This window comes from Actinotignum urematis (assembly GCF_051264595.1).
Classification (GTDB): Bacteria; Actinomycetota; Actinomycetes; order Actinomycetales; family Actinomycetaceae; genus Actinotignum; species Actinotignum timonense_A.
This window is the reverse complement of record NZ_JBOZBG010000015.1, coordinates 1-54,503: the sequence shown is the minus strand read 5'-3', so window position 1 is coordinate 54,503 and position 54,503 is coordinate 1. Positions and strand designations below refer to the sequence as shown.

The window sequence follows — 54,503 nt, the reverse complement described above, 5'->3', positions numbered from 1 at the left end:
GCTTATTGAGGTGCTCGACCTCAATAAGGCCGACTTTTCGTTGCTATGGCGGGGCAAACCCCGGATATAAGACCCACCATTTGTCTATTAACCCATTTTTAATGGCGAAAATTCTGATGGTGCTGTACCCGGATCCCGTGGACGGCTTCCCGCCCAAGTACATTCGCGATTCCATTCCCACGATTGATTGCTACCCGGGCGGCTCCAGCACTCCTACGCCGTCGGGCATCGATTTCACCCCGGGCGAGATGGTGGCGTGCGTCTCCGGCGCCCTGGGCCTGAAGAAGTGGGCCGCGGATAACGGTCACGAACTCATCGTCACCTCCGATAAGGAAGGCGAGAATTCGGAATTCGAGAAGCATCTTCCCGATGCGGACGTGGTTATCTCCCAGCCGTTCTGGCCCGCCTACCTGGGCAAGGATCGCCTGGAGAAGGCCAAGAACCTCAAGCTGGCCATCACCGCCGGCGTGGGCTCCGATCACGTGGACCTCACCGAAGCGATGAAGCGCAATATCACGGTTGCTGAGGTCACCTACTCGAACTCGATTTCGGTGGCCGAGCACGCGGCCATGACCATCCTCAACCTGGTGCGTAACTTCGTTCCCGCCCACCGTATCGTCACCGACGAAAAGGGCTGGAACATCGCAGATGCCGTCAAGTGGTCCTATGACCTGGAAGGCATGGACGTGGGCGTCATCGCCGCCGGCCGCATCGGCCGCGCCCTGCTCAAGCGCATGAAGCCCTTCGATGTGAACCTGCACTACTACGATCTGTACCGCCTCGATCCGAAGACGGAGAAGGAACTCGGCGCCACCTACCACGAGACCGTTGAGGACCTCATGCGTAGCGTGGACGTGGTATCCATCCACTCCCCGCTCACCTCGGATACCTACCATATGGTGGACGAGAAGATGATCAACTCGATGCGCCGCGGTTCCTACATCGTGAACACCGCCCGCGCGGAGATCGTGGTGCGCGACGACATTGTCAAGGCCCTCGAATCCGGCCAGCTCGGCGGCTACGGCGGGGACGTGTGGTACCCGCAGCCCCCGGCCGAGGATCACCCGTGGCGCACCATGCCGCGCAACGCGATGACCCCTCACACCTCCGGTTCCTCGCTGTCCGCACAGACTCGCTACGCTGCCGGCACCCGCGAAATCCTCGAAGATTTCTTCGCTGGTCGCCAGCTGCGCGATTCCTACATTATCGTCCAGGGTGGGGCGCTCGCCGGAACCGGCGCGAAGTCCTACACCACCGACGGTAAGGCCAGCCCCGGATCCACCGGTAAGTAAAAGGTAGAGCGTTCTCGCTCTATTTCTAGCTCTCGCAAGTCCTGAACTCTCCATTGGCGCCGCGTGGCGAACCGCGATCTCCCTCGGGAATCCGATTCGCTCCGCGGCGCCGGTGTCGTGTGTGGGGGTTTCGCGGCGGTGACGTGCGCGGCGCGGGCCAGCTTCTTCCCACTATGCGTCCGGCGTACGCCCAGGAACGGCCACTAACCTGCGCTCCGGGAATTATCCCTTTCACTTTCACGGTCGAAACAGAAAGAGACTCTTATGCGCACATCGGCACTCCTCATGACGGGGGCTCTGCTGGTCCCGCTCGCCGCCCAGGCCCTGCCGGTTCTCAGCCCCGCTCCCGCCGCCGCCAGCGACATCACGCCCGGTAATAGCTCCGCAACCCAGCTCGCCGAGGCCCGTGCCCGACTCACCGCCGCGATTAACGCCCGGGACGCCATCCTCGCGGAAATAAAAGCGAGCGGCGCGAGCCTCGCGGATATTCAGAGCGCCGCGCAGGCCTACGCGCGGGCAAACGCGCAGGTGGAGGCCGCGCAACAGGCGTATGATGCCGCGGTCGCGAAAGCTTCCAGTTTCGATTCCGCAAAGAAGGGGTACGACGACGCAGCTTCTGTCATGCCCCAACTCGCCAAGAATGCCGAGTCCGCGCGGGCCCGCCGCGATGCCGCGCAGGCCGCCTACGATAAGGCGATTGCGCCCAATCCTGAGGCTGCCAAAGCCGCCCAGGAACAAGTGGATGCCGCTCGGGCCAAGCTTGAAGAATCCAAGACCGCAGCGAAAGCGCAATGGGATCGGGGAACCCTCGGGTTTTACGAAGCCCGCAGCGCCCAGAAAGCCCTCGATGTTTTCAGCACCAATACGGAGTACCAGGGTAAGCCACTAGCGTCCTATACTCATCCGGGCGCAGCCGATGATGCCACGAACCTGGATTCCATGGCGACAACCCTGAGCCTCATTACGAAGATCAACGAGCTGCGCGCCGCACACCAGCTTGAGCCGCTCAAGGTCACGGACTACCTCATGGCCGTCGCCCAGCTCCAGGTCAATGCACAATCTCGCACCAATAAAATGACGCATATTAACGCGTTCAACGTGGCAGAAAACCTTGCCTCCGCGAACTATCCCGGCGATGAGCTCTCCCTCAAGCTCTGGTATCACAACGAAAAGGCACTCCACGACCAGGGCGTCACGGACTTCGCGAAAGTCGGGCATTACCTTAATATTGTGAACCGCGATTACACCGTAACCGGGATAGCTTTCGCCCCTAATATCCAGGCAAATACTTTCGATCACACGCCTCTTTACGGTGACACCTCGCAGCCGCAAACGGTTGCGGACTACTCCGCCGCGCTGCAGAGTTATATGAATGGCCTCAAGGATGAGATGGCCCAGGGCTCTTCCGTGGCTCGTACGGCTCTGGCAGATGCGACGGCCGAACTCGAAGCAGCTACCAAGGGCGATCCTGAATCCTTGGAAGCCCAGATCGCGAAAACGCAACTTGAGACCGCTGGCCGAGAATACGACGAGGCCAAGGCCGCGCTCGATACCGCGCAGGCCAAACTCACGGCCGCGACCGCAGCTTATGAGAGCGCGAAGGCCGCGAAGCAAGCTGTCCAGAAACTCGCCGAGCAGCTCACCGCCGCTCAGGGCGAGCGGGAGCGTGCCGCCGCTCGCGCCGCGCAGCTCGGGGAATTCGGCGAGCGGCTCGCCACCGCGGAGGCCGATGTGGCGCGCGCCCAGGCCGATGTAGATCGCCTTTCACCCGCGCCGGCGCCGAATCCCGCGCCTACACCCGGCACTCCCGGCACGAACGCGCCCGCTCCCAACAACCCCGCCACCGGCAACGTCTTCTACGTTTCCAATGATTGGACCTCACGCGAGGCCGCCAGCGTATTTTCCTACGGGCGGGCCGGCGATGAAGTGCTCGTCGGCGATTGGGACGGCGATGGTAAGGATACCTTCGCGGTGCGCCGCGGCAACAAGATCTACGTCAAGAACAGCGTGGATGGCGGAGCTGCCGATGTGGAATTCGCCTACGGCCGCGCCGGCGATGAAATCCTAGTAGGCGATTTCGATGGCGACGGCAAGGATACCTTCGCCGTGCGGCGGGGCAATACCTTCTACGTCCTCAATTCCCTGCACGGCGGGGAGGCCGACCGGGTGGTCCACTACGGGCGCGCGGGCGACACCGTCCTCACCGGCGATTTCGACGGGGACGGCAAGGACACGTTCGCGGTGCGCCGCGGCAACCTGTACTACGTCAAAAACGCCATCGCGGGCGGCGCGGCGGATACCGTTTTTTCTTACGGCCGTGCCGGTGACGCCACAATTTTGGGCGATTTTAACGGCGACGGCGTAGATACGCTGGCGGTGCGCCGGGGCAATACCGTTTACGTGAAGAATTCGCTAGCCGCTGGCGAAGCCGACCAGGTCCTCGCTTACGGGCGCACCTCCGACCAGCTCTTCGTGGGCGATTGGGACGGCAACGGCACCGACACCCCCGCCGTCCGCCGCTAAGGCGCCGACCCAGGAAATAGCACCATCCTGTAGCGCCATCCTCGCGTATGTGCAGCTCTGCACTCACCTACCGCACCAAGGTGAGTGCAGAGCTTGTTTTCGCTGCACCTAAATGCGTATAGAAAGAACTCATTACCAACTCTGGTAACCACTGCGCGCCATGTACACCCCGTGACCTGTTTCCGTATTCCAACAGCTCATGGCGTAATTACTTGCCACACAGACATACGGGCCCGAATAGACAACCTCTCTAGGTTTCACAACCATGTGACCAAAGTTTTTGACCATATACGGTTGAATATCCTGAGTTTCGTGCGCTTCCGGAACTTCATCTCGCCATAGCGAGAAGGACCAACGGGGCAAACTACCACTGTTACCCGGGTGTGATGGATAGAGGTTACGCTCCTTATATGACTTCACCCCGCAGGTAGCACTGCCATTTGGCGGGTCATAAAACTGACATGTCACATTAGCGTCTTTATCAGTAATGGTTCGGACGTCCCGCTGGCTTTGTGGATCATAACCGCTGATCGGGATCTCAATCGCGCCTTCAGGTACCGGACCGCCAGCCCCAATGTATGCGCCAGCAGGAACGCCCGGCCGATGGCCTTTGTCGACATAGCGTGGTTTATCAAAGTGGTCCGAACTGGTTGTTGTAAGCTGTTCTGCCCTCCGCGGGAGTTGGCCCACGCGGACAATCTCCGTTTCCGCTTCGTTCATGGTAAAAATCGACGACGCTATGCCACTTGCCGACGCCGAATCTTCATCAGCTTTAGCATAAAGATAGTTGATCTGAATTTCATTTGGCGATATTCGTACGACGCTAGCCGGCATACCGAAAACGTCACTACCTGTAGCCGGATACAGATACTCACCGTGGCTATAAAGGATCTGGACACTCATGGGTATCCCCGAGGATTGGCTTGCCGCAACAGAAATGACAGAAAGGGGAGCACACGGATCGTAGCCATCGAGATCGGCATACTGAATGTCTTGTATCCAAGGAAGATCGGGCAAATGCGGCGCTCGCGCAATACCATCGGCAAAAGCCTCTTCCGCACCCATGCCGCATGTGGTAGCAGACCGAGAAGATGGTTCCGGAGAGGAGGTCACAGTGTCGAGAACTGTGCCGGAAGCCCCTGACGGGTCCACGGCGGAGGAGTCTGGTTGTTTTTGCGAACAACCGCCTAGTAGTAACACGACCAGTCCAGTTAAAACACCAACGCTCTTCTTCATAATGGCCCCTTTTTAGTCATTCGGAAAGCTTTAGGTTGATAATGCCGGCGCGCTAGCGCGCCACTTCGCCGCCGGAGATCTCCGCGATGGTGAGTTCTTCGCGGGTGGGCCCGCCTTCCCAATCGCCGATGGTGCCCACCGCGAAGGCCCCCAGGAGGTGCCCGCGGTCCAGGCGCTCCGCGAAGGAAAGTCCCTCCAGCCACCCGGAAAGATAACCGGCCACGAAGGCGTCACCAGCCCCGATGGTATCCACAACGGTCACCCGCCGCCCGGGTCGTTCCACCGACTCGGTGGGGGTGGTCACGCGCGCCGTCGTCGAATCTTTCCACACCACTTCCGAAACGCCCCAGTCCAGCAGGCGCTGAGTTGCCGCGGCCACCTCGGATTCGCCGGTGAGCAGCTCCAGTTCCTCCGTGCCGCCGAAGACCACATGCGCCCCGCGCGCGATCTGCGCGAGCACCGGCGCCGCGTCCTGAGCATCCCACAAGCGCGAGCGGAAATTGACATCGAAAGACACCGGCACCCCGCGCTCCCCGGCCAGCTCCACGGCGAGCATCGTGGCGGCACGTGCTTCCTCCCCGAGCGCCGGGGTAATGCCCGTCAGATGCACGATTTTTGGCTCCAGCTCAAACATGGCGCGGATCTGATCAGGGGTAATGAGGCGCCCCGCGGAAAACTTACGGTGGTAATCCACCGCGAAGGTCCCCAGCCCGGCGTGGCGCGAGACCAGCACCCCGGTGGGCGCGGTGGTGATCTGGCGGGCGTGATCCCAGCGCACGCCCTCGCCGCGCAGGGTCCGCATAATCATGTACCCAAATAGGTCCTTGCCGACGCTCCCGACCCACGCGGTGGAATGCCCCAGCCGCGCCATCCCGATGGCCACATTCGTTTCCGCACCGCCGAAGGACGCGCGCGGCCGCGCCCCGATCTGCGGAGATTCCGTAAAGGTCAGAGCCCCCATCGATTCGCCGAAAGTCACCAGATCCGTCATATTTTTCCTCCTTGATGACGACGCCGCCCGCGCCCCGCCGCCCCGGCCTGGTGTGCCGGGGTCGCGCGCGTGGCGGTCACCATAGCCATCATATCGAGGGGGAGTCCGCACGGGCGGAGAGGCCCGGCGTCGTCGTTAATAAAAGGAAAAGCGCGGCAACCGAACCGTGCGGGGACGCACGACGGCGCGAACGGGCCGCGAGCGCGCGCGTGAATCTCGGCACATCGCAGCCCCCAGCACCATACCTAACTAAAAAATCGCCATAGTTTTACTGTATCTTTACTAATGGGAGCGGGTTCCACGCACCCCTCCCGCAAGCTTTGCGTGAATCGCGCGGGCCCGGGCAGATCGCAGACCGCGAGCGCCCGCGCATCGCGCCAAGCGCAACTATCGCAACCGTAGGAGGGACGATGAACGCATATACGCCGTGGACCATGCTGGTCGACGCCGGAATGATTGGCCTGCTGCTCGCCATTGGGGTGTTCCTGCGCGCCCGGGTGAAGTGGCTGCAGAATATGCTGGTTCCCGCCTCGGTGATTGCCGGTGCGCTGGGGCTGGTGCTCGGCCCGAATGTGCTGGGGGCGGTAGCGGAAAGCCGCGGCTGGCATATCGGGTCCTGGCAGGTGACCGGGATTCCGTTCTCCGAGCATATGGGCACGTATGCCTCGATTCTTATTGTTATTGTGTTTGCTTGCATGGCCCTCACCGATGATTTCGATATTCGCAAAGTCAATAAAGCGGTGGGCGGTTTTGCTTCCTACGGGGTGCTTATGTACGGGGCGCAGGTGGCGCTCGGTATGGCTTTCGCGCTGCTGTTCCTCACCCCGGTGCTCGGTTCGCCGGATGTGCTGGGCATTATGCTGTTCACCGGCTGGGCGGGCGGTTTCGGTACCGCGGCAGCCGTGGGCAATATTTACGCGGAAAATGGGCAGCCGGAAGTGGCCTCGCTGGCTTTCACCTCGGCCACGGTGGGGCTGCTGGTCGGGGTGGTCGGCGGGATTATCCTCGCGAAATTCGGGGCGCGGCGCGGGCAGGCCAAGGCTTTCCGCGGTATGGATTCCCTGCCCGATGAGCTCCTCACCGGGGTGCTCGATGCCAATAAGCGCCGCCCGGCCCTGGGCTACCACACCTTCTCCGGCGGTTCGATTGAGACGCTCTCCTTCGAGGTCGGGATTGTGAGTCTGGTGGCGGTGGCCGGCTACGGGATTGGTCAGCTCCTCAAGCACCTGTTCCCCGGTATTTCCTTCCCGCTTTTCGCCATCGCTTTCCTGGTGGGGATCGTGGTGCGGATTGTTATGAACGGAGTGGGGGCCTCCCACCTGCTCGACGCGGGCACGCTGCGCTCGGTTTCCGGGCTGTGCACGGACATTCTGATTGTGTGCGGTATTGCTTCGATTCAGCCGGAATTCGTTTCCGACCACCTGCTGGCCCTCGGCTTGCTGTTCCTCTTCGGTCTTATTCTGTGCACGGTTTTGGGCCTGGTGGTGGCCCCGCGGCTCATGGGCGAGGGCTGGTTCGAACGCCAGCTCTTCACCTGGGGGTGGGCTACCGGCTCTGTTTCCACCGGCCTGGCGCTGCTGCGCATCGTGGATCCCAAGCTGGAATCGGGCACCATTGAGCAATTCGGTTATGCCTACCTGCCGGTGGTTCCGGTGGAGATTTCCGCGGTGTCCTTCGTGCCGGTTATGGCGCTGGCCGGGATGGGCTGGGCCGTGGTGGGCGTCTGGGGTGCCATCGCGGTGCTCGGGCTGCTAGGCGGCTGGTGGGTGGTGCGCTCCGGGCACGCGAATACCCACGGCGAGCCCGGCCCGGTGGGCACCCTGGGTACCGGGTTTACCGGGTAGCGCGTTTCGGCTCGCGTGCGGCTCGCCTGGGGTTCGCCTGGGGTTCGCGTGCGGTTGCACGCGAGTGCACGGGTGCGCGGTTGCACGGTTCACCCACCCACTCCAGTCCGTGCAACGCGGCCCGCTTCGCTACCATGGTGGCATGAACGACGACGCTGCCACCTCCCCGACCGCGAACTCTCTCACCCAGCGTTTCCTCTCCGCGGTGGAAGACCTCCGGGCTGAGCTCGATCATGCCACCGGCCTGGATTCACGTGGTTTCGGGGATGCCTGGGCGAAGGCGTACGAAAAGCGGGTTCCCGCCGTCGTTCGCAATAACAACCTGGGCGAGGTACTGCGCAATCTGCGCAATACCATCGCGCATAACAACTACAAGAACGGCCAACCCATTGCCACCCCGCGCGCGGACCTGGTCGAAGCCGCCGAGCGGCTACTTTTCCAGGTGCGCAACGAACCGCAGATCCAAAACTTCATGATTCACGACGTCGCGACCGTCTCTCCCGTGGATACTTTCGCTACCGTCGCCGCTATTCTCGACGCGCACGGCTACGCCCAGCTTCCGGTGGTGGATGGCTCCACGATTATCGGGCTGCTCACCACCAATATGGTGGCCCGCTGGGTGTCCGGAATGGTGACTGCCGGGAAAGAATCCCAGCTGGCCGACGTGCCGGCCGGGGATATCCTCGCCCACAGCGGCACGCACGACGCTCCCCTCTACGCCAAACCTTCCGATAGGGCCATGGCAGTATGCACAGCCCTGACCGACCGCGGCCATCCCGCAGTGCTCATCACTCGCACCGGGGATGCCACCGGGGTGCTTATCGGGCTGGTGGCCCGCGCGGATGTGGGGCGGATTTTCAGGGACATCGCCATCGCGAGGTAAGCGGGCGGGGCGGGAGGCTGCGGCGTCGTCGTACTATTCTGTGGTGCGGCGGCACGCGAGCGATGCGGGGACCTGCGCACGCACGAAACGCCACCCGCGCGCGGCGGCGCGCACGCATCAGCGCTGCGCCCTCGCTCAGGAAGAAATTTTCGCCTCCCGTTATCTATTTAAAGCTTTCTGCGGCACACTAGAATGTATCTATCGCCACGTTATTGGCTGACGCAAAGGGGATGTGATGGCGCAAGAAGATGTTGAGAACGCACGGGCAAGCACCACCGGACCGCTTCCGGGCTCCGGCTACGTGGCGTCCTCCTCCGAAGAAGCGCGGGCAGCCGCGGCGCGCGAACCGAACCGCCGGACCGTGGGCGAATTGTTCTCCTCCGCCACGGCGCAATTCTCCACCCTGGTCCGCGACGAAATTCAGTACACTCAGGCCAGCCTCAAGCACAAGGTCCTCAACCTCGGGATGGGCGGGGTGCTCCTCGCGGTGGCCGGGGTGCTGGCGCTGTTCATGCTCGGGTTCCTGCTGCACGCGGCAGCGGCCTTCTTTACGGTTGTGTTCGGCGGGCGCTGGTGGGCCGGCTACCTGACGGTCGCCGGTATTCTGCTCCTTATTATTGCGGTGCTCGCGCTGCTGGGGCTGCGCAAACTCAAGAAATCCGGAAAGTATCCAACCAATCTTGTTGGCGGCCTGAGCAAGGACGTCGACGCCGTGAAGAAAGGCCTGTCGAAGTGAGCGCTTCCGATAACCGTAAACCTGAGGACATCCAGCGCGATATCGAGCGCACCCGCGCGGAGCTGACTGCCACCGTCAATGAGCTGGTGGATCGCCTGGATCCGCGCACGAATATCAAGAACGCCACCGACGCCGCGAAGGACAAGGTAGCCACCACCACGGCCACGCTCAAGGACAAGGCCTCCGCTTTTGCCGAGGCGGCGAAAGATAAGGCTGCGGTTTTCGCGGATAATGCGAAGAGCACCGCGGCGGATGCCTCCGCCAAGGCCTCTGCTAAAGCCTCGGATTTCGCGCATACCGCGAAGGCGAAGGTGAACGACCTGGCCGATTCCGCGAAGGAACACCTCGCGGGCTCCGGCTTGGGCGGCGGCGCTGATGGGGCTGGCGCTGACGGTGCCGATTTCGGCGGCCCGTGCGGCTGCGGTTGTGCAGATGCCGACGTTGAGGCGGTTGCTGAAGGCGCCGCGTGCGGTGGTGGTTGCGGTTGTGGCGGCGACGAGCACGGTTACGGCGACCACGATTTCGGCGACCACGCCTGTGAGTGCGGTGGCGCGTGCGGTGGCGGTACGTGCGGCGGCGCGCATCATTACGACGACGACGCCACCGGCCACGGGTGCTCAGGCCACTGTTCCGCCGGTCATTCCTTTGCCGGGATTCCCTCGGCCGCGCAGGTAGCCCAGGACGTTATTGACGATGCTCGGCGCGGGGAACAAACCGGGCTCGCCGTGGTGGCTGGCCTTAGCGTTGCCGCCCTGGGTGCGGTCACACTGCTGGGCAGCGCCCTCTTCGGGCGCGGGCGCCGGCGCAAGTAACCGCGTGGCGCGCGACACCTGTCGCTGGGTTCGTGGCCGCTTTACAGGCCATCTACCTGGGAAAGGTGAGGAGCGCCGTACTCTTTCCGCGTATGTCACATAGCCATATATAGGCCATAGCGGCTAATATAGGTCACGAAATAGTAAACCGGGCCAGATGAGCCCAGATGAGATGAAGGGGGTCGAGCTCATGGGGCGCGGCCGTCAGAAGGCTAAGCAGCGTAAGGTAGCCCGGAATCTCAAGTACTTTACACCGGATACTGATTACGCCGCTCTCGAGCGTGAGCTGGGTATTAATCGTGATGAGCGCCAGGAATCCCACTACGATTCCTCGGATGATCCGTATGCTCGTTACGCCGACTACGCAGATTACGACGAGTCAGATGACAATGACGATGACTGGGCGGATGATTACGATCCGAACAATATTCCACCAGCCACCAAATAGGTACTCATTCCTGTAACGAACGTGCCGGCGGCCCCAGGGCTGCCGGCACAATTGTTTGGCCTATAGGCCATTGTTTCTGAGCCAGCCCCGGAAACGAAGTGTCTATAAGAGCACCGCCTCTGGGCGATTTCGTGTCTCTTACGCCCACTACGCGGGATGCGTTGTCTGGAATGCACACTTCGAGGAGGCGAGAGGCCGGGCCGGATAACAGAATGTACATGGGTGACAGTTTTTCCGCGATTTAATGTCCGTGGCGTACATTCTGTGTTAGCGACGGTCCGAAATGCACCTTTTGCAGCCCTGAATCTTGAAAATGGCCCATTCCACCGACCCCGCCCCGCCCGAGGCGGGTGTGTTTTTCCGAGGTGCACTTCGCGTGTACGACATCTGCACTACAGCTCGGAAAACACGTGCCACCCCGCCAGGACGTGTGTGACTATTGAGGCTCCAGAGACTTGTGTGAGTTATGGGATTCCCGCGATCAGCGCTCCACACCCTCAGCTCAGTGATCCGCGCCGGCCACATGCACCAGGGGGAGAAACTCGGAGAGGTTCGCGCGGGTTCCGGAGGCGTCCACCCGCCCGGAAGCCACGGCATCATCCCAGTTCAGAGCACCCACGCACAACCCCAGGAACGTGCCCGCATCGCATTCGACCACATTCGGCGGGGTACCGCGGCGGTGGCGCACCCCGGCAACCGCCTGCACCGCGCCAACATACGGAACTCGGATTTCCACCGCGTGCCCGGGATGCCGCGCCGCAAGCTCCTCGAGAAGGAACCGCACCGCCGTGCGCGACTCACTCGCGCTGAGGTCCTCACCTGCGCGAAAGCGGGCGAGGAGGGGCAGCGCGTCCGCGCTATCGATTTTTCGTGTCACGGATCCACTCTACGACGCATTGGATGGCAACGGCACCTAAGGTACGACGGCGCCACCGCGAGCGCGCCCGCCCGGCGAAGTAGGCGCATCCGGCGCGCGGCACATATACGCAGCCGCGCGGGAGCGACGCGGCGCCGGGGAGAGACCGCGAGCGCGCCTGCCCGGCGAAGTAGGCAATCCGCCGGGCGCACGCCGCCCCTAGATCACACCCTGGGCGATCATCGCTTCCGCGACCATCTCGAAGCCCGCGGCATTGGCGCCCACCACGTAGTTACCTTCGTGGCCGTAGCGGGCGGCGGCATCCAGGGAGGTGTCGTGGATATCGCGCATGATGTCGTGCAGTTTGGCATCCACCTTCTCGAAGCTCCAGCTTTGCCGCGCGGAATTCTGCTGCATTTCCAGCGCGGAGGTGGCCACCCCGCCGGCGTTCGCGGCCTTGCCGGGGGCAAAAAGCACCCCGTTTTCCTGGAGCAGGTGGGTGGCTTCCAGGGTGGTAGGCATATTCGCGCCTTCCACCACCGCGCGCACTCCCCCGTTGAGAAGCTGGCGCGCATCGGCCTCGTTGAGCTCGTTCTGAGTGGCGCACGGGAAAGCGATATCCGCGCGAATCCCCAGTTCAGCCAGGTTCCACACCTTCGCCCCGGCCTGGTAGCGCGCGCTGGGGCGCTGCGCCGCGTAATCGGAGACCCGCCCGCGCAGATCTTCCTTAATATGGCGAAGCAGCTCGACGTCGATGCCGGCGTCGTCGTAAACCATCCCGGAAGAATCCGAGGCCGTGACCACGCGCGCGCCCATCTGCTGCGCCTTCGCGATCGCGTACAGCGCGACGTTCCCGGAACCGGAGACGATCGCGGTGCGCCCGTCCAAACTTTCCCCGCGCGCGGCGAGCATGGCGTCCGCGAAGTAGACCGCACCGTAACCGGTGGCTTCGGTGCGGGCGAGCGAGCCGCCGAAGCCGAGGCCCTTGCCGGTGAGCACGCCGGCGTCGAAAGTATCGCGGATGCGGCGGTACTGGCCGAACAGGTAGCCGATTTCGCGCCCGCCCACGCCGATGTCGCCGGCGGGGACGTCGATATCGGGGCCGATGTGGCGTTGCAATTCGGTCATGAAGGACTGGCAGAAGCGCATCACTTCGTTATCGCTTTTACCTTTGGGGTCGAAATTCGCGCCGCCTTTGGCGCCGCCGATGTGCTGGCGGGTCAGCGCGTTCTTGAAGATTTGCTCGAAGCCGAGGAATTTGAGCATGCCCAGGTAGACGGTCGGGTGGAAGCGCAGGCCGCCTTTGTAGGGCCCGAGCGCGGAGTTGAATTGCACCCGGTAGCCTTTGTTGACGCGAATTTTGCCGGCGTCATCGACCCACGGCACGCGGAAGGCGATGATGCGTTCGGGTTCAACCAGCCGTTCCAGGATGGCTTGGTCGGCGTACTCGGGGTGAGCCGCGAGGACCGGGGCGATGGAATCGAAAACTTCGCGCACGGCCTGATGGAATTCGGGTTCGCCCGGATTGGCGGCGACGACCTGATCGTAAACTTTATTCGCGTAATGCATATCAAAATGGTAAAACGTCCGGGTGCTTTCGCGGTATGATTTCGAAGCTCGAACACCACTCCGCGGTGCACGTCACATTGAGGTGCGGTACGTGCGGGGTTCGTGCAGAACGACGACGACGCCACCGGGCAGCCGCCACCCCGGCGCGTGAAGTGAGTGCGGCACGCGAAGCAGTCGCGGCGCGCGCCCGCGCCACTACGCCACCGCGCTTAGTGCCCGGGCCAGCGCTCCCCGGTGAGCATTTCGCATACCCGCAGGTAGCGGTCGCGAATATCTGCCACCACGGCGGCGGGAAGGGCCGGCGGCTGGGTGCCCTGCTCTGCATTCCACCCGGATTGGGCGGACATGAGCCACACCTGGGCGGCGTCCTTATCGAAGGGGCGCAGCGCCTCCGAGCTGGGCGGCACCTCCCCGGATTTCACCGCGCGATAGTCGGTGGAAAGCCAGTAGTGGGCGGTATCCGGGGTGAAGGCTTCGTCGGCCAGGATGAGGCGGCTGGAGCCGGCGTCCATATCCGTGCCGAATTCCAGTTTGGCATCCGCGAGCACCAGCCCGCGGGCCAGCGCGATGGCGTGGGCGTGCCGGTAGAGGTTGAGGGCTAGCACGCGCACCCGTTCCGCGGTGCTCTCCCCCACCCGCCGCATAAATTCATCCCACGGGATGGGGATATCCGGGCAGCCGGGCCGGCGCTTTTCCGCGATTCCGACCCACGGTAGTTCCAGCTTGGCGCCGAGCTCAATGGCGCCGTCGTACCGCATCGCATCGAGGGTGCCGAGGGTTTCGAGTGAGCGCACCGCACCCGCGGTTAGATAACCGCGCACCAGCACTTCGTAGGGGAGCATGCGCAGGGCCCGCACCAGGATGCCGCGCGCGGCGATATCCCGCGGCACGCCGCCCGGTAGGTAGTGACTTTCCGCGATGTCCCCAGTGCGGTCGAACCACCAGCGGGCGATCCGGGTGAGGATTTCGCCTTTATCCGGAATGAATGTGGGAACAACGTGGTCGAATGCCGCGATGCGGTCCGAGGCCACAATGAGATAGGTATCCATCCCGGCCATCGCGCCCCGGGCACGGGCCGGTACAAATCGTGCACCTTCCCGGAATAGGTGCGTTGCCATCCCCGAATGGGGACAAGGCTACCTGTGGTGTATGTAGACATTCCCGCCCCTCAATCTCTTCACGCGGGAGGCTCCTTCGCGTTCCCGCTCCGGTGCTGCGCGAGGGGCCACCGCCGGTTCCGTACCGCGTATCGCGGCGCTATTCGCAACCGCACGCCCGCGGGCTCACAACGAACTCACGGCCCGGGGGTGACCCTCCCCACACAACCTTCTTTTCCTTATAGTAAAGGAATTCTTAGCCCCTGTCCTGGGAGCTAAGTCACGCACCGCGCATTAGCGCAGGTCAAACGGGGTAAAGTGCGACGGCGCAGCTGCCCGCCGGGCAGCTGGCGGCGCGGCCGCGCGGGCGCTTTCGCTAGCGTGAGGCACCGCCGCGAATCGCCACGCCGGGGCCGCGCCACGTAACGCCGCACGCGCAACCGCGCCCGCGCCCGGCCGCCGCGCCGCTCAACTCAGCCAAGCAGATCGTGGAGCACGATGGTTTGCTCGCGATCCGGCCCCACCCCGATCAGCGAGAAGCGGCAGCCGGCCATCTCCTCCAGCCAGCGCACGTAGCTTTGGGCGTTGGCGGGCAGGTCCGCGAAGTCGCGCACCGTGGAGATGTCCTCCGTCCAACCCGGGTGGTACTCGTAAATGGGCTTGGCATTGGCGAAATCCCAGGTATCAATGGGAAATTCGTGCACGCGCTGGCCGTCGATCTCATAGCCCACGCATACCGGGATCTGCTCCACGCCGGTAAGCACATCCAGCTTGGTGAGGACCAGGTCGGTCAGGCCATTGACCCGCACCGCGTAGCGGGTGACCGGGGCGTCGTACCAGCCGCAACGGCGCGGGCGCCCGGTGGTGACCCCGTATTCGCCACCCGCTTCGCGCAGCCAATCGCCCTTCTCCCCGTGCAGCTCGGTGGGGAATGGCCCTTCGCCCACGCGGGTGGCGTAGGCCTTGACGATACCCACCACCCGGTCGATACGAGTGGGACCCACCCCGCTGCCGGTCACCGCCCCGCCGGCCGTGGCATTCGAGGAGGTCACATAGGGGTAGTTGCCGTGGTCGATGTCCAGGAGGGTGGATTGCCCGCCTTCAAAAACAACCGTCTTGCCTTCATCGAGGGCCTGATTGAGTTCGCGAGAAGCGCTAATCATCATAGGCGCGAGGCGTTCCCCATAGGCGAGCAGCTCGGTGAGCACGTCGTCGACGTTAATCTCCTCACGCCCCAGGTCCCGCAACACCAAGTTTTTCTGCGCCACCGCGGTCTCCACCTGCCCGCGCAAGCGCCGCGGGTGCACGAGGTCGACGATGCGAATCCCCACGCGATTGGCTTTATCCGCGTAGGTGGGGCCGATGCCGCGGCCGGTGGTGCCGATTTTGCCATCGCCGAGGACTTCTTCGTTGAGGCGGTCGAACATTTTTGTGTACGAGGTGATGACGTGCGCGTTGCCGGCGATGCGGAGGTTTTTCGTGGAGACGCCGCGCGATTCCAGCTCCGCCATTTCCGCGAAAAGCGCTTCGGGATCAACGACGACGCCGTTGCCAATCACCGAGATGCAATCTGAATTGAGAATGCCGGACGGGAGGAGGTGGAGAGCGAATTTCTGGCCATCCACGCTGACCGTGTGGCCGGCATTATTACCCCCGTTAAATTTCACAACATAATCGGCACGCTGGCCGAGCTGGTCAGTTGCCTTGCCTTTTCCTTCGTCGCCCCACTGGACGCCGAGAATAATGACCGCGGGCATAGTATCTAATCTCCTCGTTATATCAAACAGGTGTAAAGAGCTCCGCCGCCCGTGCCGCTGTGCGGCTACCGTGCCGCCGCCGTTGGACAGCCGGCTACCGACCGTAGGTCACCGGGCGACCGCCGTATGGCCGCGCCCCGTTGAGCCTCAGGCCCCGGGCTAACGTCCCGCTTTACCACACAATAATAACCGCCACAGCCCGCCGCGGGCATCTTTGCACATTTTCAGAAAGTTTCTCAGCTAAGGTAGAGGAGGCACGTGCCCGAATATTTTCGAGGAGCAAAATGTCTGAACTGACTCAACCACTCGGGGCCTTTACCCGTTCGGTATCCGGTGTCTCGACCTCCGGATCCTCCCTGCGCGATTACTGGGAGGGGCTGTCCGAGCTCACCATGAGCCGGCTGGCTGATAACTGGGAAGCTACCACTAAGAAATACCGGGAGGGTCAGCGCGCCAGCTACTTCTCCGCGGAATTCCTCATGGGGCGCGCACTCCTGAATAATCTCGTCAATCTTGGCCTGGTGGACGATGCCCGCAAGGCCCTGGAAGATTACGGCCTCAACCTCACCGATGTGCTCGATGAAGAACCCGATGCCGCGCTCGGTAACGGTGGGCTGGGGCGCTTGGCCGCCTGTTTCATGGATTCGTGCGCTACCCTCAATTTCCCCGTGGTCGGCTACGGGATCCTCTACCGCTACGGCCTGTTCAAGCAGAGCTTCGTGGATGGTTTCCAGAAGGAAGAACCCGATCCGTGGATGGAAAACGGTTCGCCTTTCGTGGTGCGCCGGGATAGTGAATCCAAGCACGTGAAATTCGCGGATATGGATGTGCGCGCGGTTCCTTATGATATGCCGATCACCGGCTACGGCACCGCGAATGTCAATACCCTGCGCCTGTGGAAGGCGGAGCCCCTTGAAGAATTCGATTACGATGCCTTCAATTCCCAGCGCTTCACCGATGCGATCGTGGAACGCGAGCGCGTGAATGACCTGTGCCGGGTGCTCTACCCGAATGACACCACCTACGAAGGCAAGGTGCTGCGGGTGCGCCAGCAGTACTTCTTCTGCTCGGCTTCCCTCCAGTGCCTCATTGCCGAACATAAGGAAGCGCACGGGGATATTCGTTCCTTCGGGGAATACAACTCGATTCAGCTCAATGACACCCACCCGGTGCTCGCCATTCCGGAGCTCATGCGTCTGCTCATGGATGAGGAAGGCCTGGGCTGGGAGGATGCCTGGAAGATCGTGTCCCAGACCTTCGCTTACACCAACCACACGGTGCTGGCCGAGGCGCTGGAGACCTGGGAAACTTCGATTTTCACCAAGCTTTTCCCGCGTATTTATGACATTGTGGCGGAAATGGATCGGCGTTTCCGCGCGGAGCTGGCGGAGGCCGGTTTCCACCCGGGCAAGATTGAGTACATGGCGCCGCTCTCCGGCGGGCTGGTCCATATGGCGTGGATCGCCTGCTATGCCTCCTTCTCCATTAACGGGGTGGCCGCGATTCACAGTGAGATCCTCAAGCGGGATACTCTCCACGACTGGTACGACATCTGGCCCGAGCGCTTCAACAACAAGACGAATGGCGTGACCCCGCGCCGCTGGCTGCATAATTGCAATCCGCGCCTGGCCGCGCTGCTGACCGAGGTGCTCGGGGATGATTCCTGGGTGACGGATCTGGATAAGCTGGCCACCATTGAGGAACGCGGGAATGCTGATATTTACCGGCGCCTCATGGAGATCAAGGCGGAAAATAAGCGTGATTTCGCGCGCTGGATTAAGCGCCGCGACGGCATCGATATTCCCACCGACGCTATTTATGACACGATTATTAAGCGCCTGCACGAATACAAGCGCCAGCTCATGAACGCGCTGTACATCCTCGATCTGTACTTCCGGATTAAGGACAATCCCAGCATGGAGGTCCCGCCGCGGGTCTTCATTTTCGGAGCGAAGGCCGCGCCGGGCTACAAGCGCGCCAAGGCGATTATCAAGTTCATTAACGAAGTGGCGAAGCTGGTGAATAATGATGCGGATACCCGCGGCAAGATCACCGTGCTCTTCGTGGAAAACTACAACGTGTCCCCGGCCGAGCATATTATTCCGGCCACCGATATTTCCGAGCAGATTTCCCTGGCCGGGAAGGAAGCTTCGGGTACCGGCAATATGAAGTTCATGATGAACGGCGCGCTGACGCTGGGCACCATGGACGGCGCCACCGTGGAAATCGTGGACGCCGTGGGCGAAGAAAATGCCTACATTTTCGGGGCGCGCGAAGAGGAGCTGCCGGAATTGCGGGCGCACTACAACCCGCGCGAACAGTACGAGACCGTGCCCGGGCTCAAGCGGGTGCTCGACGCCCTGGTGGACGGCACCGTGAGCGACGGCGGGACCGGCGAATTCCACGACCTCCTCGGCTCCTTGCTGGACGGGTCCTCGTGGGAGACCCCGGACGTGTACTACGTGCTGGGCGATTTCGCTGATTACCGTGCTACCCGCGACCGCATGGCCGCGGATTACGCCAACCAGGAAGAGTGGGGCCGCAAGGCGTGGATCAATATCTGCCGCTCGGGCCGCTTCTCCTCTGACCGCACCATCGCGGATTACGGTCGCGATATCTGGGGCGTGAAGGCGACGCCGATTAAGTAGCGCGTGCTGTGCGCGTAGCTGCGCGGCTGCGTAAGCGACGCGCGACGCGACTCAAACGGGCGGCTGCGCGACGCTACGCTAACCGCGGGCGGCGACGCAATGCGCACGCAGACTAAGCGGGCGGCGGGTGTGTGATTCTTGCACATCCCGCCGCCCGCTTTTTGTTTTGTTTCACGGCCCGGCCTGCCCGCTGCGAACGTTCATGCGCGGGCGGCTTCTCATTTTTAAGAACGACGACGCCGCGCCTGCCGGCCAGCCGGGTCCCGGATAGCGACCGTGACCCGCGCGGTGAGCTGGTCACGCCGTAGTCGGTGTCCTGACTTGGCTCATTTAGTGCGACTTTGGCAGTGACTCGATAAGCACGGCCACATCCGCCGGCAGCGGGGTGCGAGCATGAACGACCTGCCCGCCGACCTCAAGCGTGAACGAGCGGTACTTCTTCAACGTCCGCACCAACCGTTTCAACGACACACCCGTGGACTGCTCAAGAACATGCCCGCACGCCATCGCCACCATCACAATCGTTAAATGCGCCTGGATCGAGTCCTCTTTACGGTGAAAGATCGGACGCGCCCGTAAATCCGACTTCGCCATCCGGAAAGCCTTCTCGATACGGAATAACCGGCGATAAAAACCGATCACCGCACCAGCATCCAAATCCAACCGATTCGTCTCGTAACCCTTAATCCCAGCCAACGCAAGATGCTTATCCGCTAACGCCTGGTTCACGCGCTTATTAGGAGCTTGCAAGTCAACATACCGGTTACGCTTGACCGGTATTTTCCCTTCCACCGCACGCCTGGCCTTGTCTAACTGTTCTTCCACACCCCGCCGCGTGCGCCGAGCCCGATCCTTGGAGTACTGATAATAAACAACCGACTCCACCACACCCACACCCTGCCCAGCCACCCTCTTAGCGTGGTTTTCTTGACGCCAGACCTGACCATCCACATAGTCTTTACCCGGATTCTCTTCACGCCATTTTGCGATAGGGGCAGGGATATCACGTTCTTTCGTGCCCAGAATATAGCCCAGACCAGCCCCGATAATCTCTTGCTTGTTAGAAGCTGAGAACATTCCCGCATCAGCCACAACCGTGATATCGGTAAGCTGGTAGGCACGCCTGAGGCGTTCAATCATGGGTAGCATCGTGTGGGTCTTGGCCCGGTTTCCTTCAAACCCACCAATCGCCAACGGCAACCCACATGCGTCGGTGAGCATCCCGACCGTGATCTGCGGGTCAATACGGCGTTCTTTCGAATACCCCGGCTTGCGTAACTCGTCTTCTTTATCCGTCTCGAAATACAAGGTTGTTACGTCGTAAAGGACGAGAACGCCTGGCCCGATACCCGCATGCCTTGCTAGCGTGGCCGTGATTCTGTCACGGAATTCTTCTTCCGTATAACGGGGCAGGTGGCGTTTAATCGTGGAATACGAAGCCGAACGCGCCCCGACCTCGGCAAGAGTCTCGATGGAATCAAACTTGGAGCCCGGGTGGATAATCCTGGCGGCTACCAGATCGTAGAACACCGGGTCATGGCTGGTTGGCACGCCTAGACCTAGGAAATCAAAAGCCCCACGGATCGCGTCGAGGAGGTAGCCGGCACGCTCGCTAGCCACGGTCAAGGGATTATCCACCGAACCACTAGCCACGCGCGCCGGCGCTGTCTCAACGCCCGTCTCCAGGTTTAAGGAGAGCTGGTCCCCGTCGATCAAGCGCTGGGCCTGGGCTTTTAAGAGCGCGAGTTCACCGGGCGTGTGGGCTGAACCAATGTGCTCGAGTACGGGCTTGCGATCCACGTAACGCCACACGATTTGTACCGCGGTAGCGCCCGACTTGGTTATCACGGTACGAATCCGGGGTCGTGGCATACTCCATAGCCTACCCCCAACCCGTTAGTACGACATTTCACCCACGAACGAGACAAAACCCCAGGCCACAACGTCAATATGAAACCTATCACGACAAAATGAGCCAAGTCAGGTTTCACGGCCCGGCCTGCCCGCTGCGAACGTTCATGCGCGGGCGGCTTCTCATTTTTAAGAACGACGACGCCGCGCCTGCCGGCCAGCCGGGTCCCGGATAGCGACCGTGACCCGCGCGGTGAGCTGGTCACGCCGTAGTCGGTGTGGCGAGCTGGTCACGCCGTAGTCGGTGTGGCAGTTTCACTTTCCGTGCCGGCGTTTCGGGTGAAGAAGAGCAGTATCGCAATGAGTGCGTACACCGCGGCGGACAGCATAATCGCTTTATCCAAACCGCAGGCCAGCCCGATTGCCGCAACTGCCGGGGCGAATAATGCTGTGACGATGGAATCGGCCAGGGAGATGACTGACAGGGCACTTGCTCGCACGCTATCGGAGATCCGGGTGTGGTAACGCCCGGAGACCTGGATGATCAAGATTGTTTGCATGGCCACGTGGAGGGCGAAAGTTATCCACACGAAGAACTGCTGCTGGGAGAGCGCGAAGAGTGCCGCGGCCAGAATATTGGCAATCGCCACAGCCCAGGCCCACCGCGAAGGGATATTGAGTTTCTCCTGGAGGGTGGCTGCGCCTAAACCGCCCAGGCACATGGCAGCGTAACCGGCTGCTACCAACCAGAGCGAGGCCTGGCCGAACTTGATTTGCCAGAGCATGAACGGCCCGAGCGCTGCCGAATTAACGAGGATTAACGCGAGTGCCTGGTGTGACCACACCGCGGTTTTTAGGTTTGCGCCGAGTTCCCGCCAGGTATATTCGGCAGCTTCCTGCGAATCAGGAACCGTCCAGGAGACCATCGCCGCACCGACAAGCGCGGCGATGCCAAGCAGCCAGATCGCCGGCGGCCATATCGCGTAAACCACCACTCCGGCCAAGCCACCCAGGAGGGAGGTACCCGAGCGAACGAACTGCATGACCGTCAATGTCTTGCTTGATTTTTCTGCGGTCGAGGTATCGACCTGGTTCATCACCAGCGCCTCAAGAGTGCCACTCATAGCGGCACTGGCGATTCCTGCGAGGAACTGGCCGGTCAATAGGACGCCGTCGTTCACCGCCCAGAAAAATGCCGCGAAAGCGACGATCCGCACCACGATGCCCGCAAGAAGAACCGCGCGCTGCGAGTAACGGTCAAAGAGTACGGAGAACGGAAGTTCCGCCAGAGAAACGGTGACATTGAAAACCGACACCATGACACCGAGGAAAACCAGGTCTCGCCCGAGGAACTGCGTGAAGTACAGGTTATCGACCGCACTGAAGCAGGCAACCGCCAGGGTACAGAGACCTAAAAGGGCTAAAGCTTTACGCATTTCATAAGGGTACATCCTCAATTTCGAAATTCCGAGAGTTACACAAGGCCAGGCGTCCGCGCCCCTTTTCTTAACGTAGCTGCCGTTGCGCTTTGATTTCGGGCGGATGCGGAGGTCTTCACGCGAGAATCTCACCAGCCTCACAGACTTCAATAGTCACACAAGCACCTGCGGAGCGGGCATGTGTTGTCCGAGCTGTAGTGCAAATGTCGTACACGCGAAGTACACCCCGGAAAAACACCCCGCCTCCGCCCGGGGCAGGGTAACCGGAATGGGTCATTTTCAAGTTTCAAGGCTGCAAAACGTGCATTTCGGACTGTTAGGGGAGCAGAGTGTACGCCACGGACATTAAATCGCGGAAAAACTGTCACCCAGGTACATTTTGTTAGCCGGCCTGGTCTCCCTCCTCCTCAAAGTGCGCATTTCGAACCGTGGCCCCGTCAAGTGCGCGTTAGAGACACGAAATCGCTCTGAAACGGTGCTCTCCCGCGCACTTCATGTCGGGGCTGCCGGGGCTAACCCGTTTCCACCCGCTGCTGCCCAACAAAGTGGTACTCCACGACAGCGGAACGAACAGAGTGGTACTGCACGACAGAAATTCAGGGTTTGGCTGTAGCTCCAGTACCACTTTGTTTCCGGGCCGGGAATGCCGGGCCGCTGGCAGCTGCCGGCGCTGCGGGCTAGCCTTCGGCTTCGGCGAGGAGGGTGTCGAGGACCGGGCGTTGCAGCCAGGCCGTGAGGTAGAGCGGGACGCTTAGCCCGGCCAGCGCCAATGCCCAGAAGATGGCCAAGCGTGATACCGGCGCATAAAGCCAGGCCAGCGGGAGCGCCACCGCGGCCGCTACGCACGCGGCCGTGCGTAGCGGCCGGGTGATGGCGAGGAGCACCGAGTTACCTAGGTGCTCCAGGAAGGCGTTGGAGAAGAATGCCTGGAGCGTTACCAGCCAGACCAGCACTGCCAGCACCAGCAGGAGGGCCACGATAATAAGGCCGGAGAGGATGCCGGCCAGCCGCGGATCCGCGGCGATTGCGGGGTCGGTAGCGAGCACCCCGGCAGAGTCGGCGACCGATTGCCCGACAAGGGCAGAATCGGCGGCGTGAGCCGCCGCGGACGCCGAGGCCGCGGGTGCGGCTTTGTCGGGGGCGGCGAGGCCGGAGACCCAGCGGTTTTCCCACCAGGCCAGGCCGAGGAGCCCGAGGGTGGGCAACCACCAGGCCAGCGATGGCAGCAGAGCAGCGCGGAAATGCTGCCACCACAGGCGCCAGGGCCGGGGCGCCTCACCGCGAAGCAGCTGGGCGCTCACCCGCGCCGAGGCCACCAAACTGGCTCCCCCACTCACCACCGGGAGCAGCCCGAGCAGAGTAATAATATTGAGCTCCACCAGGATGACGGCGTCGGAAAGTCCGCGCTGGAAAGGTGAGTCAGGATCGAAAATCCGGCGCATACATCTCCTTCGGTTCGTGGCGCCCGCGGGTGGAAGCGCTACGGGCTTGTGCGGCAAGCGAAGCCCCGTGGACCAGCGCCTCGCGAACCAGCACCTCGCGGGCCCAAGCCCCACGTGGCTGAGCTACGGCGCCGCGCGCCCAGTATCGGGTGCGCGGCGCCGCGTCGTCGTCGTGCTTCTTAACCCTTGACGGAACCCGCCGCAACGCCTTCCACAATATAGCGCTGCGCAAAAAGATAGAAAATAATAATCGGGATAATGGCGAGCACCAGCACCGCCATCTGCGCACCCAGATCCTTATTTCCATTCGAGCCCACCAGGAATTGGATCACCACCGGGACAGTCCGGTAGGCCTCCTCGCGCCCGATCACGAGGTTCGGGAGGAGGAAGTCGTTCCAAATCCACATCGTGTTGAGGATCGCGACCGTGACCGCCGTGGGCTTGAGCATCGGCATGACCACCTGGAAGTAGGTCTTGAAGGGCCCGGCGCCGTCGATAGACGCCGCCTCCTCGATTTCGCCGGGAATCGAACGCACGAAGCCCGCGAAAATAAATACCGAGAGCCCCGCCCCGAAGCCCAGGTAGAGCACCACCAGGCCCCACGGCGAGGACAGACCCAGCTTGTCCGCGATTTTCACGGTCGGGAACATGACCATCTGGAAGGGCGCCACCATGGAAAATACCAGCAGGTAGTACAGCAGCGAGGTCCACCAGCTCCGCACCCGCGCCAGGTAATACGCCGTCATCGCGCAGAAGAATACGATGACCAGCACCGAAGCCACCGTCACGAAGAACGACCAGCCCAGGGCCCGCATAAAACCGGACAGGCTCAGCGCGGTCTGGTAATTATCCATCCCCGCAAAGGTTTCGCCGGCCGGCAGGCTGAAGGGGTCGTCCGAAATGAAGAAGCGGCCCTTGAAAGAATTGACGAGGATGAAGAGCAGCGGCACCACGTAAATCAGGGACAGAATCCCGAGGAAAACCACCGCCGCCCAGCGCCCGGGGGTCATGCGCACCCGGTGGCGCGGGGCCTTGAGCTTCGGTTTCGCCGCGGGATCGGTGCCGCGTGCTTCCGTGCGCGCTCCCGTGCGTGCAGAGTCGCGCGTTTCCGCGGGAACGACGGCGCCCTGGGACTCAGCGGCGACCGCGCGTTTGCCAGTTTCGGTACTCACAGGTCCACCTCCTTCGTGCGGGTGGCGCGCAGCTGGATGAGCGCAATCGCGGAAACGATGAGGAAGAAGATCACGGCCTTGGCCTGCGATACTCCCTGCTGCCCGACCTGCTCATACATGCTCTTGACGATATTGAGCGCCGCCATTTCGGTTTCCCGCATGGGGGCGCCGTTCGTGAGCGCCAGGTTTTGGTCGTAAATCTTGAAGGTGTTCGCCAGCGTCAGGAAGAGGCAGATCGTAATCGAGGGCATCATCATGGGGATGGTGACCGAGCGCAGGGTGCGCCAGCGGCTGGCGCCGTCGATCTGCGCGGCTTCGTTGAGTTCGGCGGGAACATTTTGGAAGCCGGCGATGTAGATGATCATCATGTAGCCGATCATCTGCCAATTGACCAGCAAGATGAGGCCGATGAAACCGTATTTCGAATCATTGACCAGCGTGGTGCCGTAATTGGAAAGAACCGCGTTGAGGAGGGACTGCCAGGTGTAGCCCAGCACGATCCCGCCGATGAGATTCGGCATGAAGAAGATCGTGCGATAGAAATTCGTGGCGGGTAGCTTCTGCGTGAGCAGATACGCCAGGAAGAACGCGATGATATTGACGCTGATAATGGATACGATCGCCACCGAAGCCGTGAAGATCAACGCCCCAACGTAGTTTTGTTGCTCCGTGAAGGCATTGACGTAATTCTGCACGCCCACCCAGGTGGCATCATCCAGCGTGGTGAAATTCGTGAACGAAAGATAAATACCGATAAAGAACGGGGCGAGGAATGCGATCCCGAACGCCACGTACGTGGGCCCCACGAAGGCAAGCCCGTGTTTTTTCAATGTTTTCATGAGAAACCCCCTGTGAGAGGCGGGGCCCACCGCGATGGTGAGCCCCGCGCCTCACCTCAGGCAAGGCAGGTGTGGTAGCAGTGGGCGCGGGCGCTGCGTGGCGCGGCCGGCGCTTGAGTGCGCGGCACGGGTGGTGCCGAGCCGCCCGGCGCGCTTATCGCTTGTGTTCCGCGCAGCGCAACCGATAGGCGCCCGCACCGGCCAGCTACTTCACCCCGGCAGCTGCCTTCTCAGTGTTCCACTGGGTGACGAAGTAGTCCTTCACCTGATCCCAGCTTTCCTTACCGACGGCGTACTGGCTCAGGTGCTGGCCCAGCCCGTTCTTGAAGTCCATGGAAGGAGCCACCTGGAAGTCCCAAGCCACGTTGTAGTGCTCGGTATCCTTCATGTACTTGATGACTTCCTTACCGAGCGGGTCGGTGGGCGAGAGGCTGGCGTATTCCTTGAAGGGGGCGATGAAGCCGAGGTCCTCCGCGCAGAGCTTGGCGCCGGTGGGATCATTGAGCATCCAGTTGAGGAAGTCCATCGAGGCCTTCTTATCGGCATCCGAGGCCTTGTTGTTGATGGTCAGGTAGGCTTCGGTACCCACCGAAATACCGGCCTTTTCTTCACCCTTGACGCCCATGTAGATGGGCAGGAAGTGGATATCTTCCGCCTTGACGGTATTGCCGTCCACCCCATCAATCTGCGACCAGGCCCAGTTACCGTTCTGCACGAAAGCCACCTGGCCGAGCGCGAATTCCGCCATGGAATCGGTGACGGCCTTCGCTGTGGTTTGCGAGGGATCCACCGTGGAATCGGTGAGGTACAGGTCGAAGATCTTCTTCATATTATCCAGGTAGGTACCTTCGATACTCCCGGTGTCCTGCACGCCCTTATCCCGCAGTTCGTAGAAGAGCGGCCAGTTCATGAGGTGGGTCTGCCAGCGCCAATCCTCATTCGGGGAAAGCGAGGTGACCGCGAAAGCGCCCTTGATGCCGAGCTCGTCCTTCTTGGCCTGCATATCGTCCGCGACTTCCTTGAGTTTGTCAAAGTTCTTGATCTCATCCACGGACTTCGCCTTGGCACCCGGCAGCGCGAAGTACTTCTGCAAAATGGCATCGTTATAAATGATGCCGTAGCCTTCCACCGCGTGGGGGACGCCGTAAACCTTACCGTCATCTCCCTTGAGGGCCATTTCTTTATCCGTCATAGCCTCAATGAAGGGAGCATCGGAAATATCGCTGGCGTACTGCTTCCATTTGGCCAGGCCGATGGGGCCGTCCACGCGGAAAATAGTGGGGCCGTCCGCGCGCCCGAGCTCATTGGCGAGGGTAGGCTCATACGAACCGCCGGTCGCGGATACGATCTTAATATCCACCCCGGTTTGTTCGTGGTATTTCTTCGCCAATTCTTGGAAGGCCTGATCCGATTCCGGCTTGTAGTTGAGGAAGTAGACCTTGCCGGCCCCGCCTTCGCTTCCTCCGCCACTATCGGAATTGGATACGCAGCCACCCAATCCCGCGATGGCCACCAACCCAGCTGCGGCGAGAGCCGCAATCTTCTTCACTGAATGCATCGTTACGTCTCCTATGATCGTCAATGCCAGCAAGAAAGCCGCAGCCGCGACAGCACCGTAGCGCCCCGGCTCCCTTGCCTGTGTGGTGATACTAGTTTACACCACAGTGTGACTTATCTTGCGTTCTACAGTTCTAATTTAATGTCACCTTCGCGTGTGCGTCCGGTGGTTGCAGCGGGCACGCCCGTGGTAGGCGCACCTGTTGTTGCGGGCGCGCCATTGGTGCGACGACGCCGCCAGCCGCGCCATCAGCACCCTTCCTCGGTATCCGTGCTGAAAGGCACCAGGTAGACCGTGGTATCCGGCGGGAGCACCCCTTCTTCCAGCGGCGCGGAGCTGAGGAGCACCGCCCAGCCTTCGGGCAGGGGCAGGGGCTCGGCAAAGGCCGTCATAATCAGGAGATCCCCGCGGGAAGTGGCGGCGTCGTCGCCCGCAAAATTGATGAGCGCGACGCCGCTGCCGGCGTACTCGGGAGCGCGGCGCAATCCGCCCAGGCCCAGGTCGTAGCGGGCGCGCAGATGCAGCAGCTCCGTGTAGTAGGCGAGCGCGGATTCCGGGGCGGCTTCCTGCGCGTCCACCGCGAAACGGCGCCAGTCCGCGGGTTGGGGCAGCCAGCTTTGCCCCTCGGGTGAGAATCCGAAGGCCGGGGCGTCCGCGCGCCAGGGGATGGGCACCCGGCACCCGTCGCGCCCCAGCTCCGCACCGCCGGTGCGCGCGAAGGTGGGATCTTCGCGGGATTCGGGCGGCAGCTGGGTGGCTTCGGGCAGTTCGAGCTCTTCGCCCTGGTAGAGGTAGTAGGAACCGGGCAGCGCCGCCGTGAGGGTGTGCCAGGCGCGGGCCCGGCGCGCCCCCAGCGCCGCATCGGGCTGCGGGTCATCGGGGCCGATGCCGCTCGGGCCGTTCCCGCACCAGCCGGTGGTCACGCCCTCCAGGCCCAGGCGGGAGGTGGCGCGCAGGGTGTCATGATTGGAAAGCACCCAGGTGGTGGGGGCGCCCACGGCGTCGGTGGCGCGCAGCGAGGACTCGATCAGCGCATTAATGCGGTCCGCGCGCCAGGGCGCAGAAAGGTATTCGAAGTTGAAAGCCTGTTGCATTTCGTCGCTGCGCACGTAGCGGGCCAGGTCTTCCTCGGTATCCACCCAGGCTTCGGCCACCATCATGCGATCGCGCCCGTATTCATCCAGGATCGCGCGCCATTCGCGGTAAATATCGTGGACGGCGGGCTGGTTGGCCATGGGTGCGGGCGGCACGTTCACGTCCGGGTTGTAGCGCACGTCCTCCACCTTGTAGGGCCAGTCCGGGAGGGCCGGGTCTTTGGCCAGGCCGTGGGCCACATCTACCCGCAGGCCGTCCACACCGCGATCCATCCAGAACCGAATGGTGTGAGTGAATTCACCATGAATAGCCGGGCTTTCCCAGTTGACATCTGGCTGCGAACGGTCAAACAGGTGCAGGTACCAGGTTTCTTCGTGCTCCTGCGGGGTTCCTTTCACCCAGGGAATGTCCTTGACCTGCGACCAGGCCGGCCCGCCGAAGGAGGACAGCCAGTCGGTGGGCGGCTCGCTACCATCTTCCCCGCGCCCGGGCCGGAACCAGAAATTATCGCGCTGCGGGGCACCTTCCCCGGCCAGCACCGCTTCCCGGAAGAGCTTGTGATCCCAGGAGGTGTGGTTCGGGACAATATCCACAATGACTTTCATGCCGTGCGCGTGGGCGGCCTCGATGAGCCGCTCGGCATCGGCAAGGGTGCCGAAGCGCGGATCGACGTCACGATAATCGGCCACGTCGTACCCGGCGTCGAATTGCGGGGACACGTAGAAAGGCGAAAGCCACACCGCATCCACCCCGAGCTTCTCCAAATAATCGAATTTTTCTGTGATGCCGGGCAGGGTGCCGAGCGGCCCGCCGCTCGACGCATAGGACCGCGGATAAATCTGGTAAATAACGGCATCGCGCCACCACTGGTCACGCTGCTGGGGCGGGTGGATAACAGTGCCGGGGTGTTGTGCTGTCACGATCAACCTCTTCGTTGCCGGGAACCGGTGCCGGTTAGCACCGCACTTCCAAGCTTACGTGATAGGTACGACGCCGCTGCTCCTCATCCCACCAGCATTTTTGCCACGGCTGCGCCGCCCGGCGGTGGGCTGGCCGCTAGCCGTGCGCTAGGCGAGCGACCGGGCGGTAGCTGCCCGAGTGTTAGGCGAGCGCTCCCCCGGCAGCGCTGAGTTTGCGGCGGAATTCTTCCAGGTCCCGGGCCGGGCCGGCCGGGAGTTCCCCGCCCTGTGCCGCAGCGGCTTCGAGCGCCGCGATGGCGGCCTGCCAGGCGGTGCGCGCCGCAGTCATATCCCGCGCTTCAGCGTGTAGATCGCCGAGCAGCCCGCGGCAGTGGGCAGCGGAGAGCTCCTCGCCCAGCCCCGCGTAGATCGCGGCGGCTGTACGCATGGCGGGAACGCCCTCCGCGGGCGCGCCGTTTTTGGCCTGGGCCACCGCAACGTGATGCCAGGACATAGCGGCGACTTCCCAGGCAGCGCGCTCGGCTTCGGTGGCGGTGGCGCTCGGCTTCCCGCCGGCGAGCTCCGTGGCGCGCGCCGCGACTTCCGCGAAATGCTCCGCGGCGGCCGGGTAGTCCCCACTTCCGAGCACCGCGCGGGCTCGCCCGAAAGCACAATCAATCGCATTAAATTCCTGGCCGGGGAGCGCCGCGAAGGCCGCCTCCGCCGCTCGGTAATCGCGCGCGGCCGCCGCGAACTGCCCGGCGTCCAAGCGCGCCGCGGCGAGGGTGGCCCGGATAGCCACCCGCCCCAGATCCGCCTCCGGCAGTGCACCCGCGGGTAGCAACGCCGCTTCCAAAGCCGCGATAGCAGCGGTTAAGTCGCCGGCTTCCGCGTGGGAGATTCCGGCGTTATACAGCGCATTGGCCTGCTGAGCTTCGTGCCCACCCAGGGCTGCGTACACGCCAGCCGCCTCCCGCATGGCCTGGGCGGCTGCGGCGTCGTGTGCGGCGTCGTGCAAAAAATATCCGTAGGTTTCCCAGGCGCGCGCGGCCCGTAAAGACGGCGGCGCGGCGCGATACGCCTCCACGGCGCGGCGCGCGAGGCCGAGGGGGTTCTCCCCCAGCTGCCCGGTAGCGAGCGCCGCGAAATACAGAGCATCCGGGTCGCTCACCCGGGCAAACAATTCAGGCGCGGAACTGCCGGGAAGTGCGGAATCGGAAAGGGCACCGCCAGAATTGTCAGCGCCGGAAAGTGCGCCGCTCGCGAGAATGCCGCCGGTGCTCCGGCCACCCGCGGCGCGACGCTCGGTTTCCCGCGCCTCCACGAAACGGGCGCGGGCCTCATCTTCATTGTGGCGCTCGAGGGCGGCGAGCCCGGCGCGCAGCAGCTCGGTAACGGTGGCGTGCATAGACATGTCGAGACGGATGAGCCGGCCTAGATAGACCGCAGTTTTTGGAGGACTTCGATCTGGAGCTCCTGGGTATTCGGCGCAGTCCGGTAGGCCGAATACGCCTGGTTGTAGGAGATGCGGGCGGCGTCGAAATCGCCGGCTTCCTCGTTGATCTCACCGATATGCCAGAAGCAATTGCCCATGCTCACGGCGGCATCGCCGTTTTCCGGGAACTGTTGGAAAAGCGAGATTGCGCGGCCGAGCCGGTCCGCCGCCTCGTCCATCTCCCCCACGGCTTTGAGGGAAATGCCCAGCTGGCCGTTGGTGACGGCGCGCTCCAGGTAGAGTTCCGGGTCACGCTCGAAAGCATCCGCGGCGGCGCGGTAGAGCTCGATGGCGTCCTTAATATTGCCGGCGCTGAAAGCCTGCTGGGCATCGTTGAAATAGGCAAGGCCCGCACGCTTGCCCTCGTGCGGATCGCGGGCGGCAGGCTCCGGATGCGCGGGAGTGACTGGTGTTTGCGTCATGTGCGGGCTTCTTTCTGACTTGTTCGGTTACGTGAGAGCGGCCGCCGGCGCGAGGCCGTGGCCTGGACCACTGACCATTCTATAACTTGTGAGCGGAAACACAAACTCGGGGAAGGTGTGCCTGACGTGGGTGCGCGAAGCGTCGCGGCGGTTCCTGCGCGCCGCGTGCCGCGCCGTGCCGCGCACCGTGCCGACGCTCGGGCGAGCACGCGAAAGGCGGGAGGCCGGGCGCTTTCACGCTCGGCCTCCCGCCTGATCGCTATGCGACTGCGGATGTACCGCCGCGGTTATTCACCCGGTGGCGCTATCCGCCACACCGCCACACCGCCACTATTCTCCACGACGGCGCAGTACCAGCACCCCGCCGGCCAGCAGCGCGAGGACCGCTCCCGCGGCTCCCAGCACTCCCGCACCGGTGTGCGGCAGGCGCGGGCCGGAGCCAGCCTGCGCGGGCGGAGTTGGGTTCACACTCGGGGTCGACGACGCCGCCGGCCCGTCCGTGCTTGCGCTGGACTGGGGCGCGGGCGCCGTGGTGCTCGCCGTGGGCACCGGGGTGCTCGGTTCCGGTTGCGGTGCCGGAGCCGTGCTTGTCGGGCTCGGTGCCGGTTCGGTTGTCGGTGCCGGAGCGGGAGTTGTCGGTGCCGGAGCCGTGGGCTCAGGCGACGTCGGCACGGGCGCCGGCGGTTCCGGCGTGGTCGGCTCCGGTTCGGGCGCCGGCGGAACCGGGGTCGTCACGGTCGGCGAGGGCTCGGGCTCAGGCTGCGCGCGATCCGAGGTCGGCTGCGGCGCGGGCGCCGTGGTCGTCGGCGAAGGAGCCGGCGCGGGCGTGGTCGGTTCCGGAGTTGTCGGCTCGGGTGCTGGCGGAACCGGAGGCTCCGGCGGCACCGGGGGCTGGGGCGGCACAGGCGGGACCGGCGCCACGTAGTGGAAGCCGAAATCGGCATCCAGCACATCGGCGGCGCTCAGGGTGATTTCCCCGGAGCTGGCCTTCTCCTTATCGCCCGAGCCTTCCCGGACGTGGGTCGTTTCCCAGGTCCCCTCGCGCTTCGGGAGGGTCGCGCGATCAACCACAACCGAGTACGTGCCAGGTTCCAGGCCGCGCACAAGGTACTTGCCGCTGGCGTCCGTCGTCGTCGTAATAAATGGTTCCGTATCGCCGGGGCGGAACACCTTCACGGTGACGCCCGCCAGGCCCGGCTCGCCCGGATCGTCCGCGCCGTTGTTATTCGTATCCTCAAAGATGCGGTCCCCCAGGTTCACGCCCACGGTCAGGCAAGCATTCGCCTTCGTGCCCGCGAACTTCTGGCCCTTCGAATCGAGGCGATCCTTGGCCGGGGTGAGGGCCTCGTTGCAGACCTGCTGAGAGCGCGCGGTTTCATCAATCACCGCGTACAGGTGCAGCACCTCTTCGCCGCCCGGGGCGATCCCGCGTTCGTGGGTGAAGCGCAGGTAGGCATCATCGGTGGCGCTCGGGTCCGCGCCCTCCACCGGGTCGCCGGTGCTCGGATCCACCACTTCGGTCACCGTGTCATTAATGCGCCAGGTGCCGGTGGCGGCATCGTACCCGCCGTTGGTGCTCCAGTAGCCCACGTAGGTGACGCCCTTGGGGAGCATATCGGTGATTTCCACGCCGGTGGCGAAGCCGGGGCCGGCGTTCTTGGCGCGCACCACGTACTCCACCACGGAGCCGGTAGCCCAACGCTCGGTTTCGTTCTGCTTCTCGATATCGGCGAGCTGCACGCCCTCGGCCAGGCTGGCATGCGCGGGATCAGCGGTCACCTTCTCGCTCAGCACGCCGAGATCAGCGGATTTCGCGTGAATATTTTCCTTGGTGAGGTCCAGGTCGAAAGGCATGGTCAGCCCCACCTTGGCCGGTTCGGTCGGCATCACGGGCGCGCCGGTTTCGGCGTTCTTACCGGTCACCGCATAGCTATTCCAGGCGATACCGCGGGCGGCGGCCGGAGCCGTCACATTGGCGTTGATCGTCCAGGTATCCGCACGGGTGAGCTTGGCATCCTGCGGGAATTCCACCCGGAAAGCACGCACCTGGGAGAAGTCCCCGCCCAGTTCCTCGGCGGTCTTCCAGGTGCCCGGCTCACAATTCTGCGGGCTGGAATCCTGGGCGGCACCCAGCTCCATAACTTCGCCGCGGCACGGGTTGATCGAGGTGGAGTACAGCACCGAGGTGGGCTGCGGGGTACCTTCCCCGAAGGTCAGCGGGCCGTTGAGGCGCGGGCGCCAGGTGGAGCCGCGCTCGTTTTCCGGGGTATTGGCGCCGCTCACGCCGTGGTCACCCGGGTAGGGCAGCACATCGTAAGCCACCACCCCAGAGACTCCCGCATTGCCGTTATTGACCAGGTCCAGCTTGAGTTCGGCATTGGAGGCCGGCGAAACGGTCCCGTAATTCGGGTTGGCTTGGAACTCGGTATCGACGTCGCCCTTCACGTAATTCTTGCCCGCGAGCGCCGGCAAGCCCGCCACGTTGAACTTCGTGGAGGTGGTGCAGCCGCGCGCTTCGGGGCGGTTGAGGCCGTCGAGGTTATCGGTGAGTTTGCGGCTGTCCGTGCGCGCCCACCAATTGCGGATGCACTGGTTCGGGGCGACGGCGGTGCCCAGGTTCGGGCGCTTGGCGTCCGCGAGGATCATGTCGTTGGTGTTTTCGCCGGGCTCGGTGGCCGCGGTGATTTTCGCGCCGAAGTAGAGCACCATTTCCGAGGAGTTGGAGCGGCTCTGGTCCCCGGTGCTGGGCGGGGCGAAGTAGTCGCCTGTGCTGCCGGGCGTGCCCGCGGCGCCGTTAGCGTCGTCGTTCGGCCAGGTGAAACGCACCAGTTGGCGCTGTTTACCGTCCACGGTTTTCATCTCGGTTTCCACCCGCATTTTGTCGAGCGGGAGGGTGGCCGGCCAGTTCGCGGAGGTGGTGATCTGCTGCTTGGGATCGTATTCCATGCCGGGGGCGAGCAGGTCCATGATCACCGGGTAGAGCTTGGCGCCCTTGCCGGTGTAGAAGCCCAGCCCGAAGGTGTAGGTCTGGCCGGTTTGGAAGAGTTCGCCGGGCTTGGTATCGAGGTTGCCGACCATCTGGCCGCCCAGGTGCGAGGTTTTCGACACCCCGTAGGTGGGGTAGCCGTCCACAATCGCGACCTGCGCCGCGGATTCCCGCGTGGTGATTTTCGCGGGCAGGTCCGGGGTCGGGTTGCCGGCAAAATCGAGAGATTGCGCGGTTACGACGGCGCGATTCTCCAGCGTGGGGACCTCGTAGCGCGGGGCGGAGCTGTAGGTGGCGCCGTCGGGCGCGGTGGTGCCGTTATGCACATCGGCCGGGAAATCCGCCACCACGGTTCCGCGGATTTCCAGCGTAATATCGCTCCGTTCACCGTTGACTACGTCCACGTCCAGGGCGATGGAGGTGATCTCTTCTCCCGCGGGAACGGGAAGGTCAAAATCCCGTGTGGTAGTTGGGTCGACGACGACGCTCAGCTGCTTCCCACTCGTGGTGGTGTAGGTGACTGTGGCCGGGACATTCTTACGGAGCGGGCGGACCAGGCCGGCCTTGACATTGCGCAGGGCCGGGGTGGCGCAGGCGCCGGGAGTTTCCGGGGAGACGTAGCGGCAGGGCAGGTTATCGGCCACGTGCATGCGCAGCGGCACATTTCCGGTATTCGACCAGGAAATATCCCAGCTGGCTTCCCCGTCGCGCTGGGTCACGGCCTTATTGGAGGTTTTGCGGAAATTGCCTTCGGCACGCAGGTTTTGCAGCTGGCGGGTCACGGAATCGGTGGCGGTGACGGCCGCGTGCTTGGGATCGAGCGGGGTGCCGGTGGCTTGCACATTGTTGGTGGCGCTGGCACCTTCAGCGAAAGTACCGGCTGGGAAGGCTACCGTGACGCGGTAATCTTCGATGGCGCGTACGACGGGTGCGCCGGGAACCACCCAGGTGACGGTGCGGGTGGCCGGATCGTAAGTGCCGCCATTGGTGGCGCGTACGAATTCCGCACCTTCGGGCAGGGTATCGACCAGGCGGATCTCGGTGAGGCCCATGAGGCCGGGGGTGCCGGTGCCCGGGTCCTGGAATTTGTTTTCGTTGGTATTGAAGGCGCCTTCGTAACCGGCGGTAATGGTGTAGGTGTACTGGCCGCCGATGGCCGGCTGGGATTCGGGAGCGAATTTACGGACCGCGATGGTGGGGGTGGCGTGAACCGGGGTGGCCAGTTCCACCGGGTCGGCTACCAGGCCGTTCGTTTCGCCGGCAACCTTCGGGTGGATCGCTTCGCCTTCGGGCCAGCGCAGGTTTTCCGGGCGCACCTGCACGCGCATGGCGCCGGTGGTTCCCACCGGCACGGTGCCCAGGTTCCAGGTGTAGGTATCGCCTTCGCGCACCGGGACTGCGGATTGGTCATGGGAAGAATTGGTAGCGCTCACGTGGGTGAGAGGGAGGTTATCGGTATCCGAGATGGAATCGACCAGGCCGGGGATGGTCACGCTGAGAGTGGTGTTCTCGCATTGACCTTGCACGCCGGCGCAGGACCATTGCACGTCATAGCTGGCCAGCGCGCCGGATTTCACGCCGTTGGCTTTCTGGTCGGCAGGTTCGGCCACCGCGACTTCCAGGCGGGCCGAGGCCGCTTCCGCGGCACGCTCGGCGTTTTCGGTGGTTTCGCCGGTGGCGTTGGTGTTGTCGCCGGTGGTGTTTGCGGCGTTGTCACCATTCGTTGTGACTCGCACGTTCGCGGCCATGGCCGGCGCGGTCAGCGGAATCGCTCCGCCCACCGCGACGACGGCGGCAATAAGCGCCGCCACCGCACCCGTGATCAACCGGTGCGCCGCGGCTCGCGAACGCGCCGCTCCCGTTCTTAATTTTTGCATTCTTAGATCCCTTATTAGTTACCCGTTTTACCGGATTCCACGCCCCGGCGGCGCGGTGAGACGCCCCCAAACACGTGGCTCAGCTGCGGAAACACCTTGATGACTCGAGGCACTCCTGGCGCCCCGCGATTATAAACCGTTTGGAAGGTGTTCAAGCACGACTTAAATAACTATGTGGTAAATCTTATCTTCCGAGGTAACTGTCTCAGAGTATGACCATATGCGCTGGTGGCGGCGGTGCCGGGGGTGTTGGCAGCGGCGTCGATGTCGCGGCGCGGCGCTGGCGCGGGGCGTCGATGTCGCGGCGTGGCGGACGTGTGGTGGCGGTGGTGGTGGTGGCGGCGGTGGTGGCGGCGGGAATCCCACAAGTCACACAAGTCTCATCAACCTCAATAGTCACACGTGTCCCCGCGGTGGTGGTAGGTGTTTTCAGAGCTGTAGTGCAGATGTCGTACATGCGAAGTACATCCCGGAAAAACACACCCGCCCCGGCCTGCGCGGGACAGGTGGAGTGAGTCATTCTCAAGCGTCAAGGCTGCAAAGTGCGCGTTCTGGACATTGACCCCCGCGAAGTGCGCATTTCGAACCGTGGTGCCCGTCAAGTGCGCGTAAGGAACATAAATTCGCTCTGAAACAGTGCTCTCCCGCGCACTTTGTTTCGAGGGCCACCGGGACTAGCCACTATCCACCTATTACTGCCCAGCAAAGTGGTACTCGACGACAGCGGAACGCGCAAAGTGGTACTGCACGACAGAAAATCGGGGGTTGGCTGTAGCTCCAGTACCACTTTGCGATCCGACATGATGACGGGCAACCCGCATCGCCATCAGCCCCGCAAGCTGAAGCTTTCCAACGCGAAAGAGGGCAAAGCGAGCAAAGAAAGCATCGGAAAAGACGCACGAAGTGCAGCACAAAGGGCCGGCAGCCCAAAATGAACTACCGGCCCTTGTTACCGCTATGACCGCTATTACGGCTCATGCGCGGAGCCGCGAACAGCGCACGAACACGCCCGCTTCACGAGCGGCCCGAAAGCGCCACCCTTACTTCATGCGGGTGCCGGTGGAGCCGAGGCGCTCGCACGCTTCGACAACGCGGGCGGCCATGCCGGCTTCGGCGGCCTTGCCCCACGAGCGCGGGTCGTACTGCTTCTTGTTGCCCACTTCGCCGTCGATCTTGAGAACGCCGGAGTAGTTGGTCAGCATCCAGTCGGCCACCGGGCGGGTGTAGGCGTACTGGGTGTCCGTGTCCACGTTCATCTTGATGACGCCGTTTTCCACCGCGGTGCGGATTTCTTCGGCGGTGGAGCCGGAGCCACCGTGCATGACCAGGTCGAAGGGCGATTCCTTGCCAACCTTGGCACCGACTTCCTTCTGGATCTCACCGAGGATTTCGGGGCGCAGCTTCACGTGGCCGGGCTTGTACACGCCGTGCACGTTCCCGAAGGTCAGCGCGGTGATGTAGCGGCCGTTTTCGCCCAGACCCAGCGCTTCAACCGTCTTGAGGCCGTCCTCAGCGGTGGTGTACAGCTTCTCGTTGATTTCGCCAACGACGCCATCTTCTTCACCGCCCACAACACCGATCTCAATTTCGAGAATGGTATTGGCCTTCTGGGAGAGCGCCAGCAGTTCCTTGGCGATTTCCAGGTTCTCATCCAGCGGCACGGCAGAGCCGTCCCACATGTGGGAGTTGAAGTAGGTCTGCTTGCCGGCCTTGTGCTGCTCAGCTTCGAGCTCCATAAGCGGGCGGATCCAGGAATCGATGTTCTGCTTGGCGCAGTGATCGGTGTGCAGCGCGATGGTCACATCGTAGTTCTTGGCGACGGCGCGCACGTACTCCACCAGGGCGATGGAACCGGCCACGCGATCCTTGACGGTGGAGCCGGAGAGGTATTCGGCGCCGCCCACGGACACCTGGATGATGCCATCCGATTCGGCTTCCGCGAAACCGCGCAGGGCAGCGGTGGCCGTCTGGGACGAGGTGACATTGATGGCCGGGTAGGCAAACTTATTTGCCTTGGCGCGGTTGAGCATTTCGTCGTACTGTTCGCGGGTTGCAACAGCCACTGAGATCTCCTTTATTCGGCGTTCCTCGAACCATCTGTCCGAGAGGTTTTCTGTGTGAGCACGCGAACCACCGCGATGTGGCGAAGGCTCCGTGCGAGTGCCGCGACCGGCACTCTTTGAGGGTTCCTCAAACAGATTTTATTATCCCACGTTTGACCCCGCCGTGGCCGGACCTTTGCCCTGAGGCGAAAGATTCACCCCGCCGCGCATTCGGGATACGATGAGCGAGGAAGCGGCTGCCGGCCCGGTGCACGCACACGCGCCCGCGCGGAACCGGATCCGCACCGCCCGAACCACCGAAGCCAGCACGAGAGAGTCACCATGATCACCAGCGACACCACCGAGGCCGCTCGCGAACTAGCCGAGCTCATGGCCGGGCGCACCACCGTAGTTATCGCGGGGGCGGGCGTCTCCACGGCATCCGGCATTCCCGATTACCGCGGCACCGGCTCCTCCGATGCCCCCTCCATTGATTACGACGCCTTCGTTTCGGATCCGGTATGGCAGCGCTGGGTGTGGCAACGTAATCAGGAAACGTGGCGCGCGCTGAGCGGCGTCGTCGCCAATAACGCCCACACGGCACTGGCGCGTTTCGAAAAAGCGGGCCTTATTAATGGCGTCGCTACTCAAAATGTCGATAATCTCCACCAGAAGGCCGGTTCCACCAGGCTCGCGGAACTGCACGGGAATTTTTTGCGGGTCGTATGCGTGGAGTGCGGGGCGGAGTTTCCGCGCGCGGAGATTGCGGCGCAGCTCGACGCGCTCAACCCGGGCTGGCCCGAGGATCCCGATCCGGCGCACGTGGCGATTTTGGCTTCCGCGGACCGCGCCGGGGCGGAGGCCTCCACGTTCCGGGTGGCGCCGTGCCCGCGCTGCGGCGGTCTGCTCAAACCCGCGGTGGTATTTTTCGGCGAGGCGTTGCCGCGCGATGCGATGGAGCAGTCTTTTGCGTGGGCGCGCGAGGCCGATGTGGCGCTGGTGGTGGGCACGTCGCTCGCGGTGCTGACCGGTTCGTGGGTGCTGGGCGAGGCGCTCCAGCACGGCGCGGCGTGCGCAATTATTAATATCGGCCCGACCACCGCGGATCATTACGCCGATCTGCGCGTGGAGGGGGACGTGGGGACGGTGCTCGCGGGCGCCGCGAATCTTTTAGGAGCGTGAGTCCATGCGTGGTTCAGCTTTTAGCGACGACGACGGCGCACGCGGCTGGTTCAAACGCCGCCGCCAACGCAAACGCGCCCAGGACCTGGCCGAATGGCAAACCCGCGCGCACCGTTCGGCGTTTTCGGAAACTCCGCCGCGCGCCGGTGCCGGCTCGGCTTTCTCGGAGCCGGAAGGCGAGCGCCGGCCGGTGGTGGCGCGGGCGAAGGAAGGCGCGCGGGGTAGCGCGGGTGGGCGAGTTAGCGCGGGCTCGCGGGGTGGCGCGGGTTCGCGGGGCAAAGAGCGCTCGCGCACTCGCCAAGGCACCCGCACGAAACCGCATCCGCGCGATGAGCGGGCGATGCGCCAGGCGTATGCGAGTAGCGCGCAACTGCTGCCCACCGTTCCGCCGGTCCCCTATCCCGCGAGCGCGGGTGCGCAGCAGGCCGGCGGCGCAACCGGACCCTACGGCGCGGCGCATACCACCGGCGCAACCGGATCCTACGGCGCGGCGCATACCACCGGCGCAACCGGATCCTACGGCGCGGCGCATACCACCGGCGCGCGGGTCAATACCGCGCCGCCGCCCGAGGCGCCGAAGAAAAAGAAGGACCGCGGCCTCTTCTGGTGGCTCATCATTGTTTTTGTGTGCTTCCCGGCCGGGTTTTTCCTTGCCGATATGGAAGATGAGGTAAGCGATCCGCCGGCCGAGGTGGGGAGCGCGCAGAACGCTGAAGATTCCGGCGGCGTAGATTCCGGCGGCGCCGGGGGCGCTGCGAACGCCGCGGTTCCCGAGGCCGGCGCGCAGCCGCTGGCTACTTACGCACCCGTTCCGCAGAATCTTGCCGAAACGCAGGCGGTTCGCACGGAATCACACATTCCTGCCTTCCTGGATCGGCCTTTCGTTATCCCCGCCGGGCACGTTTTCGGCGGCTACAACGCTAAGGCGGATTCCACGAGCTTTTATGACACGGAAACCGGGCAGCTGCGTTATTCCTTGCCTGGGGAGCTCACGTGTACCCAGGCTGGTGACACCGCGAATATGTGGTGCACGCCAAATTACTGGGGGAATCCCTTCGCCAGCTCATATATTTCGGACACTCCTGCCACTTTGCGTGCGGCGGCGGATGGCGCGGTGATCTGGCAGAGCAGTTCGGAGGCGCAGGCTTTCGCGCCCGGGGTGCTGCTCTCCCAAGCTGGGGGCCGCGAGGATCGTTTCTCTTGGCTCTCCCCCACGGACGGCGCGGTGCTGCACGAAATAACCCGCCCCGCCTCGCTCGGGAATTTTCACGTGGCGCCGAGCGGGGAGCTGCTGCTTTTTGATCGGGAGAGCACCACGGTCAACTGGACTGTTTTCGATTCCGGAGGCCGCACTCGTGGTTCTGGTTCGGTGGAGGCGGAGGATGTGGAAAGCGCCTCGGTCGTGCCAACCACGGATGGCTGGTTCATCCCGGAGGCCAATCTGGCTATCACGCTGGAGGGGAAGGTGAGCACCGGGGCACCGTTGCCTGGAGAAGTGTCGGTGCGGGAGGCTAGCTGCCCGGCTCCGCAAGCGAGTAACGCGCAGCTGCGGGAGAATCTGGAGAAACTGCTCGGGCAGCAGCCGGCGAGTTCCGCCGCGCGGTATCAGGTGGCGATCTCCGCCTGCGTGCCGGGCGGGGTGACGTATCTTTCTAGCTTGACCGGATCTACCACCACGGTAGTGGCGGCGGGTCAGCTGCGGGAGATTCCGCTCGCGAGCGCTAGCTTGGATTTTGCGGCGCTCGGTAACGGGATTGTGTTGACGGGTTACCGTGAGGATTCCCGTGACGCCACCTTTGCTTTCGACTGGAACCAGGGCGAGGCCCCGGTCTGGTCAGTGCCCGCCACCATAACCGATGCCGTGCCCGGCTACGGCTTCGTCGGCACCGACTATTCCACCCCCGATTCCAAACCGGCCTACTACGCTTTCCGGGCGAAGTAGGTCTTGAGCAGCAGCCGCGGTCTTGAGCTTCGTCCGCGGTCTTGAGCCTTTGCCGCGGCATTGCTAGAGTTTATTCACCAGTACCGGCCCGCCCATCCGCCTCGCGAGTGGGTCAGGGCCGGTCTTCACACACCGTCACTTCTCTTCTGAACCCGCACCACCCCGCGGTGCCGGGTGCCGCTTGTCGATATACGCGCTGCACCCCATCGAGGTCACCAGCATCCACACCACCAGCAGGAACGACGGCCACCGAATCGATTCGTACGCGTACTGAAACACCAGGAAGGACAGCCCGGCAATGATTCCGTAGCCGGTGTCGAGGAGGTATCCGAAGCGCCGCGGCGTTCGCCCCACCGCGCGCGTCATGTAGAAACTGGCGATGCTAAAAAGAATAAGTACGACGACGAAGCTCCATAGCGGGAAGGAATGCCGGCCAGCAAGGAAAACCACCGCGAGGGCAAACCCGAAGCCGACGAGGAGGATGATCAGAAAGCTTGCGATCTTACCAATGGGGACTTTCCTGCTTAGCTGCCGATGCTGCGGTGCGTCTGCCATAGACCATTCCCTTCGCCATTGAATATCGGCCATAATTATCCTATGAACGAGGATGTCACACAAGAACCTACGCAGCAGCACACAGACACCACGCAAGCACCCGCCGATTCTGCGCAAGCACCCGCAAGCTCCAGGCCCGCATCCGTAGATTCCACACACGCACCCAAGAACCGCGAGAAATCCGCCGAGAGGGCGTACCGCTACCGCAAGGGTGCTACTTTGCTCATCGTGGTCGTTGCCGGATTGACTGCGGCGATACTCCTGTTCTGGGCCACCGGTGATCCGGAGGTGGAGATGTGGATGTTCTGGACTTCCACCCTCGTTTACCTGGCGGCGAGCGTGCTTCTCACCAAAGCTGCGGCAGCCCTGCGCCGGGCGCGTGGCGTGCGAAGTCCGTGGGGCTATGTCTTGGATACCATCTACGGTGCTTTCTTCGGCATCTCTTTCATCATCGCAACCGAGCTACCCCGCATCACGCTCTTCGGCGGCCTCAACTGGTACTCCGGCCTGGCCTGGCTCTGGCTCGTCGCCTTCGCAGTGTTCTTCAGCACCTACCTGGCCCAGCGGCATCCGAGCAGAAGCAGCGAGCCAGCAGGGAAACCGCACGAGTGACGGGTAGACTGAGGACGTACAGGGCACGCCGCAACGGTTCCCTCACCCGTAATTTGAGCAAGAACTATGCTCAACCTAAGAATCGAAAGGGGTACCTACGATGAACCGTGAAGCCCGCGAGCACAACGAAACCATCACGCCTAACAGTGCGCAGATCGAACGGTTGCGAATCGCCTTTCCCGAGTACTTCGATGAGCAAGGCTCCTTCATGCTCGACAGATTCGAGCAAATGCTCAAAGAAGAAGACCTGAACCTCACACGCGAAGGCTACGAGCTGAAATTCCTCGGCAAGTCATACGCGAAATACCTAGCGGGTTTAGAGACCGAAACCGTCGTGGTTCCTGACCTGGAGCACAATGCCGAACCCGAGAACAAAGACTCCGAGAATCTTTACATAGTCGGCGACAACCTCGACGCCCTCCAACATCTGGTCAAGTCGTACGCAGGCAAGGTCAAGTGCATCTATATCGACCCGCCGTACAATACAGGATCTGACGGATTTGTGTACAACGACGATTTCGGATTCACCGCCCAGCAGCTCGTCGAACGAATTGGCATCAGTGAAGACGAAGCCGAACGCATACTCGACATGCAAGGCAAATCATCCCACTCCGCATGGCTCACCTTTATATATCCACGCCTCGTGCTAGCCAGGGAGCTTCTGAGTGATGACGGTGTGATCTTTATCAGTATTGATGAAAACGAACAGGCTAATCTTACTCTGTTGTGTGATGAGGTCTTTGGCGAGCAAAACTCAATAGGAACCCTAATTTGGAAATCAACTCCTGGATCAAATACCGGCTCTGACTTGAAGACAGTCACTGAATATGTCGTGACTTACGCAAAGAATGCCGCTGATGCAGAATTCAAAGGCGTGGCCCCCGACGCCAATACGTACAGGAGAAGGGATGAACATTTCCCTTGCAGGGGCCCTTACAAGGAAAATAAACTTGACCGCCGGATGACAGGGAATCATTATTCAGATTCTCTGAACTATCCAATACCTATGCCTGATGGAACAGAATTGTGGCCTGGAAATAGCACGACGAAAATTGAACATTGGAACTGGAGATGGAACCAGGAAAAGGTCAAATGGGGTCTTAAAAATGGCTTTATTTTGTGTAAACAACGAAATGGAAGTTGGTCTGTTTATTTCAAGCAGTACTTACTTGTAGATAACACAGATACTCCTATAAACAGAGGTGTACCTCCGAAGAATTTACTTGAAATCGACGGACTTTCGGTTAGTGATCTAGACGGAGTTAGCTCCGCCCGAGGGACGGCAGATGCGATCTCAGTATTAGGAGAAAAATACTTCGATTACCCCAAGCCCCTAAACTTAATCAAATACCTACTATCCCTCATGCCCTCTGACGGGATTTATGTAGATTTCTTTTCAGGTTCGGCAACAACTGCGGAAGCTGCTTTGCGTCTTAATGCCGAAACCTCTTCAACACGGCGATGGATTCTTGTGCAGATACCCGAGCTGGTAGCACCGGACTCGATTTCAAGCGCTTCGCGAGTTGCTTACAGAGATGGTTTTCGCACGATTGATGAGATTGGTCGTGAGCGGATTAAGCGCGCGGCCGCCAAGATCAAGGAGGACACTGACGCGGACATTGATTATGGCTTCAAGCTCGTGCGTCTTGAGTCACCGAAGATAAAGACTTTGGATGAGCTTGATTCCTTCACCCCAGATCCGGCAGAAGTTCTTGCTGGGGATTATGTGTCGAAATTTGATCTTGATGGCACTCCTGGTCGAGAAGTAGTTTTGACTACGTGGCTGAACCAGGACGGTTTCGGGCTGCTTGCTAAGCCCCGCAAGGTCGAGCTTGTGGGTTACGTGTTAGATGTTTGCGAGGATTCGGCTTACATCATCAATCCCGGAATCACGTCGGAGGATCTGCAGGAGCTAGTGCGCCGGCTTGAGACTAACGAGTTGCAGTTGAGCCGTGTGGTGGTGTTCCCGTATTCGGTGACCTTTAGCGTGATGCATGAGTTGAAGAAGAATCTATCGGTGCTCAAATCAGGGCAGAGCGTTGAAGTAATCGAGAGGTTCTAGAGCCAATGAAGATTCGTCTGCAGACTCTTGAGCATCAGACGCAGGCTATTGCCGCGCTTGGGCACGTGTTTGATGGTGTTGAGCTGGATTATTCGTCCCGTAATGAGGCGAACCCTGTTTTCGATGTTGGCGATCCGAAAATTGCGGAGAATATCGCCGAGATTCAGCAGGGCCAGCTAGAGGGTGTTCCGGCTATTGCTAAATGCCTGCGCACCCGGCAGGGGGATGCTTACCTTGGCGTCGATGTACGTATGGAGACTGGTACCGGTAAAACATACGTGTATACGCGTGCTATGTTCGAATTACATAAGCGCTTCGGGTTCAACAAGTTTATTATTCTGGTGCCCTCAACACCGATTAAGGAAGGCACACGGAACTTTATCGAGTCCGACTACGCCCGTGAACATTTCGCCGATATCTATGGGATGCAGACAAGATTATCTTTAGAGGTACTCAATCCTCAGAAGCGTTCTAAAGGCCGCAAGATGTTTCCTACAGCGGTGACCTCCTTTGCTTCTGCTTCCAGGTTGCAGCGTAACCGGATTAATTGCTTGTTGATGACTGATGGTATGTTGCAGTCAAAGGCGACGATGGCCAAGGATTATGACCAGACCGTCCTCGGTTCGGCATCGGTGCCGTATGAGGCATTGGCCGATACTCGTCCGATTGTATTGATTGATGAGCCGCACCGTTTCCGCAAAGAGAATAAAGCCTGGAATACCCTGATCGAGCAAATTCACCCTCAAGCGGTTATCCGGTTTGGTGCAACGTTCCCTAAAGCCGAAAAGAGCGGGGTGGTTGATTACAACAACTTGGTATTTAACCTTGGCTCTATTGAGGCGTTCAATGATCAGCTGGTTAAGGGTGTTGCAGTGCAGTACCCGCAGAACCCCGCCGAGAGGTCGGTGCGGTTGAAACTGACAAGCCTGTCGGCATCTAAACCCAAGACGGCCACATTTAGAGATGAGGATTCGAAGAAGACTTTTGAGCTGAACCTTGGCGATAGCCTGGGCAACGTTGACGGCAATTTCGCCGGCATCACGGTCGAGGGCGTTGGTAAGACTGAGAGTCCTGCGATTAAGTCCGGTGTCACGTTATCGAACGGGCAAATCCTCGCGCGCGGGGACACCATCACCTCTGGAGTGTATTCAGACACTTATCAGGCATTGATGCTCGAGCGTGCTATTGTGAATCATTTTGATGCCGAGTGGGAGAATTTCAGGCGTGCCCGCAAGGTGAAAACACTGAGCCTATTCTTCATTGATTCGATTGATTCCTACCGTGGTGAAGAGGGTCGCGACGGGCATCTGCGGCTGAAGTTCGAGGAACTGCTGGCTGAGGAGATTAAACGTCGACTTGCAGGTTTTGAATCCCCTAGTGACTCGCTATCTCGCGAATACGTCGAATACTTGCGGGCATCCTTGGCTGATGTTCAAGCGACGAATGGCGGCTATTTCTCGGCTGATAATTCCTCTAGTGATGAGGCTATCCAAGCTGAAGTGGATGCGATTTTACGTGATAAAGAATCGCTGTTGTCATTCCGCAACCACGATGGAACTTGGAACACAATGCGGTTCATTTTCTCCAAGTGGACGCTACGCGAGGGGTGGGATAATCCCAACGTGTTCCAAATCGTCAAACTACGATCTTCCGGATCTGAGATCTCTAAACTCCAAGAAGTCGGTCGCGGGCTGCGTCTGCCAGTTGACGAATATGGCAACCGGATAGCTGGAGAACAGTTCTACTTGACCTATTTAATTGACTTTACCGAAGCTGACTTCGCCAACCGGTTAATCAACGAGATCAACGCTGAGGCTGCCACCGACACCCGTAACGTCGGGAAACTCTTGGAGCAAATCGCCGCTAAATACGGACAAACAGAAAAACAATTATTCATACTGCTCCTAACCCAGGACCTAATCGACACCGATAAGAATATTATTGAAGGGAAAGCCGAAAAACTGTTTTCACTGTACCCCGAGTTTAATACTGGGCTAAAGCACGATAAAGTGGTTGAGAAACCGTTGCGCGTTAATATCCGCAAAGATAACTTCGCCAAAATCAAATCACTTTGGACGCTAGTGAACAAAAAGTACTACCTACGCCTTGAAGAACTCACAGATACGGAGCTACAAGAGTGTGTCGACTACGTCCTTGGATGCGAAGAGGACGTGTACTCTCAACAAGTAGGTCTAGTCAGGCAGGAACGTATTCAACGTGATGAAACAGGACAACTGGTTACACAATCTGAGGCGTTAGATACCTACAAGATTGAAGATGCACTCACCTATGGAGATTGGCTGAAAGCGGCTTATAAGCAGACTTTCTTGCCCACAGAGGCAATTCATGCTGGTCTTGTTCGCAGAAATGCCGATCAGAAACTGCCGGATGATTTCTTTACGAAGGCGACTTTAGCAAAGTTCGTATCTAAGTTCCATAATTGGATGCAAGACACCTTCGTCAACCGTTTCTCCTATACAAAGATCGAAGGCATAACTGGACCCACGGCATTGACCAACGCAGACGGTCAGCCACTGGATTCCATCGTACAAGGCAACGTCGGAGTGTTCAGAGATACGCAATCAAAGGTGCCAGAGCGTTATCTTTACGATGCATTCGTATACGACTCTGATCTTGAACAGCAGAACATCAAACGCTCCTCAGTTAATGAGGTAGTTGTTTTCGGTAAGATCCCGCGCCGTTCCATCAAGGTGCCGCTGTATTTCGGCGGAACCACAAGCCCGGACTTCATGTACGTGCTACACACTGAAGACGGCGACGTGACATTAAACTTCATCGTCGAAACCAAAGACGTCAAGGACAAGAACGATCTGCGCGGAACCGAAAAACTCAAGATCACGGCCGCAAAGAAGTTCTTCGAATCTATGCAGGAAGCAGGTGTTAAGGTCCGCTTCGAGCCACAACTGAAAAACGACGACATCGCGGTGATGATCAATCAGGTGGTGCAATTTGGATAGATGGGAACCCCGCACCGATCTGGAGATGCTTCACAATCTGCTGTTGCAGGGCGAGAATGAGCACTTGGACTACAAGCTCCGCCTCGATCTCGATAACGCTGAAGGGCGAGTAAAATTCGCCAAAGACATAGTTGCCTTAGCGAACACGCATCCTGGCGGGCACCTAATTGTTGGAGTGAATAATGATGGGTCGATTCCAGCTCAGAAGGAGCACTTTGACCCGGATCAATATGACAGTGCGAAACTTCGTGACCGAGTGTCTAAGTATGTAGAGGGACCAATTGATATTCGGTCCCAAATCCACAATATTGACGGCAGTAAAGTCCTATTGATCGCCGTATCTCCTGGAACGACATATCCCATTCCGATGAGCAAGTCAGGTGACTACACAGACTCTCTTGGCAAGAATTGCCAGGTATTTCGAGCTGGAGACGTGTATCTGCGTGAAGGTAGCCAAAACGTTGCCTTGCGATATGGGCACTGGGAACGGCTTCTTTCAGCACACGATCAGCAGATACGTGACGATACCCACCGCACTATAGATACCCTCATCAAGAAGCTTTCCAAGCTACAGGTCAATAGCTCAGGTACTGCGCTCAGCATCCCTTTGTCACTCGACATGAGCTACGGCTCGTTGAGCGTAGCAGTTGCTTCGCACCTTTCAGCCACCGATACGGTTCCAGTCGAACAGCTTCTACGTAAAGCCCTCCAATCGGAAGATGCCCAACAGGATCGGAAACTGACCATTATCGCTGTTGTTGCAGTACAAGCGTTGGCGTACAACAACCTTGATTTGGTCTCATTTGCGGTGGATCAACTATTCGAAATCCGCGAAAGTGCATCCAACGATACGAAACGCCAACTTGAAGTCATCGTTTTCCTTTACCTCATCGGGGCAGCAGCGGTACGCTACAAACGCTGGAGCACACTGCTCCCCATGGTGTTACGAGGCGGCACCGATGACTCTTACCGGTCTTGGATACGTGAAACACAAGTAAATGCTTCAAGAGCTAACCTCTTTCCAGAGCAGTCTGGGTTGATGATTGATGCCGCCCGGGCGCTCATGTCTCATACACCTGAGCTGCGTCCAGATATCGAAGGAGAGCTACCAGTTGAAGACTTACCTCGTGATGACGCTTCACTGAATTCGTTGTGCCAGTTCGACTTTATACAGGTGCTAATACAAGAACTGGTACCCGATGCCGGGCAAGCTGAAGGCTATCCTGCATGCGCAATCTATTCAGATACACGGGTCCGATCATTTGCCAACGAATACGTTCGCAACCCCAAGGTGCGTAGCGAACTGACACACCAGAACGATGAAGATCTCAGCCGTAAGGTCTTTGCTTCCGCTTGCGATGTTGCCCGTAGAGCTTCGTCTGTACTTGGCTTCTGGTGGAACAGCCCAAGCCCAGAAGCAGATGAGTACATCCAAGGAGCTTTCCGCAGTTAATCGAACCTTTTGACGCGCCCGCCCACTTCGTTTGCTGACCTTGTGCGTGACGTCGTATGACCGCCTCCTCACCAACGCCAGCCCGTTAGTCTGCCCCTTGGCCGGTATGGGCCGGCGCCGGTAAGGCGGGTGTCGCTCCGTTACGCAGGGATTCGTCCTGACTGGATTAGCTTGCGGTACCAGTGGGCGGAGGCCTTCGGGGTGCGCTCGAGGGTCGTGTAGTTGACGTGGACAATGCCGAATCGCTTGGTATACCCATAGGACCACTCGAAATTGTCCAATAACGACCACACGAAGTAGCCCCGAACATCTGCACCCTGCTCAATCGCCGCATGCACCGCAGCGATATGGTCACGAAGGTAGGAAATGCGCTTCGGGTCATCAATCTGGCCCCCGGTCACCTCATTCGGATCAGCATCGGCCATTCCGTTTTCCGTGACCATCAAGGGCAGATCCGGATAGCGCTCCGACAACTCGAGCAGCAACTCCGTGAGACCGGTCGCGTCAATCGGCCAGCCCATCTCCGTTTTTTCGCCCGGAAGCTCCAGGAATTCCACCCGGTCAGCGCTCACCCACGGCGACTTCCCGGAAGGATCATGCCCGTCATGGCGTTCGGGAACAGCACCCTCCGGAGCCATCCGCACCTTAGTGGGGTTATAGTAATTGACCCCCAGCACATCCAACGGCTGGTTAATGAGCGCAAGATCGCCGTCGTGAATAAAATCCCACCGCACATCACGCGAGGTGAGCTCCACTAGCTCTGGAGGATACGTGCCCTCAAGCATGGGCCCGAGGAAAGCCTCATTCCCCAGGAGTCGGATCTGCTGAGCGGCCTCGTGCGAACTCGGGTTAGTCGGATCATCCGGGAGAACAACATGGAGATTCAGCGTCACCGAAATCTGCGCATCCGCCCCGCATTCCTCCCGAATCGCCATCGCGGCGAGCCCGTGTGCCAGGTTGAGATGATGTACAGCCTGCATCGCCTGCTGCGGATCCTGAATTCCCGGAGCGTGCACTCCCGCGGCATACCCGAGGTAGGCAGAACACCAGGGCTCATTCAGGGTAGTCCACACCGACACTCTGCCCGCGAATTCACGGGCGAGCACCCGCGCGTACTCCTGGAAAGCGAAGGCGGTATCTCGAGATGCCCAGCCGCCCTTATCCTGGAGATACTGCGGGAGATCCCAATGGTAGAGGGTGACAACAGGTTTGATATTTCGCGCGTTGAGCGCGTCGATAATCTTCCCGTAGAAATCAAGACCAGCCTGATTCACGCCGCCCATTTCGGTGGGCATGATACGCGGCCAGGCGATAGAAAGACGATAGGCGCCAACTCCAAGCCAGTCGATAATACCGATATCTTCCTGCCATCGGTGGTAGTGATCGCAAGCGGTATCGCCAGTGTCACCGCTATGGATCTTTCCGGGCGTGTGAGAAAACGTATCCCAGATTGACGGCCCGCGGCCACCTTCATGAACCCCTCCTTCAATTTGATAGGAGGCTGTTGCGGTCCCCCACACAAAATCCGATGGGAACTGCATGGTTTCTTGAGACATCTCTTTAGCTCCCTTCGCTCAGCCGAATAGTTGCTGTGCTTGTGCCGGCTTCGTAGCTGAACTCTTGGCCCCGGTACTTGAGATTCCAAGCGGCCTGCGTCGTCGTCGTTACTTCACAAGCGCCGGCAACGTGCGCGACCGTGAACGTGACATCCGGTGCGCCCGTTCCCGCATCGGACGCCGGGATAGTGACGGTATATGTTTGTCCCTCGAAAAGCGAGGTGGCATCGAGAGTAACACCATCGGCCCAGTTATAGACGGGAGTATCGGTCTTCTTGCCGAAGGGAATCACGGCACCTTCTCGAATCATGACGGGAAGAGTGCTGTATCCGTGGGTTTCCGTTACCCAGCGCGAACCGGTGAGGACGTCTCCCGAGAAAAGACTGCGCCATTTTCCGGCCGGGAGATAGTAGGTGACCTTGCCGTCCGGCCGGAAAACCGGAGCGACGAGAATATCTGAACCGAGCATGAACTGGGTGTCAATTTCGCGGGTTGCGGGATCCTCGGGGAATTCAAGAACCATCGGACGCAAAACAGGCGTTCCAGTTTTGTGGGCTTCGCGTGCAGCCTGGCCGATGTACGGCATAAGCCGTAGCTTCAGATCAACGAAACGCCGCGTCACCTCCACAGCTTCCTCGTCGAAAACCCACGGGACGCGGACGGTACCCGAGCCGTGCAATCGCGAGTGCGAGGATAGCAGGCCGAAAGCGAGCCAGCGCTTGAAGAGGCCCGCGTCTGGCATGCCTTCGAAGCCGCCAATATCGTGACTCCAGAAGGAGAAGCCTGACATCGCGATGGAAAGCCCACCCCTGAGGGTCTCGCCCATGGACGCATAGGTTGAATCGCAGTCGCCACCCCAGTGAACGGGCATCGCCTGGCCTCCCACGGTTGCCGAACGCGCGAAGAGTACAGCTTCGCCCTCGCCTCGTTCCTCCGTGAGGAGATCGAAAACAGTTCGGTTGTAGAGGTGCGCGTAGTAGTTGTGCATGCTGACTGGATCAGCACCGTTATGCCATGCAATACCGCTCACGGGAATGCGTTCACCGAAGTCCGTTTTGAAACAATCCACTCCCATATCGAGTAGTTTCTTCAACTCCCCCCGGTACCATTGCGCAGCCTTGGGATTCGTGAAATCGACGAGGGATAGACCTGCCTGCCACAGGTCGGTGTGCCAGATACTGCCATCGCTTCGCTTCACGAGGTAGCCGTTTTCCGCGCCTTCCTCCCAGAGGCGGGAGCGTTGGGCAATATACGGATTGATCCAGACGCAGACCTTGAGGCCCTTGTCTTTGATTCGCTGGATAAGGCCGCGCGGATCCGGGAACGTGACGGGATCCCAGACGAAATCGCACCAGTGGAACTCGCGCATCCAGAAGGTATCGAAGTGGAAAACCGATAGCGGGATATCGCGCTCGGCCATTCCATCGATAAAGGACATCACTGTTTCTTCGTCGTAGCTGGTGGTGAATGAGGTTGTTAGCCACAGCCCGTAGGACCAGGCCGGTACCTTAGGCGGCCGCCCGGTCAGCGCGGTGTAGCGCTCAAGGATCTCCTTCGGGCTGGGACCGGCAATAATGAGGTATTCCAGTTCGTCGCCGCTGACCGAGAATTGGATACGGGAGACTGCCTCGGATCCGATTTCGAATGACACATCGCCGGTGTTAAGGACAAGGATTCCGTAGCCGGCAGTTGAGATATAGAAGGGAACGTTTTTGTATGCCTGTTCTGAGGACGTGCCGCCGTCTTCATTCCAGATGTCAACAGATTGGCCGTTCTTCACGAAATGACCGAACCGTTCACCCAATCCGTAGACGCGTTCGCCGGGCTGGAGAACAAATTGCGCGAAGGAATATCGCTCTTGGTCTGGGGAGATTGCCAGCCCAACAGAACGCGTGGTCATTTCCGTTATGTTTTCGCCGTTGAGCGAGACACGGATGCCATCCCATGTGCCTTCGCGAGGAACCGTGACAGAAAGATTATCCGCAGTTACGCGGTAGTCCTCAGAGTTTTCGTCAATAGAGCCCTGGTACGTGGGATCGAAAGAGAGTTCCGGTTGAATGGGAGGAATAGTGTTTTTCCGCCACCGATGCTGGCGGACTCGAATTACTCCGGGAGCAATTGGTTCGAAGGCCATATCGAAAAGACCTGTGTTAAGGGTGTCCCCTCGGCTAGTGATATTTTTGATGGGCGCCAAGACTTCAAGTACGGGCCGATCATCTATGCTGATCGGAGCAACTTGGCGGATCTGCTTTGCCCGTTCAATCGTCCAACCCTTGCGGTCAAGCCAGAAACCGTTAGTGAATTTCACAGTAACCTCATATCTAGTTCGAGAACTGACATTATTTGAGCGCGCCCGCGGTAATGCCGCGTGAAAGTGTGCGCTGGAAAATCAGGAAGAAGATAAATGTTGGGATCAGCGATAGGAGTGCTCCTCCGTTGAGGGTGGGAACGTCAAGCATACGATCCCCTTGTAGTGATGCTAGGGCAATCGGAACAGTTTGGTTTGCGTTTGAGGTCAGCATGACGAGCGGAATGAAGAACTCGTTCCACGTCCAAATGAAGAAGAAAGTCATGAGGACCCCGAGCGTGGGCCGTACATTCGGGAACACCACTCGCCACAAAATAGTCCAGCGGGAGGCGCCATCGAGCTGTGCTGCTTCCAGGAGTGCAGGTGGGAAGGTGCCGAGAACCGAGGCGAGCAGGTACGTGCCGAATGCTGATTGGATAATCGTGAAGATAATGACGATGCTCCACAAATTGTCATTCAGGCCGACTTTCTGCGCCATCGAGAAGAGCGGGTAAATAAGCACTTCCTGCGGCAGCATATTGGCGAGCAGGAAGAGGCCAACAATGACCGCACTCCCCTTGACCCGCCCGATGCCAATGGCGAAGGCGTTGAAAAGCGAGATGATCACCGCAAAGAAGGCGACCAGACCTGAGGTCCACAGCGAATTCCACACCTTCTCCGGGAACTCAACGCGATCCCAGAAAGCGGCGATACCGTCGGTATACAACTCGGTGGGAAGCGCGAGCGGACCACCGGAGGAATAATCCGTTGGCGACTTGAACGCATTAATAATCATCAGCAGGAACGGCGCGATCATGAGTAAGCCAAATAGGACCGCGAATGCCAGGACGATCCAGCGTTTGATACCGCGATGATGACGGTCCCGGTTCTTCACCCGAACGAGGCGCGGTTTACTTGACGTGGTCGCCGTTGCTGACGTGACTGACGTGGGAGAAGTGGGCGGAACGTTCGGAGTTTCCGGTGCTTCCAAGCGGGTTGTTTCACTAGACATGTCACACCCCCAGCATGTCTTTCTTCGCGGCGCGGTTTTGGAAGTACTGAATGACCACGGCGACGATGATGATAATGATGGTTAGAACAGTTGCGATTGCCGCCCCATAACCAACTTTCGATTTGTCGAAGAAGTTGAGGTAGGAATAGTACGAGGGCACGAGTGTCGAACCTTCAGGGCCACCGCGGGTAAGCACGTAAATCGGTGCGAATACCTTGAGCGATGCCACCGTGCAGGTAAGAACGATGACGAAGGTTTCCGGCTTAATCTGCGGAATAGTGATGGCCTTGAACCGCTGCATCCACCCTGCACCATCGAGCTCCGCGGCTTCGTAGAGTTCGGGATCAACGCGTTGCAGCGCTGACATGAAGATAACCGTGGGGTAGCCAATCTGGATCCAGATGAGAACCAGCATCACGGATGGCAGTGCTGTGCTGGTTGACCCCAACCAGTTCGGGGGCGAGGAAACGCCTATCGCACTCAGAATCTGATTGAGGGCTCCTGTTTCAGCATTGAGGATCCAGTTCCAGACGATTCCAGCAATAGAAACCGGAAGGAGCTGCGGCAGGTAATACGTTGCCCGCAAAAATGATGCGATTTTGCTATTGAAACTTCTCCCGACGAAATCGAAGAGAATCGACGCGAGCAGCAGCCCTATCAGAGTAGGGATGATGACCATCGCGATGATCATCGCTACTGAGTTCTTGAAGGACATCCAAAAATCGGCATCCTGCATGAGGGAAACGTAGTTATCGAACCCGACCCACCGTTTTTTCGATGCGCCGCCTTTCCACTTCGTCATCGAGTAGTACAGATTTGAAAAGAAGGGGATGAGGATGATGATCGTAAATCCGATTCCCCCTGGGATCAGGTAGAGCCAAAACCCGCGGCGGGATTTCTTTTTCATGTGATGCTTGTGTGTGGTACTCATGGCAAGCGCACTCCTCTAGGGTGATCTGCGATCAGCTGTGGTGGCGGCCAGGACCGGTGTTCCAATGGTGGCTGATAAAAGTGGTGCTTGTCGAGAGGGAGAAAATGTTATCCACCTCGGTGGT

General features: G+C 60.7%; 36 protein-coding genes. 14 read left to right on the top strand and 22 right to left on the bottom strand.

Going from position 1 to position 54,503, the window contains the following annotated elements; translation table 11 throughout:
* The first annotated feature begins 101 nt into the window (after window positions 1-101).
* Window positions 102-1,292 (top strand): NAD-dependent formate dehydrogenase, encoded by a 1,191-nt coding sequence (locus tag ACRQDJ_RS07255; RefSeq protein ID WP_026428718.1) that lies wholly within the window; start codon window positions 102-104, stop codon window positions 1,290-1,292.
* 264 nt (window positions 1,293-1,556) lie between these two features.
* Entirely contained in the window at window positions 1,557-3,815 is a 2,259-nt protein-coding gene (locus ACRQDJ_RS07250; RefSeq protein ID WP_435717930.1) for a CAP domain-containing protein, read from the top strand.
* A gap of 132 nt (window positions 3,816-3,947) precedes the next feature.
* On the opposite strand, the gene ACRQDJ_RS07245 is transcribed toward ACRQDJ_RS07250, so the two are convergent.
* Window positions 3,948-5,051, bottom strand: a complete 1,104-nt coding sequence (locus ACRQDJ_RS07245) for an LppP/LprE family lipoprotein (protein WP_284904735.1) — start codon at window positions 5,049-5,051, stop codon at window positions 3,948-3,950.
* Window positions 5,052-5,103: 52 nt separating this feature from the next.
* Entirely contained in the window at window positions 5,104-6,042 is a 939-nt protein-coding gene (locus ACRQDJ_RS07240; RefSeq protein ID WP_284897221.1) for a sugar kinase, read from the bottom strand.
* Between the two features lie 410 nt (window positions 6,043-6,452).
* Between ACRQDJ_RS07240 and ACRQDJ_RS07235 the strand changes: the two genes are divergently transcribed.
* From ACRQDJ_RS07235 to ACRQDJ_RS07215, 5 genes are all read left to right on the top strand, one after another.
* Window positions 6,453-7,886: a sodium/glutamate symporter gene (locus ACRQDJ_RS07235; protein WP_087069769.1), complete on the top strand. Its 1,434-nt coding sequence runs from the start codon at window positions 6,453-6,455 to the stop codon at window positions 7,884-7,886.
* A gap of 142 nt (window positions 7,887-8,028) precedes the next feature.
* A complete protein-coding gene (locus tag ACRQDJ_RS07230; RefSeq protein ID WP_087071110.1) occupies window positions 8,029-8,769 on the top strand; it encodes a CBS domain-containing protein in 741 nt (246 codons plus the stop codon).
* Window positions 8,770-9,004: 235 nt separating this feature from the next.
* Window positions 9,005-9,505 carry a phage holin family protein gene (locus ACRQDJ_RS07225; protein ID WP_284897222.1) on the top strand — a complete coding sequence of 167 codons (501 nt, stop codon included), beginning with the start codon at window positions 9,005-9,007 and terminating at the stop codon, window positions 9,503-9,505.
* Window positions 9,502-10,317, top strand: a complete 816-nt coding sequence (locus ACRQDJ_RS07220) for a DUF3618 domain-containing protein (RefSeq protein ID WP_284897224.1) — start codon at window positions 9,502-9,504, stop codon at window positions 10,315-10,317. The genes ACRQDJ_RS07225 and ACRQDJ_RS07220 overlap by 4 nt, the downstream gene beginning before the upstream one ends.
* 172 nt (window positions 10,318-10,489) lie before the next feature.
* On the top strand, window positions 10,490-10,765 hold the full coding sequence (locus tag ACRQDJ_RS07215; protein WP_236624486.1) for a DUF3073 domain-containing protein: 276 nt from the start codon (window positions 10,490-10,492) through the stop codon (window positions 10,763-10,765).
* 502 nt (window positions 10,766-11,267) lie between these two features.
* On the opposite strand, the gene ACRQDJ_RS07210 is transcribed toward ACRQDJ_RS07215, so the two are convergent.
* From ACRQDJ_RS07210 to ACRQDJ_RS07195, 4 genes are all read right to left on the bottom strand, one after another.
* Window positions 11,268-11,642 carry a sterol carrier family protein gene (locus ACRQDJ_RS07210; RefSeq protein WP_284897226.1) on the bottom strand — a complete coding sequence of 125 codons (375 nt, stop codon included), beginning with the start codon at window positions 11,640-11,642 and terminating at the stop codon, window positions 11,268-11,270.
* Between the two features lie 198 nt (window positions 11,643-11,840).
* The gene (gdhA, locus tag ACRQDJ_RS07205) at window positions 11,841-13,190 is read right to left on the bottom strand and encodes an NADP-specific glutamate dehydrogenase (protein WP_284897228.1); all 1,350 of its coding nucleotides are present in this window, start codon (window positions 13,188-13,190) and stop codon (window positions 11,841-11,843) included.
* A gap of 209 nt (window positions 13,191-13,399) precedes the next feature.
* Window positions 13,400-14,308: a phosphoribosylaminoimidazolesuccinocarboxamide synthase gene (locus ACRQDJ_RS07200; RefSeq protein ID WP_435717929.1), complete on the bottom strand. Its 909-nt coding sequence runs from the start codon at window positions 14,306-14,308 to the stop codon at window positions 13,400-13,402.
* Window positions 14,309-14,760: 452 nt separating this feature from the next.
* Window positions 14,761-16,044 carry an adenylosuccinate synthase gene (locus ACRQDJ_RS07195; RefSeq protein ID WP_284897232.1) on the bottom strand — a complete coding sequence of 428 codons (1,284 nt, stop codon included), beginning with the start codon at window positions 16,042-16,044 and terminating at the stop codon, window positions 14,761-14,763.
* 284 nt (window positions 16,045-16,328) lie between these two features.
* Here ACRQDJ_RS07195 and ACRQDJ_RS07190 point away from each other — a divergent pair, with 284 nt between their 5' ends.
* Window positions 16,329-18,692, top strand: a complete 2,364-nt coding sequence (locus ACRQDJ_RS07190; protein WP_284897234.1) for a glycogen/starch/alpha-glucan phosphorylase — start codon at window positions 16,329-16,331, stop codon at window positions 18,690-18,692.
* A 330-nt stretch (window positions 18,693-19,022) separates the two neighbouring features.
* Here ACRQDJ_RS07190 and ACRQDJ_RS07185 read toward each other — a convergent pair whose 3' ends face one another.
* From ACRQDJ_RS07185 to fbaA, 11 genes are all read right to left on the bottom strand, one after another.
* Window positions 19,023-20,564, bottom strand: coding sequence for an IS1634 family transposase (locus ACRQDJ_RS07185; RefSeq protein ID WP_435717928.1), 1,542 nt, complete (start codon window positions 20,562-20,564; stop codon window positions 19,023-19,025).
* A gap of 269 nt (window positions 20,565-20,833) precedes the next feature.
* Entirely contained in the window at window positions 20,834-21,979 is a 1,146-nt protein-coding gene (locus ACRQDJ_RS07180; RefSeq protein WP_284897238.1) for an MFS transporter, read from the bottom strand.
* A 680-nt stretch (window positions 21,980-22,659) separates the two neighbouring features.
* The gene (locus tag ACRQDJ_RS07175; RefSeq protein ID WP_284897240.1) at window positions 22,660-23,424 is read right to left on the bottom strand and encodes a hypothetical protein; all 765 of its coding nucleotides are present in this window, start codon (window positions 23,422-23,424) and stop codon (window positions 22,660-22,662) included.
* 179 nt (window positions 23,425-23,603) lie between these two features.
* A complete protein-coding gene (locus ACRQDJ_RS07170; RefSeq protein ID WP_284897263.1) occupies window positions 23,604-24,434 on the bottom strand; it encodes a carbohydrate ABC transporter permease in 831 nt (276 codons plus the stop codon).
* 158 nt (window positions 24,435-24,592) lie between these two features.
* Complete coding sequence (locus ACRQDJ_RS07165) at window positions 24,593-25,435, bottom strand: carbohydrate ABC transporter permease (protein WP_284897242.1); 843 nt, start codon at window positions 25,433-25,435, stop codon at window positions 24,593-24,595.
* A 205-nt stretch (window positions 25,436-25,640) separates the two neighbouring features.
* Window positions 25,641-26,993: an ABC transporter substrate-binding protein gene (locus ACRQDJ_RS07160; RefSeq protein ID WP_284897243.1), complete on the bottom strand. Its 1,353-nt coding sequence runs from the start codon at window positions 26,991-26,993 to the stop codon at window positions 25,641-25,643.
* 248 nt (window positions 26,994-27,241) lie between these two features.
* Complete coding sequence (locus tag ACRQDJ_RS07155; RefSeq protein ID WP_284897245.1) at window positions 27,242-29,008, bottom strand: glycoside hydrolase family 13 protein; 1,767 nt, start codon at window positions 29,006-29,008, stop codon at window positions 27,242-27,244.
* 181 nt (window positions 29,009-29,189) lie between these two features.
* Entirely contained in the window at window positions 29,190-30,401 is a 1,212-nt protein-coding gene (locus tag ACRQDJ_RS07150) for a hypothetical protein (RefSeq protein WP_284897247.1), read from the bottom strand.
* Window positions 30,402-30,421: 20 nt separating this feature from the next.
* Window positions 30,422-30,904, bottom strand: coding sequence for a tetratricopeptide repeat protein (locus ACRQDJ_RS07145; RefSeq protein ID WP_026428701.1), 483 nt, complete (start codon window positions 30,902-30,904; stop codon window positions 30,422-30,424).
* A 330-nt stretch (window positions 30,905-31,234) separates the two neighbouring features.
* A complete protein-coding gene (locus tag ACRQDJ_RS07140) occupies window positions 31,235-35,767 on the bottom strand; it encodes an SdrD B-like domain-containing protein (RefSeq protein WP_284897249.1) in 4,533 nt (1,510 codons plus the stop codon).
* Between the two features lie 1,040 nt (window positions 35,768-36,807).
* Entirely contained in the window at window positions 36,808-37,836 is a 1,029-nt protein-coding gene (gene fbaA / locus ACRQDJ_RS07135) for a class II fructose-bisphosphate aldolase (RefSeq protein WP_257960156.1), read from the bottom strand.
* 315 nt (window positions 37,837-38,151) lie between these two features.
* Between fbaA and ACRQDJ_RS07130 the strand changes: the two genes are divergently transcribed.
* Both ACRQDJ_RS07130 and ACRQDJ_RS07125 read left to right on the top strand, forming a co-directional pair.
* Complete coding sequence (locus ACRQDJ_RS07130; RefSeq protein WP_284904726.1) at window positions 38,152-38,991, top strand: Sir2 family NAD-dependent protein deacetylase; 840 nt, start codon at window positions 38,152-38,154, stop codon at window positions 38,989-38,991.
* A gap of 4 nt (window positions 38,992-38,995) precedes the next feature.
* Entirely contained in the window at window positions 38,996-40,933 is a 1,938-nt protein-coding gene (locus ACRQDJ_RS07125; protein WP_435717927.1) for a hypothetical protein, read from the top strand.
* Window positions 40,934-41,068: 135 nt separating this feature from the next.
* Here ACRQDJ_RS07125 and ACRQDJ_RS07120 read toward each other — a convergent pair whose 3' ends face one another.
* A complete protein-coding gene (locus ACRQDJ_RS07120) occupies window positions 41,069-41,521 on the bottom strand; it encodes a hypothetical protein (protein WP_101657657.1) in 453 nt (150 codons plus the stop codon).
* A gap of 9 nt (window positions 41,522-41,530) precedes the next feature.
* Here ACRQDJ_RS07120 and ACRQDJ_RS07115 point away from each other — a divergent pair, with 9 nt between their 5' ends.
* The 4 genes from ACRQDJ_RS07115 to ACRQDJ_RS07100 all read left to right on the top strand — a co-directional run bounded on the left by ACRQDJ_RS07115 (window position 41,531) and on the right by ACRQDJ_RS07100 (window position 48,593).
* On the top strand, window positions 41,531-42,100 hold the full coding sequence (locus ACRQDJ_RS07115) for a hypothetical protein (protein WP_101657656.1): 570 nt from the start codon (window positions 41,531-41,533) through the stop codon (window positions 42,098-42,100).
* A gap of 100 nt (window positions 42,101-42,200) precedes the next feature.
* Complete coding sequence (locus ACRQDJ_RS07110) at window positions 42,201-44,162, top strand: site-specific DNA-methyltransferase (RefSeq protein ID WP_087070272.1); 1,962 nt, start codon at window positions 42,201-42,203, stop codon at window positions 44,160-44,162.
* Window positions 44,163-44,167: 5 nt separating this feature from the next.
* Window positions 44,168-47,140 (top strand): type III restriction-modification system endonuclease, encoded by a 2,973-nt coding sequence (locus ACRQDJ_RS07105; RefSeq protein WP_087070271.1) that lies wholly within the window; start codon window positions 44,168-44,170, stop codon window positions 47,138-47,140.
* A gap of 64 nt (window positions 47,141-47,204) precedes the next feature.
* Complete coding sequence (locus tag ACRQDJ_RS07100; RefSeq protein ID WP_180948675.1) at window positions 47,205-48,593, top strand: AlbA family DNA-binding domain-containing protein; 1,389 nt, start codon at window positions 47,205-47,207, stop codon at window positions 48,591-48,593.
* A gap of 140 nt (window positions 48,594-48,733) precedes the next feature.
* Here ACRQDJ_RS07100 and ACRQDJ_RS07095 read toward each other — a convergent pair whose 3' ends face one another.
* Genes ACRQDJ_RS07095 through ACRQDJ_RS07080 form a run of 4 tightly spaced genes read right to left on the bottom strand, consistent with a single transcriptional unit; the run spans window position 48,734 to window position 54,379 of the window.
* Window positions 48,734-50,149 (bottom strand): GH1 family beta-glucosidase, encoded by a 1,416-nt coding sequence (locus ACRQDJ_RS07095; RefSeq protein ID WP_087070269.1) that lies wholly within the window; start codon window positions 50,147-50,149, stop codon window positions 48,734-48,736.
* A 4-nt stretch (window positions 50,150-50,153) separates the two neighbouring features.
* Entirely contained in the window at window positions 50,154-52,457 is a 2,304-nt protein-coding gene (yicI, locus tag ACRQDJ_RS07090; RefSeq protein ID WP_087070268.1) for an alpha-xylosidase, read from the bottom strand.
* Between the two features lie 31 nt (window positions 52,458-52,488).
* Window positions 52,489-53,448 (bottom strand): carbohydrate ABC transporter permease, encoded by a 960-nt coding sequence (locus ACRQDJ_RS07085; protein WP_087070267.1) that lies wholly within the window; start codon window positions 53,446-53,448, stop codon window positions 52,489-52,491.
* 1 nt (window position 53,449) lies between these two features.
* On the bottom strand, window positions 53,450-54,379 hold the full coding sequence (locus tag ACRQDJ_RS07080; RefSeq protein ID WP_087070266.1) for a carbohydrate ABC transporter permease: 930 nt from the start codon (window positions 54,377-54,379) through the stop codon (window positions 53,450-53,452).
* Window positions 54,380-54,503: the final 124 nt, after the last annotated feature.

What these genes read in the sequence shown, in the direction of transcription:
- ACRQDJ_RS07215 (WP_236624486.1), top strand. Translation starts at nt 10,490, where the DNA reads ATGAAGGGGGTCGAGCTCATGGGGCGCGGCCGTCAGAAGGCTAAGCAG.
- ACRQDJ_RS07115 (WP_101657656.1), top strand. Translation starts at nt 41,531, where the DNA reads ATGAACGAGGATGTCACACAAGAACCTACGCAGCAGCACACAGACACC.
- ACRQDJ_RS07175 (WP_284897240.1), bottom strand. Translation starts at nt 23,424, where the DNA reads ATGCGCCGGATTTTCGATCCTGACTCACCTTTCCAGCGCGGACTTTCC.
- ACRQDJ_RS07110 (WP_087070272.1), top strand. Translation starts at nt 42,201, where the DNA reads ATGAACCGTGAAGCCCGCGAGCACAACGAAACCATCACGCCTAACAGT.
- ACRQDJ_RS07195 (WP_284897232.1), bottom strand. Translation starts at nt 16,044, where the DNA reads ATGCCCGCGGTCATTATTCTCGGCGTCCAGTGGGGCGACGAAGGAAAA.
- ACRQDJ_RS07130 (WP_284904726.1), top strand. Translation starts at nt 38,152, where the DNA reads ATGATCACCAGCGACACCACCGAGGCCGCTCGCGAACTAGCCGAGCTC.
- ACRQDJ_RS07240 (WP_284897221.1), bottom strand. Translation starts at nt 6,042, where the DNA reads ATGACGGATCTGGTGACTTTCGGCGAATCGATGGGGGCTCTGACCTTT.
- ACRQDJ_RS07255 (WP_026428718.1), top strand. Translation starts at nt 102, where the DNA reads ATGGCGAAAATTCTGATGGTGCTGTACCCGGATCCCGTGGACGGCTTC.
- ACRQDJ_RS07200 (WP_435717929.1), bottom strand. Translation starts at nt 14,308, where the DNA reads ATGGCAACGCACCTATTCCGGGAAGGTGCACGATTTGTACCGGCCCGT.
- ACRQDJ_RS07085 (WP_087070267.1), bottom strand. Translation starts at nt 53,448, where the DNA reads ATGTCTAGTGAAACAACCCGCTTGGAAGCACCGGAAACTCCGAACGTT.
- ACRQDJ_RS07105 (WP_087070271.1), top strand. Translation starts at nt 44,168, where the DNA reads ATGAAGATTCGTCTGCAGACTCTTGAGCATCAGACGCAGGCTATTGCC.
- ACRQDJ_RS07180 (WP_284897238.1), bottom strand. Translation starts at nt 21,979, where the DNA reads ATGCGTAAAGCTTTAGCCCTTTTAGGTCTCTGTACCCTGGCGGTTGCC.
- ACRQDJ_RS07250 (WP_435717930.1), top strand. Translation starts at nt 1,557, where the DNA reads ATGCGCACATCGGCACTCCTCATGACGGGGGCTCTGCTGGTCCCGCTC.
- ACRQDJ_RS07120 (WP_101657657.1), bottom strand. Translation starts at nt 41,521, where the DNA reads ATGGCCGATATTCAATGGCGAAGGGAATGGTCTATGGCAGACGCACCG.
- ACRQDJ_RS07170 (WP_284897263.1), bottom strand. Translation starts at nt 24,434, where the DNA reads ATGACCCCCGGGCGCTGGGCGGCGGTGGTTTTCCTCGGGATTCTGTCC.
- ACRQDJ_RS07140 (WP_284897249.1), bottom strand. Translation starts at nt 35,767, where the DNA reads ATGCAAAAATTAAGAACGGGAGCGGCGCGTTCGCGAGCCGCGGCGCAC.
- ACRQDJ_RS07160 (WP_284897243.1), bottom strand. Translation starts at nt 26,993, where the DNA reads ATGCATTCAGTGAAGAAGATTGCGGCTCTCGCCGCAGCTGGGTTGGTG.
- ACRQDJ_RS07235 (WP_087069769.1), top strand. Translation starts at nt 6,453, where the DNA reads ATGAACGCATATACGCCGTGGACCATGCTGGTCGACGCCGGAATGATT.
- ACRQDJ_RS07125 (WP_435717927.1), top strand. Translation starts at nt 38,996, where the DNA reads ATGCGTGGTTCAGCTTTTAGCGACGACGACGGCGCACGCGGCTGGTTC.
- ACRQDJ_RS07095 (WP_087070269.1), bottom strand. Translation starts at nt 50,149, where the DNA reads ATGTCTCAAGAAACCATGCAGTTCCCATCGGATTTTGTGTGGGGGACC.
- ACRQDJ_RS07150 (WP_284897247.1), bottom strand. Translation starts at nt 30,401, where the DNA reads ATGTCTATGCACGCCACCGTTACCGAGCTGCTGCGCGCCGGGCTCGCC.
- gdhA (WP_284897228.1), bottom strand. Translation starts at nt 13,190, where the DNA reads ATGCATTACGCGAATAAAGTTTACGATCAGGTCGTCGCCGCCAATCCG.
- ACRQDJ_RS07080 (WP_087070266.1), bottom strand. Translation starts at nt 54,379, where the DNA reads ATGAGTACCACACACAAGCATCACATGAAAAAGAAATCCCGCCGCGGG.
- ACRQDJ_RS07165 (WP_284897242.1), bottom strand. Translation starts at nt 25,435, where the DNA reads ATGAAAACATTGAAAAAACACGGGCTTGCCTTCGTGGGGCCCACGTAC.
- ACRQDJ_RS07145 (WP_026428701.1), bottom strand. Translation starts at nt 30,904, where the DNA reads ATGACGCAAACACCAGTCACTCCCGCGCATCCGGAGCCTGCCGCCCGC.
- ACRQDJ_RS07225 (WP_284897222.1), top strand. Translation starts at nt 9,005, where the DNA reads ATGGCGCAAGAAGATGTTGAGAACGCACGGGCAAGCACCACCGGACCG.
- ACRQDJ_RS07190 (WP_284897234.1), top strand. Translation starts at nt 16,329, where the DNA reads ATGTCTGAACTGACTCAACCACTCGGGGCCTTTACCCGTTCGGTATCC.
- ACRQDJ_RS07245 (WP_284904735.1), bottom strand. Translation starts at nt 5,051, where the DNA reads ATGAAGAAGAGCGTTGGTGTTTTAACTGGACTGGTCGTGTTACTACTA.
- ACRQDJ_RS07230 (WP_087071110.1), top strand. Translation starts at nt 8,029, where the DNA reads ATGAACGACGACGCTGCCACCTCCCCGACCGCGAACTCTCTCACCCAG.
- ACRQDJ_RS07185 (WP_435717928.1), bottom strand. Translation starts at nt 20,564, where the DNA reads ATGCCACGACCCCGGATTCGTACCGTGATAACCAAGTCGGGCGCTACC.